The sequence below is a fragment of the Actinophytocola sp. genome (genome assembly GCF_035762905.1).
In the GTDB taxonomy this organism is placed as follows: Bacteria; Actinomycetota; Actinomycetes; order Mycobacteriales; family Pseudonocardiaceae; genus DASYTH01.
The window spans coordinates 56,124-110,802 of the sequence record NZ_DASUCC010000155.1; the positions used below are offsets into that span (position 1 = coordinate 56,124).

Below are 54,679 nucleotides of genomic sequence, written 5' to 3' on the forward strand. Positions count from 1 at the left end.
CATTCGGGCGGCTAATATTGGGGCAGCTATTGTTCCGAAGAATCCGATCAGCGCACCTGCTCCCACGCCGATCAGGGCTGCTGTTGTCGCGTCCATTGGGTCGAAAGCTACTCGACGGACTCTGAGGTCTCGGCGGGGACTGGTCGGGTCGGCCAGCGCACCAGCAGCGTGCCGCCGAGCACTAGCACGCCGAGCCCAAGCATGATCCAGCCGGGGATCTGCTTGGGCCGGTGCTTGTCGGCGCAGGCTTCCTGCCGGTCCGGGTCGTCCATTGTGGTGGGGGAGATCGCCCGGCCGCAGTCCACCGTCTCGGTCAGCCCGGTAGCGAACAGCCGCGGCGCGGTCACTGTCGACTTCTGGGAGAGGACGAGCAGGCCGATCACGATCAGCGCGCCGGCGACGAGCCGGGCGAAGGTCTGTGGCGTCAACGTGAACGTCGGCATGGCGCACTCCTGGTCTGGTGGTCTTGCTGCACATCGGGACGCGTGAAGTGGGTGTTACGTTGCGCCGGGTAGTGACACCCGGCGGCGATGGTCGCGGGTGTGCTGATCGAGCCCGGATCCCAGTGGCCGCCGCCTGGCCACTGGCGGATGCGCAACCGGTGGCTGTCATGGGCTGCGTGGTGGTCCGGGGACCTGGACATGCTCAAGACCTCCACCGGGTGCACCGCGCCCGGCGGCTACTGGGATCGGCGCCGGGTCAAGGGCGGCACCGTCTACCACCTGCCGCTCGCCGGGGACATCGCCCGCACCAGCGCCGAACTCGTCGCGGGCGACACCCCGGCGATCGACTGGGAAGGCGACGCGCTGCAGAAGGCTTGGGATGACCTCGCCCAAGACATTGGGTGGGCGAACATCCTGCTCGAGGCGTTCGAGGTCGCTGCCGCGTTGGGTGGCGTGTACCTGCGGCCAGCATGGGACAACAAGACCGCGAACCACCCGCTGCTGACCGCGGTGCGAGCGGACGAGGCGCTGCCCACGTTCCGGTTCGGCCGGTTGTCGAGCGTCACCTTCGTGACCTACCTGGACGCGCCCGACGCGTGGAGTCAGCGCGGCGCTGGCGAAGTGTGGCGGTGGTTGGAGCACCACGAACCCGGCCAGATCCGGCAAGAGCTGTGGCTGGGCACGGCCACCTCGGTGGGGTCGCCGCGTCCCCTGGACGAGCACCCGATGACCGAGGGTCTCGCCGGCGTGGTCGACACGCGGGGTATTCGGGACGGGATCCTGGTCGAGTACATCCCGAACGACCTGCCGCAGCCGCTCGACCCGCTGCCGTTGGGTCGGGCCGACATCCAAGGAGTCGAGACGCTGCTCGACGCGTTGGACGAGACCTGGGACTCGTGGATGCGGGACATCAGGCTTGGCAAGGGCCGCATCCTGCTGTCTCGCGAGATGCTGACCTCGGTACGCCCATCCAGCGCCGGCGGATGGCGGGGTCTGTTCGGCGGCCGGCAGGAGAACACCAACCCGGCCGCGGCGTTCGACGTGGACGCCGAGGCGTTCGTGCCGCTCGACACCCCCGCCGAGGACCAGGGTAAGCAAACCCCGATCACGCTGAACCAGTTCGCGATCCGGGTCAAGGAACACTTCGACACCGCGATGGCGCTGGTCGAGCAGATCACCAGCCGCGCCGGCTACGCCCCGCAGACCATGGGTATGGACGTGGACGGCGCCACCTCCGGCACGGCGCGCCGCCTGCGGGAGATCCGGTCGATCCGCACCCGTGACCGGAAACGCCGCTACGGCCGGCGCGGATTGGAGCGGCTCGCCGAGACCCTGATGTTGATCGGCGCAAGCACCGAGTTCGGCGGCGGGCCCCGCCCGACCCGGCAGCCCACCTTGAAGTGGGCGGCGGATGCGGCGGACCCGAAGGAAACCGCCGAGACCATCCAGATCCTTCGCAGTGCGCTGGCCATGTCAGTGGAGATGGCGGTGCGCGCGGCCCACCCCGAGTGGGACGACAAGCAGGTCGACGAGGAGGTCGGGCGGATTCTGGCCGAGCAGGCGGCCATGGTGGCGCCGGCCCCGACCGGGTTCGAGCCGGACCAGCCCGAGCCGGACGACGACGGCCAGGTGCCGGGCACGATCACTCCGGAGCAGGCCAACGTGTTCGGCACGCTGATCCGGTCCGGTGTGGATCCGCAGGAAGCCGCCCGGCAGGCGTGGGGCGGGTCGGTGCGGATGATTCCTCGCGCTACTCCGGTCACGATCAAGGTCGGCGAGGACGAGCCGGCGCCGCCACCCGTGCCTGGCGCCGCGCCAAAGCCACCCGCAGGCCCACCCGTACCCGGCAGGTAGCCGTGGCTGGCTGGCTTGCTGCAGCAACACCACTCGGTTCAGAAGTCACCCCGGTTGGTGATGTGATCGGGCATGAGCCGGGAGACGGCTGTGCTTGCCTACCGCGGGTTGAGTTCCTAGGGCAGGCCGCCAGCGGCGGCGACGCGTGGATGATCGTGCATCACGCTTTGGATGGTCGAGAGTGAACGGCGTCAACCCGGCCGACGCTGCGGTCGTGCTGAAAACCCTGTTGGACGTGTGGGACGCGGCGTCCGAGCGGATGCTTGCCGCGGTCGCGCGCAGGCTCGCCCGCGGGATCACCTCAGAGGGTTGGGCGGTGGAGAAGACCCGCGAAACGCTGGCGGTCCGCGACGAGCTGAACGCGATCATGGCCCGGCTCGACCTGTCCGCGCCCGAACTGGTGGTGAAGGCGCTCGGCGAGGCTTACGGGATCGGGGAGCGCGCGGCCGCCACGATGCGGGAGGCGACGATCTCGACCCGGCCCGAGGTGGTGCAGCAGCTCGCCGTGCGGCTGGTAACCCATCTGCAGGGCGCGCACGTGCCGGTGGTCGCGTCGCACCTGGACCTGTACCGGCGCACCGTGACCGCGGTGGAGTTGGACATGCAGACCGGGACGATCACCCGGCGGGAGGCGATCGCCCGCACCGTCGACCGGCTGCTCGCCGCCGGCGTGGACCGGTTCCCCGCGGCCGACGGCCGGGCGTGGCATCTGGACACCTACGCCCGGATGGCCGGCCGGACCATCGCCGCCCAGACCGCGGTTCAGGGCCAGTTGGACACGATGGTCGCCGACGGCCGAGACCTCGTGATCATCAGTGACTCGGCGAGGGAGTGCGAGAACTGCCGGCCGTGGGAGCGCTCCGTGCTGTCCATCTCCGGGCGCTCGGTCGGCACGGTGGTTGACGGGCGCACGGTCGAGCACGCGGTCGCGGACGCGCGCGCGGGCGGGCTGTGGCATCCGAACTGCACCCACCGCGCCGACCCGTTCACGCCTGGCCTGACCGCGAAGCCTGCGCCGGTGGCCAACCCGGACGGCTACCGCGCCCAGCAGCACCTCCGGGCGCTCGAGCGGCAGGCCCGCGAGCTGAAGCGCCGCCGCACCGCCGCGCAGCAGATCGGCGACGAGGCGACCGTGCGCCGGGTGAACGCGTCCGTCCGGGAGGTCGGCGCCCGCATCAACGCGCACACCGAAGCGTCAGGGCTGTTGCGCAGGCGCGAGCGCGAACGCCCGGTCGGCGCCTAAGGCGGGTCATCGTCCGTTTCCTCGAGACGTGGCCGCGGATCATCATCCGTCGGCTGGCCACGTTTGAGAGTGAGGCCGATCCATTTCCAGTGGAACTCCCGAATGTCCGGGGACTTCCTGAAGGCGCGGATGATTAGCAGCACGAACACGCCTGTAAGGACTATGGTGACCGAGATCGGGTCCAGCACGAGCACGCTCCGCCCTGAACGTCGCTGGGCTCGACGTTTTCGCGGTCTGCAGCTCGTAGGATGCTGGCGATCTTAGATGCCCAGAGGTATCAATCTTAGCGCGTCACACACACCCCATCCGGGGTCGTAGCCAAGAGCATACCCCAGGCGTGACAGCCGGGTCTCACGCTGCCCGTCATGAGTGACCTCACCCAGACCCCGCCCGTATCGGCGATCCTGCAGTTCTTCGACTACGAAAAACTGCCTCCCCCGCTGCGGGAGGTGTCCGAGACGTTCCACCACCTGGCGCACCACCTCGCCGACACGCTGCGGCCGGGTCCGGAGCTGACCGTGGCGCTGCGGAAGCTGCTCGAGTCGAAGGACGCCGCCGTCCGGGCGGCACTGCCACCCAAGTGACACGGCGGGTTGACCTTGGGCCGGTAACCGAACCGGCCCGAGGGAGCCCGCCGACATGGCCCGAACCAACATCACCAAGACCACCCGCAGCCGCGCCGGTGTGCAGCCGACCATGGTCGCCGTTGATGCGTCCGCGTCGCCGAACGGCATGATGTTCGACTGGACCGCGACCGCCGAGGTCGTCGTCCGGTCCACCGATGGCAGCCCGCACACCATGACCGTCGCGGTGGCCGACGCCGCCCGACCCGACGGGCTGACCGTTCCGGGCCGAGCCGTCACCATCCCCGCCACCACCACGGTGGCGCTGGCCGCCGGCCCGTTCGGACCGGAGTACCGGCAGGCGGACGGCAAGGTCTACTTGAACTTCGACGCCGCCACCGGCATGACTATCGGCGTGCTGGACAACGCGTAGGTGACACCCCCGGCCGAGGGTGCCGGGCATGACCGCACCCACACCCCCGGCCACCGGTGCGCCCGCAGACGGTGCGCCGCAGCCCCCCGCGCCTGCGCCCGTCCCCCAGCCGCCCGCGGCCGGCCCGCCGGCCCAGCCGCCCGCGGACCCGGCCGGCGACAAGCCCGCGGACGACGGCGCGAAGTTCACGCAGGCCGACCTCGATCGGATCATCAACGACCGGCTCACCCGCGCACAGCAGTCCTGGCAGGCGCAGCAGGCCGAGCGGGACAAGAAGATCGCCGCCCTGTTCGGCGGCGCCCCGGCCGACGGTGACAGCGCGCTGACCGCCGAGCAGGTTCTCGAGCAGGCACAGCAGATCACCCAGACCGCCCGGGACGAAGCCAATCACGCCAAGGCGGAGGCGCTCGCGCTCGCCGCGAAGATCAAGCCGGAGCGGCTCGACACCTTCGTGAAGTTGGTCGACCTCCGGGGCGCACTGGCCGACGTGGACGGAAACGACGCCACCGCAGTGAGGACCGCGATCAAGGCCGCGGTCGACGCCAAGGTCGCCGAGTTCCCCGAGTGGAAGACCGACGCCACCCCGCCGCTGCCCGGCGCGTCGACCGCCAACCCGAACGGGGCACCGGGCACGCCGACCCTCGACCAGCAGATCGCGAAGGCCGAGGCGGAAAAGAACTGGCGGGTCGCGATCAACCTGAAGCGCCAGCGCGCCGCCCAGCAGTCTGGGTGACACACAGCACCGACGTTCATACCGCAGGTACCCCGCCGAGACGACTGCACTCGGCTATCGGAGGTCCCGGCTCGAACTCCGCGAGCAGAACCACACGCGAGACAAGGAGTAACCGATGGCCGGGATCACCGGACTCGGAACCGCTTTCAACCTGCCGAACTACACCGGCGAACTGTTCGCACTCACCCCCGAGGACACCCCGCTTCTGTCCGCCATCGGCGGCCTGACCGGCGGAGGCCAGACCACCTCGACCGAGTTCGAGTGGCAGACCTACGACCTGCGCGACCCCGGGCAGCGCACCAAGGTTGAGGGCGCGGACGCGCCCACTGCCGAGGAGCGGGTGCGGGCGAACGTGACCAACGTGGTGCAGATCCACCAGGAGAAGGTCAGCGTCAGCTACACCAAGCAGGCCGCCACGGGCCAACTCGCCTCGCCGCAGGCGGCGCCATTCAATCACCCCGGCGGCGGCCCGAACCCGGTCACGAAGGAGCTGGACTGGCAGGTCGAGCAGACGCTGAAGTCGATGGCGCTGGATGTCAACTGGTCGTTCTGGAACGGCCAGTACGTCAAGCCGACCACCAACGCCAGCGCCCGCCAGACCAAGGGCCTGCTCGCCGCGATCACCACGAACCGGATCGCGAAGGCCACCACGGTCACTGGCGCCACCTCGGCCACCGACACGGTCACGTCGACCGGCCACGGCCTTGTGGACAACGACAAGATCGTGTTCCGCAACACCGGCGTCGCGACGAACATCGTGGCCGGCCGCGTCTACTACGTGGACGCCATCGACGCGAACACCTTCAAGGTCGCGACCAGCCAGGGCGGCACCGCGCTCACCCTCGGCACCGCGACCGGACTGTCCTACGTCAAGCCGTGGTCCACCACGCTGACCACCGACCACGTCAGCGACATCATCCAGATGTGCTACGACAACGGCGGCATGTCCGAGCAGTTCACCGCGACCCTCGCCGTGAACAGCAAGCAGAAGCGGGCCGTCACCAAGGCGTTCGCCTCGGCCTACGGGCAGTTCACCGAGACCAGCCGGAACGTCGGCGGCGTCAACATGACGACCATCATCACCGACTTCGGCACGCTCAACGTCATGCTCGACCGGCACCTGCCGCAGGACATGATCGTCCCGGTCAGCCTGGAGCAGCTCATGCCGGTGTTCCTCAGCATTCCCGACAAGGGCGTGTTCTTCGAGGAGCCTCTCGCCAAGACCGGCGCGTCGGACAACGTCCAGTTGTATGGCGAGATCGGCCTGAAGTGGGGCAACGAGCGAGCCCACGGGGTGCTGGAAGGACTCGCGGTCTGATGGCCACCTTCGAGCGCCGCTCCGGTGACCACGTCGCCGCCAGAGTCCGCACCTACGACGACGGGGAGATCGCCAAGCATCGGCGCCTGGCGGAGGACGGCGTGGACGGCTGGCGGGAACTGCCCGAGGACGAGCGGCCCGCGCCGGCCAAGTCAACGCCGAAGCAGGCACTTCAGGCCGACGCGGCAGCGCTCGGTCTGGAAACCGAGGGCACGGTCAAGGAGCTGACCGAGCGGATCGACGCCAAGGTCGCCGAGCTGCGCAAGCAGGCCGCCGAACTCGGCATCGACGACGACAAGCTGTCGGCCGTCGAACTGTCGGCGGCTATCGACGCGAAGCTCGCCGAGTAAGTAGACCGGGGGCACCCGTCGCTCTGCGAGGGTGTGGTGGTCGCGCCGGGGAGGTGGTCCGGCGGGTGCCCCCAACCCACCACCGTACGATTTGACCGGGAGGGTTGCTGATGCCGTGGTTGGCGCAGTACGAGGATCTGCCGGAGACTCACTGGCATTTCGCCGATCCCGGTAGCGATCTGGAGAAGGCGTTCACGGCGATCGGATATGTGGTGGTCCGGCCGGATCCGCCCGCCGAGCCGGACGAGCCGGTGACGGTCACTTCAGTCGAGCTGACCGAGACCGAGCAGGAGGTTGACAGGCAGGTGGCCGAGGCGTCGAGCCTGTCGAACGCCGAGCCCGCGCCGGCCCCGCGTCCGGCGCGTCCCCGGAAGAGGTGATCGGTGGTGGACAAGCTGATCTCCGCGCACCCGGCCGTTGCGTGGCTGGTGTTCGCCGCGGCGATCGTCACCGCGCTGGGCGTGCTGTGGCGGTCGGTTGGCCGGCCGGTCCTGCGCACCGCCAAGAAGGCCAGCAACTTCATTGACGACGTGGTTGGGGAGCCCGCGCGCCCAGGTGTGCCCGCGCGCCCGGGCTTGATGGACCGTGTGCAGGCGGTCGAGAAGCGGCTGACGGCGATCGAGCACGAGCTGCACCCGAACTCCGGTACGTCGCTGCGGGACCAGGTGGACGCGATCCGGGACGCCGTCGCAGGTGACACGCCCGGCTGACTCTCCGGTGCGTGGCTGACACGTATTTCCCGTTCGACGCCGGGTCTGGGGCGAACGTCACCGAGGCGCAGTGGGCCGACATGGCGCGGTTGTGGGCGCCGGACGGGTTGGGGGCGGACACCCCGCGCGTGTCGCTGGGGAGTGGCCTGCAGTTCTCCATCCCGGACGGCTTGTACGGGTGGTGCAAGGGGTTCTTCTACAAGAACGTCACCGTGCAAACCAAGACGGCCTCGGCGAACGGGAACACCAACCCGCGCATCGACCGGTTGGTGCTGCGGCTGGACCGCACCGCGAACACCGTCACCCCGACGATCATTCAGGGCACGCCGGCCGCGTCGCCGACACCGCCGGCGATCACCGCCGCGACGGACATTCCGGTGGCGCGCGCCACCTGTCCGGGTTCGGGCTCGGCGCAGAACTACAACACGCTGGTGCAGGAGTGGTGGCCGGTTTCGTCGCTGCGGGGCAGTCATGTGTGGACCCGCACGCAGGTGGTTGCGGACAACGTGGGCGCGGTGACGCTCACCTCGTGGACGCAGCAGCGGTCCGACGGCATCGTGACGCTGACGGGCAGCAACTTCAAGCTGAACCTGCCGGGCCTGTGGTCGATCCGCCTGTTCGTGTTCTCCGACTCCAGCCCGACGGGCGTGTTCACGTCGAACGTCAACTGGACTAACGGGCCGTGGCAGGAGTCCATGTCGGACACCCGGCGCCGGCCGGCATTCCCCGCAGATGGGCCAGGCTTCCTGCGGTCGAACGCCACGTTCACCGGCATGGTGTTTTACGACCAGGCGCAGCAGAACATCAACGTGTCGGCGGACTGGGTCACCCCGACGACCGACGACGTGTCGGTCGTCGCGAGCATCTACTTCGACTACCTCGGCGGGTGACACGGCGGGCGCACGGTCTCGGGCATGGCACCCAGCTCTCCCCGCGGCGGCGCCCGAGTCATCTGGATCGCGGTGCACACCGCCGAAGGCATCCGCAAGGCATCCGACCTGAAGGCATTCTTCGACCGGTCAACGAACTCGAGCGCGCACGCGTGCGCGGACGACTCGGTGCTGATCGACAACTGCGTGCCGTATGACCGTGCCGCGTGGACGTTGCGCGGCGGCAACACCCGCAGCGACAACCTCGAGCTGTGCGGGTTCGCCGCCTGGTCGCGCGAGGAGTGGCTGACCAATCACCAAGGGATGCTGCGCCACGCGGCCAACTGGATCCGCGCCCGGTGCCTCGCGCGCGGGATCCCGATTCGCAAGCTCGACGCCGCCGGCGTGAGTCGCGGCGAGGCCGGGGTGATCGGCCACGTCGACTACACGAACGGCACCCGCGACGGAACGCACTGGGACCCGGGACCGGGATTCCCTTGGGACGTGGTCATTTCCATGGCCGCAGGACAGGAGGACGACGTGAGCTGGAACGACATCCTGACCGCCCCGAGCGGCTACCCGGCGCCGGCATGGGCGTGGCTCGTCATGGGCAACGTGAAGGCCGAGAACGCTTGGGCGGCTGCGCAGCGGATCGAGGTGCAGTTGGCTGCGCTCGCCGGGACGCTGACCGACGACGAGGCGAAGATCGTCGCCGCCGTGCGCGCCGCCGGTGCCGACCCGGCCGCGGTCGCCGCGCACCTCGCGCCGCTGCTCGCCGTCCACCTGGACGAGACGCTCGGCCGTCTGTCCGACGAGGACGTGCAGCGCATCGCCGACCGGGCCGCCGACGAGCGGGACCGCCGCGACCACATCCGTTCCGGTCAGCGGGTCGACCGACCCGCCGAGGCATAGTCCCCTTACCTGGCAAGGAGATCATCATGTTCACTCGCGCATTCTGGGCCGACCTCGGCGAGCGGGTCGTCTCGTCGTTCGCTGGCGGTGTGCTGGCTGCGCTGGGCGGCGACGCCGTCAACGCGTGGGAGGTCGACTGGAAGACCGCGCTCGGGTTCGGCGCGGGCGCCGCGCTCGTGTCGCTCGTGAAGGGCCTGGCGGCGCGGCGGGTCGGCGACGCCGAGTCCGCGTCGCTGCTCAAGGGCTGACCGATGGCCGACATCGCGTTCAACGTGGCGCTTGGCAAGATCCGCTGGTACTGCGAACAGGCCGGCGTCGGGAACGCTGCGCTGGTCGCCGTGCCGCTGGAGAACGCCGGGCTGGTCAGCGACGCCACGATGCGCGACTACACCACGCTGGCTGCGCTGCTCGCCGGGGCCAGCAACGAGCAGACCACGCTTGGCCGCAAGGTGATCACGTCCGTGGCGGCGACGGTGAACCACACCGCGGACCGGTTCGAGGCAGACTTCGCTGACCTGGTGTGGACCGGGCCAGCCGGCAACCAGGTCGGCGCGATCGTGGTGTGTTTCGACCCGGACACCACTGGTGGAACCGATGCCGACCTGATCCCACTCACCAAGCACGGCTGGGTGATGACCCCGGAAGGCGACTCGATCACCGCAAACGTCGCCGACTTCTTCCGGGCAAGTTCGGCGGCGTAGCCGTGGGATTCGTCGCCGAGTACGAGACTGCCGGCTGGTTCACGGTCGATACCGCCTCGGTGTCGGTGACCTGCGCCGAGGGTGACGTGCTGGTGGCGAACGCGGTGTGCGGGAACCAGCTCCGCAGCTTGGGCATCTCGGGCGGCGGTCTCACCTGGACTGTGCACGGTGTGGTTTCCGCGTTGGCGCGCTGCTCGACCGCGCAGTGGACCGCCATCGTCGGACCGGGCCAGGGCGGCACGTTCAACGTGACCGCCACGTTCTCGGCTGGTGGCGCCGGAGGGCTGTCGGTGCTGCGATTCGACGGGATCGGTTCGGTGGGCGCTGACGCGGTCGGCAACGCACCGGACCCGACCGCACCGTCCCTGGTGATCACCACCACTGAGGACGACTCGATCGTCGTCGTGATGGTCGGCGACCACGAGACGGTCGACGGCGTCACCCGGACGTGGCGCACCGGAGCCGGTGCGCTCACCGAGACAACCTACTTCCGGTCGAACTCGGAGAACGCCGCCTACGTCGGCTACCACGCCAACGCTGGTGCTGCGGGCGCGAAGACCGTCGGACTGACCGCACCGGCGACCATGCGCCCGTCGATCGCCGCCGTCGAACTGGTGCTCGAGCCGGACTCGGTTGAGCAACCCATCGGCCCGGCCAGCCAGACCGACACAGCAATGCCGATGGGCCGGGCTAAGACGACCGCACTCGGCGTCGCGGCAGCTACGGGAAGCGCGCAGCCTCTCGGCCGCCATAAGGCGCGAGCGCTGGGGACGGTGGTCGAGGTCGCCTCGGCTGTACCGCTCAGCCAGTCGGGCGGTACGGCCCACGACATCGACCTCGCCGCCGTGCTCGCACCCCAACAGCCCGCGCTGGTGGCGATCGGCGCCGGCCGCTGGTCCGCATCCTTGGAGACGCTATGACGACGTGGCGTATCAACCGGCTGTCCCGCGAATGGGTCGGCCCGATCACCGTCACCAAGGACGGCACGCCGGTCACCGGGTGGACGCTGGCCGTGCTGCCGCTCTACCAGACCCCGGCGACCGCCGACGTCATCGACGAGGATCCGACCCCGCTCGACGGCGGGCTTGGCGTGCTCGTCGGCCCCGGCACCGGCCACGTGCTGGACCCCGGCGAGTACACGATCTGGGTGCGGTACGTCGACAACCCGGAGGCCCCGGTGCTGTCCGACGTTGGGCGCATCGTTGTCGAGAGAGGAACCCCGCGATGATCTGGGCCACGGTGGAAGAGGTGCGCGCCTATGTGGACGCGCAGGCCGCCACGCTCGGCCGCGCCGAGTGGCCGGCTCTGCCCGAGGCGGACAGCGCCGTGCAGACGCTGATCGACTCGGCGGCCCGGTCGCTGTCGTGCAAGGTGATCCGGTGGCCGGTGCTGGACGAGGCCGACGAGCACGCCGAGGATCCGGTGCAGCGGCAGCACATGGTGGTGGCGGTGTGCGAGACGATCCGCGCCCGCCAGCACTCGGCCGTGCAGGAGTCGGCGCTGGGCGGCATGTCCCCGATCCTGGCGGCGGGCGGGTCGATCACTGCCGACAACCTGTCGGTGTCGGGCGGGCGCGGCGCGCGCGTAGGCCGCTCGGCCAGCCAGGTTCCGTGGCCGGCGTACGAGGCGCTGCAGGCTGGCGGGCTGATCGGGGGGAGTGTGGCGACGTGGTGAGCCTGCTCGGGCTGCTCGCCACCGGCGGGCCGACCGTAACCCTCGCGCCATACCTCGGGGACGACGGGGAGGCGCGGCCCACGTACGGCGCCGCTGTGCTGGCCAGCCCGGCGCGGGTGTCGCCGCACTCCCGGCAGATGCAGCTACCCGGTGGCAAGGTGGTCACCCTGTCGCATGTGGTGTCGGTGCCCGGGGACATCGACCTCGCCGGCCGCGGTCCCGAGTCGGGGGACCGGTGCACTATCGACGGCGTGCTGCTGCGGGTGTGGACGGTGGACACCCCGGTGTGGCTGGACGGCACGCCGATGCACCACAAGCTCGGCGTCGGTGCGTGATGCAGGACTTCGAGAAGACGCTCGCCGAAGCGATCAAGGCCATGGCCGACGCCGCCGGGGATGGTGTCGAGGAGGCGTGCGAAGACCTGCTGTCCGACTCGCGGGACGAGGTGCCCTACGACCAGGGCGACCTGTCCCGCTCGGGGAAGGTGACGGTTCAGCGCACCGGCGACGGCGCCGAAGGCTCGGTCAGCTACGACACGCCGTACGCGGTGATCCAGCACGAGCGCGGCGACTTCGCCCACGACACCGGCAAGTCGAGATACCTCGGTGACCCGCTGCGCGCCAGCGCGCAGAAGTACCTCGAGCACATCGCCGACGCGGCGAGGAAAGCGCTCGAGTGACACCGTGATCTGACCGTGGTCGCGTGCACACGGTGGCCGCAGCCCACAGGCTCGCCGATCTCGGGCTGGTGAAGTACCCGCCCAACGGCGCGGGATCCGGCGTGCCCTGTTTCGTCGAGACGCTGCCCGCCACCCCGGATGACGCGGTGTGCATCCGCACCCGACCCGGGTTCCCCACGCAGGATCTCAGCGGCTACGAGACGCCGGAGTTCCAGGTGGAGCGGCGTGCCGCGGTCGGAACCGGCAACACCGGTGCCCGGCACGCCGAGGAGATCCGTCGGGCGTTGCAGCACAAGGACACCGAGACGTGGGCGCCGTCCACACCGGACGAGCTGTCGGTGTTGTGGTGTGAGGCCAACGAAACCAGCCCCGTCCCGCTCGGGGCGGACCAGACGGGCCGGCTCTCCTGGTCGGTCTCGTTTCAAATCGAGACGCTGACCGAGGAGGTAGCGCCGTAATGCCGACGCCGATCAAGAAGCGGCTTTCCCGCAAGTGGGTGCTCGAAGTCAACACCGGCCCCGACCTGATCACCCCCACCTGGACCCAGGTGAAGGGCCTGAACAAGCTCGAGCTGGCGATCGACCCGAACGAGGTCGACGTGTCCGACTTCGACTCGGACGGCTGGGACGACAAGCTGACCACGTTCCGGTCCTGGAACCTGGGCGCCGAAGGGTTCGACGGCTACACCGGCCCGGACAACGCGCAGGTCGACGACCCCGGCCAGGCGCACCTGAAGACCAAGGGCCTGCTCACCGGCCCCGAGGCGTATGTGGACATCCGGATCCGCCGCACCGACAACAACAAGGGCTACAGCGGCCGGGCCACCAGCAACTACAAGGGCGCCGGCGGCGAGGTGAAGGGCGCCGAGCCGTTCAACTGCCCGCTGTCCGGCTCCGGCCCGCTCACCGCGTTCACCTACACCCCGTAGACCACACCACAGCAGAGCGGACGACCACCCGTGACCACCTTCCCCGACCTCGCCGACATCGGCCACTTCCTGCAAGAGGCCGACGGCGAAACCCTCACACTGCCGGTGCGCGGCAAGAACTACACGTGGCGCGCGGGCGCGATCACCATCCGCGCCAATCTCAGGTTGCAGCAGGCCCGCGCCGGGATCGAGACGATCCAACGCAAGCTCGCCGCCGGCGAGAAGGTTGACCCGACGGTCGAACTGCTCCCCGGCGTGGACGAGGACGAGTTCGCCGCCGACCTGATCGGCCAAGCGGTGATCGACCAGATGGCCGCCGACGGCGTGATGCTCGACGAACTGCAGCACATCGGGCTCACCCTCATGACCTGGCACCTGTCCGGCGAGGCAGCGGCACGCGCCATGTGGCTCGGCCAGGTCGCCGCCGAGGGTGATGCCGACCCCCCGGCACGGGGCTCCGGGTCGACGAGAACGGCTGGATCATCGACCCGGAAGCCGGCAAGAGCGGGTTCGGCTGGCCAGAGATCCTCGCGCGCTGGCCGCTCGTCGAAGCCGGTTTCCAAGCGCACTACGGGATCGACCTGACCGAGCCGTCCATCATGGACGGCAAGACGTGGCGGTGGTTCGTGGTGCGCCTGTTCGGGATGCCGGCCGAGGCGCGGCTATGGCAGGCGTTGCGGCCGGCCAGCAGCGAGGATGACGACTCCACCGACAGCATCGACACCGCGCTCGGGATCGCCCGCGAGTGACACCCTGACCACACCGTTCGCGTGTGGCGCTCATGGTGGGCCAGATCCAGGCCCTGATCACTGCGGACAAGTCGCAGTACACGAGCACCGTCAAGGCGGCTGGCGCCGAGCACCAGACGTTCGTGTCGAAGACCAGCAAGCAAAAGGCGGTCATCGACGGCGACGAGAAGCCGCTCGAGCGCGCCACCAAACGATCAGTGCAGCTCGTCGGTTCGATGCGGGCCCGCATCGGCGGGTTCATGGGGGAGATCCGCGGGGAGTTCCTGAAGGTCGGCGCGGTCGCCGGGATCATCGGCGGGCTACGCGAGGTGGTGATGGCCGCCTCGGACCTGTCCGAGTCGGCGAACGCCATCAACGTGACGTTCGCCGGGGCGCAGCAGTCGGTGTTCGCCTTCACCAAGACGGCCTCGGCGGCGATCGGCCAGAGCGACACGCAGGCCCGGCAAGCCGTGGCCACGTTCGGCACCTACGGCAAGCAGGCCGGGTTGGCGGCCGAGCAGAACGCCGAGTTCTCCATCTCGTTGACCAAGCTCGCGAGCGACCTGGCATCGTTCAAGAACACCACCCCGGAAGAGGCGATCGAGGCGCTCGGCGCGGCGCTGCGCGGCGAGTCCGACCCGATCGAGAAGTACGGGGTGCTGCTCAACGAGAGCGTGATCGCGCAGCGCGCGCTGAAGATGGGCGTGATCGCCACTACCAGCCAGGCGTTGACGCCGCAGCAGCGGGTGATGGTGGCGTATCAGGAGATCCTCGCCCAGACGAAGGACGCGCAGGGCGACTTCGGCCGCACCTCGGGTGAGCTGGCGAACCAGTTGCGCACCGCGAAGGCCGTAGTGATCGACAAGGCGGCGGCGCTCGGGCAGCAGTTGTTGCCGGCGGCGAAGGCCACCGTTGGGTTCTTCACAGGCGCCGTCGGCCCCGTGTTCGACGGGCTCGGCGCGATCCTGAAGGTCGTGATCGGCGCGGTCGGACAGCTCGCGCAGATATGGCAGTCGCTTCCCGGCCCGGTGCAGGCCGCGGTCGTGGCGATGGTGGCGTGGCGGCTGGTGCAGGAGCGGGTCGAGGCCGGTGTCGGCGCGGTCCGGGACAAGGTGCAGGGCCTGAACACCGCGGTGCAGCAGCACGGCGGGGTGCTCGACGCGCTGCGTGCCCGGTTCAGCGTGATCGACAGCATGGCCACCTCCTACGACCGGGCGTCGACCGCGACCACCAACCACCTGCGCGCGCAGGTCGCGCTCGCCGTCGGGTTGGGCGGCGTCAACGACCAGATGTCGGCCACCCAGCGCGCCACGCAACTGGCCGGGGACGGGTTGGCCCGGGTGGCTGGCATCGCCTCGGGCACCGCGGCGGCGGCGTTCACCGGCCTGCGGTCGGCGGCGTCGGGTTTGATGTCCTTCTTGGGCGGCCCGTGGGGTGTCGCGCTGGCGGTGGCGGGGGTCGCGCTGTCGGTGTGGATGTCGCGACAGCAGCAGGCGAAGCAGGCAGCCGAGCAGCACGCCGCCAAGGTGCGGTCCCTCACCGAGGCGATCATCGCCAACGGCGGCGCGCTGTCCGCGCAGTCGAAGATGCAGCAGGTCGCCGAGGCCCGGTCCAAGGGCCTGTACGACATCGCGCAGAAACTCGGCATCTCGAACCAGACGATGACCGAAGCGATCCTCGGCAACGCCGAGGCGATCGGCCGCGTGAACAGCGCCTTCGACCAGTTCGGCATCAGCGCCAGCCAGATCACCGGCGACGCCGAGACGCTGCGCGCGGTGTTCGACGGGTTCGGCGGTATCAGCGCGGAGAAATGGGGGTCACTGGCCCGCGCGCTGGTCGAGTCGCGGCAGAACTTCGGGCTGCTCTCCGGTGGCATGTTGGAGGCGCAGAACGCCGCGAATGCCAACTCCGACGCGCTCGCCGAGGTCGGGGTGAAGGCCGAGGATCTCGGCGCCGCCACCGGCGGGGCGACACCGCCCACCTCGGCCATGGCCAAGGCGCTGAAAGCGTTGGGGGACAACGCGTCCGACGCCGACACTCAAGTGTCCGGGTTGAAGACCGCGCTCGACGAGTACGCCGGGAAACGGCACACCGTCGAGGAAGCCACCCAGGCGGTCAACGACAGCCTGCGCGACCTAGGCGCCGCGTTCAAGGGGGCGAAGGCCGACGCCGCGGCGTCCAAGCAGCCGCTGCTCGACTCGTCGGGCGCGATCAACACGGTCACCGAGAAGGGCTCGGCGCTGCAGAACACGCTGATGGGCCTGTCCGACGCCTACCGGCAGCAGTTCGCCGCGATCGTGCAGAACGCCACCGCCCAAGGAAAGACGCTGCCCGAGGCGGTGGCGGCGGCCACGGCGGCGACCGCGAAGACCCGGGAAAGCTTCATCGCCGCGGCGGTCGCGGCCGGCATCGCCCGGCAGGACGCCGAGAAGCTCGCCGACCAGTACGACCTAATGCCCACCGCCGCGGCCACGGCGATCCTGCAGCCCGGCATGGTGGACGCGATCAAGAACGCCGGCATCCTGTCGGACAAGGTCGTCAGCGTCCCCGACTCCAAGACGATCATCGTGTCGTCGACCACGCCGCAGCAGATCGCGTTCCTCGAGAACCTCGGGTTCAAGGTGCGCACCCTGCCCAACGGGCACGTCGAGATCACCTCAAACGCCGCTGCCGTCAACGAGGACATCAACAACGCGGCCCGCGACCGGCGCACCGAGATCCTGATCTCCTACAAGGCGGCCGGCATCCCTAACGCCGCCAAGCTGGCCAAGGAAGCCGTCACCCAAGGCTCCGGCGGAGTGATGGAGTACTACGGGGCCGGCGGGCTGCGACCGATGTCCGGCCGGTCGGCGGGGATCGTCGCCTCGTACCGGCGCACCGGGACCATGCGGGTGATCGGGGACAACCCGCGGGTGGACGAGCTGTTCCTGCCGCTGGACCGGTTCTCGGCCCGCTCGCAGGCGCTGCTCGACGAGGCGCTGCGCAGGATGCGGCCGGAGTGGTTCCGGTCTGCGTTGCCGATGGCGGCGGGCGGCGTGTACCCGGCTGGCGGGGACAGCGCGTCCACTGTGGGCCGGGAGCGCGCCGGGCACACGTTCAACATCACCGGTCCGGACCCCGGCGCGGTGACGCGGATGGTGATGGACGAGCTTCGCGCGGAGGAGGCGCTTTATGCCGGCGCGTGAACTGGTCTGGTACCCGGCCGCGGGTGACCCGATTGTGCTGAACGACCGGGACGCCGGCTACCGCGTCCACAAGGGAGCCACCGGGTTGGGGGTGCCGCCCGCGCAGCTCGTCACCGACACCACGCCGTTGCTGGACGGCGAGGTGGTCACCGACGTGTACGAGACGGGCCGCTCCATCATGCTGCCGATGACGGTGTTCGGCGCCACCAACGCCGAGCTCCGGGAGCGGCTGCGCGCGCTGTGCTCGGCGCTGGATCCGCGGCAGCCCGGCCACCTCGAGCTGGCCCAGCAGGACGGCCAGCGGCGCCGGATCCGCGGCTACTACGCGGCCGGCCTGGAAGGCGCCGAGGACCGCGCGAACGGCGGGGACACCACGTGGTACCGGTTCGTGCTGCGGCTGTACTGCCCGGACGTGTTCTGGTTCGACCCGACCCCGGTCGTCCTGTCGTTCCCGTTCCCGGCGCCGGTGCCGTTCTTCACGTTCTTCCCGCTGCGCCTGTCGGCCGATGACGTGCTCGGCTCCGGTGTGCTCACCAACCCGGGTGACGTGGCGGCGTGGCCGATCTGGACCGCCACCCCACCGGGAACCGCGGTGGCGCTGGACAACGACGACACCGGCGAGGAGCTGCACGTGTCCGGCACCCTGTCCGGCACGCTGACGATCGTCACCCAGCCCGGGGAGCAGTCGGTCGACATGGGCGGCTCCGACTGGTGGTCGCACCTCACCGGCACCCCAACGTTCTGGGCGATCCCGCCCGGGTCGACGAACGTGACGCTGTCGTTGACCGGCGCCAGCACCGGCTCGTCAGTGTCGTGCACGTTCTACCCGCGCTACCGGTCCGGGTGGTGACCCGGTGGCGGACACGGTGTGGATGATCGACCCGACCGGCGCCACCCGGGGCACCATCATGTGGTCCAGCTACACCGCGGTGCCGAAGTTCAACGACGTGGGGACGTGGCAGGTGAACTGCCCGCTGACCCCGCAGCACGCGCTCGCCGCCGCGGCCGGCTGGCGGGTGGCGATCATGGCCGGCACCAGCACGGTGATAGCCGGCCCGGTCACCAAAGCCGAAATCAAGATCGACGGCACCAGCGGGCGCGCCACCCGCCGCCTCGTCCTGTCCGGCGAGGACGACATGCGGTGGATGCGCGGCCGAGACGCCCGCCCCGCCCCGCTGGCCGCGCTGTCGGCGCAAACCCCCGCCTACGACATCCGCACCGGCGTCGCATCGACGATCATGCGGCAGTACGTCGATGTGAACGCCGGGCCGGGTGCGCTCGTCGCCCGCCGGGTGCCGTCGCTGACCCTCGCCGCGGATCCGGTGGCCGGCCCGTCCATCACCGGCCGCGCCCGGTTCGACAAGCTGCTGCCGCTGCTGCAGGGCCTCGCCGTGTCCGGGGCGGTCGCCGGGGTGACCCTCGGGTTCCGGGTCAACTCCGGGTTCGGGTTGGGCAAGGTGTTCCAGGTGTACTTGCCGGCTGACCTGACCGGGCCCGCCCGGTTCTCGATGGCGCTGCGGAACCTGAAGATGCTCACCTGGACGCTGACCGCCCCCACCGCCACGCACATCGTCGGCGGCGGTCGCGGCGAAGAGGACGCCCGCGACTTCATCGAGGTGGCCGACACCGCCGACGCCACCGCGTGGGGCCGGCTCGAGGACTTCTACGACTTCCGCGCTGCGAGTGACTCCGACTCCAACGTCGAGCTCACTCAGGGCGCGCAGAAGCGGCTCGACGAGCAAGGCCACACCCAACTCGTCGAGGTGGTGCCAGTCGACACGGCACGGCTGCAGTACGGCCGGGACTACGGCCTCGGTGACGTGATCACCGTGGACGTGTACGGCGGGGTGACTGTGGACGAGGTGGTGCGCGAGGTGGAGATCAAGGTCGACAGGGCCGGCGGGCGAAAGGTCACCCCGCGGGTCGGCACCGTCGGGGCGACCCGCTCGGCCGCCTCTTGGATCCGGCTGCGGGATGCGCTGGCCCGGATCTCCAACCTCGAACGTCGCTAGATCCGGCCCTCCTTGACGGCGGCCAGCAGGCCGGCCAGGTCGACGCGCAGCGCGCCGGCCGCCGGATTCTTCGAGTCGCGCACCGCGCCGACGTTGGCCAGTTCGACACAGTTGCCGCCGTCACCCCCACTGCGGGTGCTCTTACGCCACGTGATCAGTCGTTCCATGTCCGGTTCCCTTCCTGTATGCCCAGGTCGTTACCCATCCAACAGGCTAACGAGGAAGGCTTCGGTGTCGGCGGGCGAGAGAGCGAGGCGTGTCAATGCCTCGAACGTCGCGGTGTATCGCCGCAGGTCGGCCGGCCGCTCCAGGTAGATGGCGCCCTCGTCGTGTTCGAGGTAGACGAAGTTCGGATGCGGCTCGTCGGGCAGGGTGAGCAGCGAGAACGGACTCTTCATGCCGGGGTGCGGTCCGGCGGCGAACGGCACCACCTGCATGGTCACGAAGTCCCGGCGGGACATGGCGATGAGGTGCTCGAGCTGCTCGGCGGTGTCGCCGACCGGGCGGCGCAGCACGGCCTCGTTCAGCACGAAGTGCAGCGCCGGTGGCCGCGCGTCGAGCCGCCGCTGCCGTTCCTGGCGGAACTCGACCAGCCGGGCGATGTCGGGTTCGTCGTCGCCGTCACCGCGGTAGGCGGCCATGATGGCGCGGGCGTAGCTGGCGACCTGCAGCAGGCCGGGCACCAGTTCGGATTCGTAGGCGCGGATCTCCTTGGCGTCGGCTTCGAATCCGACCCATGTGCCGAACCAGTCGGGCATGGTGTCGCTGTAGGTGGACCACCAGCCGCGCTCGCCGGACTCCTCGGCCTGCCGGACGAGCATGTCAACCTCGGGCGCACCGATCCCGTAGAACTGGCACAGGAACCTGACGTTCTTGGGCAAGATGGCGTGCCGGCCGTTCTCGATGCGGCTGATCGTCGGCCGCTTCACGCCGAGATATTCGGCGGCTTCATCCATGGTCTTGCCCGCGGACTCGCGCAGCTCGCGGAGTTGCTTACCGAGCCGCCACCTGCGCACCAGCGATCCGGGGCTCAGGTCGTCGTCGTCCATGGCGCACAGTTTGCCGCATCGATTCCACGTACGTACGCGGGTTCCCCCGCTCGGGGTATTCCCCCACGTACGTACGTGGCGTACGGTCTGAGAACCGGCCCAGCCGGTGGCCTGCGTCGCCTCCCCTTCCTGTTTGCCCAGGTCTGGGCGAGGCGGCGCCGGTCAAACCAGGGAGTGATCACCATGGACGGCAGCCTGGCCCTCGGCTTGCTGCTGGGGGCTGCCCTGCTGGGCTGCCTGTTCATCGCCACCGACTTCTGGCGTTGGTTCCGCTGCTGCTGGACCGGCACCTGTGGCCGGTGCCGTAGCTGCCGACCCCTGTTCTGCCGGGCTGACAGTGGGCGTCACCACCCATCATCCCGGCCAGCGCCGACGACCGGGTACGAGTCGGCGCGCCGCCGGGCCGAGACACCTACACCCCCGGTCTCGGCCCGGCCCCCAGCACCGGTGGGCGCGGCTGCCCGACGTTCCGCCGCGCCCGCCGGGCTCCACCGGAGAGCGTCATGACCACCACCGTGGTGTGGATGCGGTCCGAATACGACAGGCGACTGCACGCGTTCGATCCGGACAAGATCGGCAGCGAATTCGCCGAAGCCCTTTGTGATCACAGTGCACCGGTCAAGTGTTTACAAAGGACCGAGACAGGTACACGCTGCTATGCGTGCCTGCTTCTCCACGGCGCTGACCTTGCCGACAACCAAGGTGAGGCGGCGAAATGGGCGCACTAGGCGACGACGCCATGCTTGGGACACCTGCCCCGGGCGGATACCGCTGGCGCCGCAGCATGTTCCGCCCTGAACTGGTGCATCTCGCAGCAGTAGATCAGCCGGCAAGGTTGGCGCGCAGCGCCGGCCGGAACTGGGTGTGGTCGGTGTGCGACCGCGCCGTTCAAGCCGACAGCGGCGAGGACAAGTTCACGATGCGCTGCCCTGACTGCTCCGCGTGGTCCGAGGAGCACCCCCCGCAGCCTTAGCGGCGCGCGCTTTCGCCGACGCCGCAGCCATCCGGCAGAAGTGTGCCTTGCGGGCGTTCTCGGCGCGCTGGGCGCGTTCCTCCGGCGGCAGCACGCCGCCCGGGTCGACCTGCTTGGCGAACCTGTCGTGGGCGGCCTTGCGGGCGGCGGCGGTGCGCTCGGCGCGGTTGCTGGTGTTGGACCACATGGTGTGCGCGGCGACCTTTGCGCGCAGGGTCCGCTGTTCCGGGGTCAGGGGCGCCTTCGGCGTCGCCCTCACCCGCCGCCGCTTTGCGGGCGGCGGCGGGCTCGGCGGGTCGTCGTCCGCGCAGGTGGTCGGCGCGAGAAACATCGGTGGGGACGGACGCTCCCATGACTGCTCGAGCCGGGGCTTGTAGTTGGACCGGTTGCGGCGGGATGGCGCGCCGTACCCCTTGCGTTTGCCTAACTTACGGGTGCCACTGCGTCTCGCCATGCCCAGTAGCACAGCGCTCCCGTGTCACCTCAGACCCGGTCGCCGAGGGACAGCCGGCGGTGCGCGTCGTGGGCCCGCTCGTCGGCCGCGGCGGCGCCGTAGCGGTGCAGCATCTCCGACGATCGCCACCCCATGATCCGCATCAGGTCGGTTCCGTCCCCGCCTTCCTTGCGCCACGTGTGCGCGAGGGTGTGCCGGAACTGGTGAGCGTGCACGTGGGTGCCGACGGCCCGGCCGCGCCGCGCGAGCATGAGCCGAACCCCGTTGGCCTTCAGCGGGCCGCGGTTGCGGTCCGATAGCCACAGTGCGCGGTGGTGGGCCCACTTCTCCCGCTCCCGCACGCGCAGGTAGCGCGCGAGCGCCTGCGCCGCCCGCGCCCCGAACGGCACGGCGCGGGGCCGCCGGCCCTTCCCGAGCACCTGCAGCACCTGCAGGTCCAGATCCACGTCATCGACGCCCAGGCCGGCGATCTCGCCGAGCCGGCACCCGGTGTCCAGGAGGAGCCGGATGATCGCCGCGTCGCGGCGCGAGATCATGTCCCGGCCGGCGCACGTGTCGAGCAGCTTCTTGGTGAGGTCGTCCGGCACGATCGGGATCGGCCGCTCGGGCACGAACGGCGCCTTCACCTTCGCCATCGGGTTCGCGTCGATCTCGTCCTCGTCGACCAGCCACGCGAAGAACGTTTTCAGGCTGCGGTACTGGGTGTGGGCGTTGCCGGGGCTGGTGCGGTCCATGATCTCGGTGATGAACTGGCGGATCTGGTCGGCGGTGATCTCGGTCGGTTCGACCGGCTCGGTCAGCTTGCCGGACCAGGCCGCGAGCTGCTCGGCGGCGCAGGTGTAGATCCGGATGGTGGCGGCGGATTTGTTCTCTGCCTTCAAGGCAGTCCGCCATGATCGGACGAACAGGGCCCACAGATCGGTCATTGGCACAGACTCCAGTTGGTGTGTCACTGAGCGCTGCGCTAACGAACGTGTGTCCGATCGTTCCGTCGTTGTTGCTGGTCACACCACAGGTGTGCCCCCGGCAGGATTCGAACCTGCGACCTACCGCTTAGGAGGCGGGCGCTCTATCCCCTGAGCTACGAGGGCCGTGGGGACAGCGTAGCGGGTGGGTGGGCTGGGCACGGAGGGTGATGAGGTGTGGGTGGGGATGGGGAGGGGAGGGAGGGGGGTCCGGGTGGGGGCGGGGAACGGGAGGTGATCAAGGGTGGGTTGGTGCGGGTGGTTTGGGGTGGGATGGGGCAGGATGGCCGGGTGAGTGACAGGCGGTTGGTGTTCGACTCGTTGTCGAAGCGGTATGGGGACGTGGTGGCGTTGCGGGAGGCGACGTTCGACGTTCGGGCGGGGGAGCTGTTCGGGTTCGTGGGGAGTAACGGGGCGGGGAAGACCACGGCGATGAGGATTGCGCTCGGAGTCCTGGCGGCGGACTCGGGCGTGGTCTGGTGGGATGGGGCGCCCATCACGCTGGAGACCCGGCGGCAGGTCGGGTACATGCCGGAGGAGCGGGGCCTGTATCCGAAGATGCGGGTGGGGGAGCAGTTGGTGTATCTGGCGCGCTTGCACGGGTTGGGGCCGCGGAAGGCGCAGCGGGCGATGGAGGAGTGGACGGAGCGGCTGGGGGTGGCCGGGCGGCGAGGGGACGAGGTGCAGAAGCTGAGTCTGGGCAACCAGCAGCGGGTGCAGTTGGCGGCGGCGCTGGTGCACGATCCGACGATTCTCGTTCTCGACGAGCCGTTTTCGGGGCTGGATCCGGTGGCGGTGGACGTGATGAGCGGGGTGTTGCGGGAGAAGGCGGCCGAGGGGATTCCGGTGGTGTTCTCCAGTCACCAGTTGGATCTGGTCGAGCGGCTGTGTCACCGGGTGGGGATCATTCGGAGTGGACAGATGGTGGCGGTCGGCACCGTGAACGAGTTGCGGGCGGGGGGAACCGTGCACCTCGTGGTCGACGCGCCGAACGCGGGGCCGGACTGGGCCGATGCGTTGCCCGGCGTGCACTTGCGCGGCTGGGAGGGCAGCAAGGTGGTGTTGGAGCTGGACCACGGCGCCGACGACCAACTGGTGTTGCAGACGGCGTTGTCGACCGGTCCGGTGCGGGAGTTCACCCGGCGGCAGGCCACGTTGACCGAGCTGTTCCGCAACGTGGTGAGCGCGGAGCATGAGGAGAGTGCGGCGTGACGGGGTCCGATGTTCGGTTGGGAACTTGGCAGGCGGTACAGCTGGTCGCCTCCCGTGAGGTGACGACCCGGTTGCGGTCCAAGGCGTTCATCTGGTCGCTCGTGGTGACCCTGCTGCTCCTGATCGGGTTCGCGCTGACCATGAAGCTGGTCGACGGCGGCGCGGACGCGACGGTCGGGGTGACCGGGCAGACCGCCGCACTGCAGGGACCGCTGACCGCGACCGGTGCCGCGCTGGAGCAGGACATCGAGATTCGGACCGTGCCGGACGAGGCGGCCGGCCGGGCGCAGGTCGCCGACGACTCGCTGGACGCGCTGCTGATCGGCGACGGCCAGCGGATCCAGGTGGTGGTGAAGAAGGAACTGGACGGCAGCCTGCGTAACGCGCTGAACGTGCTGGCCGGGCAGCTCGTGCTCAACCAGGCGATCGAGCGGCTGGGCGGCGACCCGGCCGCGGTGGGCCAGGCGGTCGCCGGTGCGGGGATCGACGTCGAGTCCCTGGAACCGCCGTTTCCCTATGAGCAGCAACAGCTTGTGCTCGGCATCATCGCCGGCATCCTGATCTACATGGCGCTGCTGCTCAACGGCACGACGGTGGCCACCGGCGTGGTCGAGGAGAAGTCCAGCCGGGTGGTCGAGCTGCTGCTGGCCACGATCCGGCCCTGGCAGCTGATGGCCGGCAAGGTGGCCGGCATCGGGCTGGTCGGGCTGATCCAGATCGTGGTCATCGGCGTGGTCGGGGTGGTCGCCGCGCTGGCCATCGGGGCGCTGACCATCTCCGCGTCGGCCGCGTTCGGCACCGTGGTCTGGCTGATCGTCTGGTTCCTGCTCGGCTTCGTCATGTACTCGCTGGTGTTCGCCGCGCTGGCCGCGCTGGTCTCCCGGCAGGAGGACGTCCAGGGTGTGATCACGCCGCCGATGATGGTCGTGGTGCTCGGCTACGTCCTGGGCATCTCGATCCTGCCCTCCGACCCGGACAACAAGCTGTGCGAGGTCCTGTCGGTGATCCCGTTCTTCGCGCCGACGATGATGCCGATGCGGCTGGCCATGGGCGGAGTGCCGGGCTGGCAGGCGGCACTGTCCGTAGTTCTGGTGGTGCTCACCATTCCGGCGCTGGTCTGGTTGTCCGGTCGGATCTACCGCAACGCCGTTGTGCGCAGCGGCGCCCGGGTCAAGCTTTCCGACGCTCTGCGGCCGGCGTAGCAGGTATTACGGTCAGCAACGGGATAGAATCCCGGCGTGGCCAACCCTGCGAGGCTGAGGTGATCAAGGTACTGCTCGCGGACGATGAGGACCTCGTCCGCTCCGGACTCCGGACGATCTTGACCAGCGCCGGTGACATCGAAGTGGTCGCCGAGTGCGACGACGGGCTGTACGTGGCCGATCTGGCGCGGCAGCACCGGCCCGCCGTTGTGCTGCTGGACATTCGAATGCGCAGCACGGACGGGTTGTCCGCGCTGCGCAGGCTGCGGGCGCTGCCGGAGCCACCCTCGGTCGCCATGCTCACCACCTTCGACGTGGACGAGTACGTGCAGGAAGCGCTGCGGATCGGGGCCAACGGGTTTCTGCTCAAGGACACCGAGCCGGCTCAGCTGATCAAGGCGGTCCGGGACCTGGCCCGTGGCGGGGCGGTGCTGGACCCGAAGGTGGCCGCGCGGGTGTTGTCCGCGGTGGCCGACGGCGCGCGGGCGGCCGAGCCGGCGCGGCGGTTGCTCGCCTCGCTTTCCGAGCGGGAGCGGGAGGTCGTCACGCTGATCGGCCAGGGGCTGTCCAACGCCGAGATCGGCAACGAACTGCACCTGTCCGAGGCGACCGTGAAGGGCTACGTGTCCGCGGTGCTCGGCAAGATCGGCGCGGTCAACCGGGTGCAGGCCGCGCTGGTCGCGTTCCGTGGCGGTCTGATCGCCTGACCGCATCGCGAACAAGGTCACAGCAAGATCGCAACACTGGTGACACGGGCGACGGCGGCGTTACCGTGCCTGGTACTCCAACGGAGGAGCGAGCTGATGAGTGACAAATTCACCAGGCGGGATGTGCTCCGGACGGCGGGATTGGCCGCGTTGGCCGTATCCGCCGGCGCGTGCGCCAGCGAGGAGGGCGGCGGCCCCGGCGGCGCCCCCGCGCCGTCGACCGGTGCCCCTGAGGAGACCTTCGCCGAGCCGAGCTCGAAGCTGTCCGGTGACCTGAAGATCCTGTTGTGGAGCCATTTCGTGCCCAGCCACGACGAGTGGTTCGACAAGTTCGCCAAGGACTGGGGCGCCAAGACCGGCGTCAACGTGATCGTGGACCATGTGGACCAGGCGCAGATCCCGACCCGGATCGCCGCCGAGATCCAGGCCGGGCAGGGCCACGACGTGATCCAGTACATCGCGACGCTCTCCCAGTACGAGCCCAGCGTGCTGAACATGAAAGACCTGGTCGACGAGGCCAACAAGCGCTGGGGCCAGCAGTTGGACCTGTGCCGCAAATCCAGCTTCAACCCGGCGACCGGCAAGTTCTACTCCTACTCGCCGGGCTGGGTGCCGGACCCGGGCAACTACCGCAAGTCGCTGTGGGAGCCGGCCGGCTTCGGCAACGGACCGACCACATGGGACGAGCTGCTCACCGGCGCCTCGGAAATCAAGAAGAGCCAGAACATCCAGCTCGGCCTCGGCATGTCGCAGGAGATCGACTCCAACATGATCCTGCGCGCGCTGATGTGGTCGTACGGCGCCTCGGAGCAGGACGAGAACGAGCAGGTAATCCTGGACTCGCCGGAGACGGTGGCCGCCGTCGAGTACATGACCAAGCTCTACCAGCAGGCGATGACGCCCGAGGTGTTCTCCTGGAACGCGGCCAGCAACAACCAGGGCCTGGTCGCGGGCAAGCTGTCCTACATCGTCAACTCGATCTCGGCCTGGCGCACCGCACAGGGCAGCAACCCGACGGTGGCCGACGACGTGTTCTTCGTGCCGGCACTGAAGGGCCCGAAGGCCGCTCTGGCCGCGCAGCACGTGCTGTACAACTGGATCATTCCCAACCACGCCAAGGGTGTCGACGCCGCCAAGGAGTTCCTGCTGCACTACACGGCGAACTTCGCGTCCGCCACCTACCACTCCAAGCTCTACGACTTCAGCGCCTGGGCGGACAAGCTGACCCCGAGCCGGGACGCCTGGCTGGACAGCGACCCGTTCGGTGCGAAGCCGGCGAACAAGTTGAGCTTCCTCAAGGACTCGCTGTCCTGGAGCACCAACATCGGCCACCCCGGACCGGCCAGCACGGCGATCGGCGAGGTGTTCAACACCTTCGTGATCCCGAACATGTTCGCAAGGGCGGCCCGCGGCGAGGCCTCCCCGCAGCAGGCGGTCAAGGACGCGGCCCAGCAGGTCAACGCGGTGTTCAACAAGTGGCGGGCCGCCGGGCTCGTCGGCGGCTGAGGTAGGGCGCATGGCGGTAGTCGAGGTCCGCGACCTCAGCAAGCATTTCGACGGCGGCCAGGTGCACGCGATCGACGGTGTGGACCTGACCGCCGAGGACCGGGAGTACCTGGTGCTGCTCGGGCCGTCCGGCTGCGGCAAGACCACGTTGCTGCGCACGATCGCCGGGCTGGAGGAACCGACCAGCGGTGACGTGCTGATCGACGGGGACGTGGTCACCGGGCTGCCGCCGCGCGCCCGCAAGATCGCCATGGTGTTCCAGAGCTATGCGCTCTATCCACACAAGACCGTGCTGGCCAACATCGTGTTCCCGTTGCGGGCCGCCGGAATGCCGCCGGAGCAACGGGAGCGCAAGGCCAACTGGGCGGCCGAACTGCTCGGCATCGCGCCGCTGTTGAAGCGCAAGCCCCGCCAGCTCTCCGGCGGCGAGCGGCAGCGGGTCGCCCTGGCCCGGGCGCTGGTCCGCGAGCCGCACGTGTTCCTGCTCGACGAACCGCTGTCCAACCTGGACGCGAAGCTGCGGGCCTCCGCAAGGGACGAGCTGAAGTCGTTCCAGGACGAGATCGGCATCACCACCATCTACGTCACCCACGACCAGGTCGAGGCGATGGGCCTCGGCGACCGGATCGCGGTGCTGGCCGACGGAAAGGTGCGCCAGGTCGGCCCGCCGGTGGAGATCTACGACCATCCGGCGGACACGTTCGTCGCCACGTTCATCGGCTCCCCACCGATGAACCTGGTGCGCCGGGACGGGCAGCTGGTCGGGTTCCGGCCCGAGCACCTGCTGCCGATCGAGAACGTGCGGGAGGACGACCGGGTGACCATGCCGCTTGCCGTGGACCGGATCGAGTACCTGTCCGGGGACCGGCACCTGTACGGCACGGTGACCCGGATCGGCGAGGAAACCCGGGTGGTCGTCCGCCTACCCTCCACAGTGGACACTCCGATCGTGACCGGCGAGACGCACGAGTTCGCCGTGCACGGCAGCAAGTTGCGGTTCTTCGACGCGGAGAGCGGCGAGCGCGCCGACCCGGTCCGGCTGGGGACCTGATCATGGCCACGACCACCGAGCAGGCCACCACGGCACCGCCCGACCCGGTGCCCCGGCCGGTCGCCCGGCGTACGTTCGCCGACCGGGACGGCCTGCTGGCCTGGGTGTTCCTGCTGCCGAGCGTGGTCTACATCATCGCGCTGGTGGCGCTGCCGTTCGGCCTGGCGATCGCGTTCGCGGTCTCCGACGTGACGGCGGGCGACCCGTCCTACGACTATGTCGGGCTGGTGAACTTCCGGCGGGCGTTCAGCGACCCGGTGTTCTGGCGCGCGCTGGGCAACACCCTGATCTTCACCGCGATCTCCATGGTGCTGATCGTGATTCTGGGCAAGGTGCTGGCGAACATCCTGATCGCCGACTTCAAGGGCAAGTGGCTGGTCCGGTTCTTCGTGCTGCTGGCCTGGACCACGCCGGTCGCGCTGTCCTCGATCTCCTGGCTCTGGCTGCTCGACTCGATCTTCTCGCCGATCGACTGGGTGCTGCGCCAGGTCGGCATCCTCGGCCCGAACGAGAACGTGTACTACCTGGGCGAACCGGGCTGGGCCATGGCCTCGGTGATCGCCGTGCACGTCTGGCGGCTCACCCCGCTGGCGGCGGTGATCATGATCGCCGGTCTGGTCGCCATCCCCAGGGACATCGACGAGGCGGCGCGGGTGGACGGCGCCGGCTACTGGCGGCGGATGTTCGAGATCACCATCCCGATGGTGCTTCCGGTGGTGGCCGTGGCCGCGCTGTTCGGGGCGATCTTCACGTTCACCGACATGGCCGTGGTCCGGGTGCTGACCAGGGGCGGGCCCAACGACGCCACCCAGGTGCTGGCCAGTTGGGCGTTCTACCGCGGCATCGAGGGCGGTGACGTGGCCCAGGGGGCCGCGGTGGCGCTGTTCCTGTTCCCGCTGCTGCTCGCCGCCGCGATCGCCATTCTGCGCGCGGTGCGCCGGATCGAGGTGGGCTGATGACCACGGCCGTGCTGCGCCGCCGGTACGAGCGGCAGCACCGGGCCCGCCGGGTCGGGGTGTACACCGCGGCGATCATCGCGGCGCTGTTGTGCGCCGGTCCGTTCGTGTGGAGCGCGATCACCGCGTTCAAGCAGAACCGCGACCTGTACAACCCGGACAGCAACCCGTTCTGGTTCAACCGCCCGCCCACCCCGGACCACGTGACCTACCTGTTCACCGACACCGGGTTCCTCACCTTCGCGTGGAACACGCTGTGGGTCGGCATCCTGGTCGTGGTGATCACGCTGGCCCTCGGGCTGCCCGCGGCCTACGCGCTGGCCCGGCTGGACCGGCCGTGGTCCGGTGCGATGGGCATCGGGATCTTCCTGGTCTACCTGGTGCCCCCGAGCCTGCTTTTCCTTTCCCTGTCCCGAATGGTGGTGGGCATCGGGTTGCAGGACTCGACCTGGTCGCTGGTCCTGGTGTACCCGACGATCACCATCCCGGTGTCGATCTGGCTGCTGATGGGCTTCCTCAAGACGATCCCGCGGGACATCGAGGAACAGGCGATGGTGGACGGCTACAGCCGGCTCGGCGCGTTCACCCGCGCCGTGATTCCGCTGTTGTTCCCCGGCATCGTCGCGGTCGTGGTGTTCGCGTTCACGCTGACCGCCAGCGAGTTCATCTACGCGCTGTCGTTCGTGGCGCCGACCGACTCGATGACGGTCAGCACCGGCGTGCCGACGCAGCTGGTCCGCGGCGACGTGTTCTTCTGGCAGTCGCTGCAGGCGGCCACCGTGCTGGTCGCCGTCCCGATCGCCTTCGTGTTCAACCTGTTCCTGGACAAGTTCGTGGCCGGCTTCACCGCGGGCGCGGTCAAGGGCTGAGGAACCTCACCCCGCCGGCAGCTGCGTGGCGCCGTCCGGCGAGTCCCGCCACTGCCGGAACGGGCGGTCCAGCCGCCAGCGCGCGCCGTCCAGGGTGAGCACCCGGTGCTCGCAGTGCCCCGGGTTGGACAGCGACTCGAACAGGTCGATGGTCCAGCCGAACATCCGCCGGCAGAGCAGCCGCATGGTCAGCCCGTGCGAGACGACCAGTGCGGTGTCCGGGTGGCCCGGGTCGGCCCGCACCCGCAGCTCCAGCTCGGACAGGAAGCTGGCCACCCGGTCGTCCACGTCGGCCCCGGACTCGCCGTGCGCCAACCGGTAGAAGAAATGGCCGAAATCGTGTCGTTTGCGCTTCTGCACCTCCTGTTCCACCGGATCCTGCAGGTTCCCCCAGTCCTGCTCACGCAGCCTCGGCTCGGGCACCGCACTGGTGATCAGATCGTCCAGCCCGAGCAGCTCGAAGGTGCGGGTGGTGCGCACGTACGGGCTGACGTACGCGGCCACCGGCGCGTCGCCGAGCACCTCGCGCAGCGCCGGCCCGGCCGCGCGCGCCTGCCGGACACCCAGGTCGGTGAGCGGCAGGGCATGGTCCGGGATCCGGGTGTAGGCCAGCTCGTCCACGTTGCCCAGGCTCTGTGCGTGCCGCAGGAGGATGATCTGCACGGCTATATGGTGCCGGGTAGGCCCGACGCCGGGTCCCGGATCGCACGAAGGAGTGCTCATGATCAAGTACATCGCGCTGTACCGCAGGCCGGCCGACCCGGAAGGCTTCGACAAGAAGTACTTCGAGTCGCACAAGCCGCTGATCGACAAGGTGCCCGGCCTGGTGCGCCAGGAGATCGCGAAGGTGGCCAGGACGTTCGTGCCCGGGTTCCTCGGCGAGGCCGAGCCGTACCTGATCGCGGAGCTGTACTTCGAGTCCAAGGAGGCGATGAAGGCCGGGTTCGCCTCGCCGGAGTGGCAGGTCGCCGGCGCCAACCTGACCGAGATCGGCGGCATGGAGCTGGTGGCGATGTTCTCCGCCGAGGTCGTCGAATGACCCTGGTCATCCGGGATGTCCGGGACGAGGACGGCGAGGCGATGTACCGGATCCGGCGGATCGCCTTCGGCGGGCCGCGCGAACCCGACCCGGCCAGGGGCGACAACCCGTACTGGCCGGACGGGTTCGAGGGCTGGTGGGGCATCGTCGCCGAGTTGGACGGCCATCCGGCCGGGTTCCTGCGCTCGCGGGACTACCGGCAGTTCTTCGGCGGCCGGGCGGTGCCGATGGGCGGGCTGGCCAGCGTCGCGGTCGACCCGTACGCGCGGGGCCGCGGGGTGGCCACCGCGATGCTGGACCGGGCACTGACCGGGCTGCGCGAGGCCGGCCAGTGCATCTCGGCGCTGTTCCCGTCCGTGCCGGCGCTCTACCGGGCCCGCGGCTGGGAGCAGACCGGGCTGTACGAGCGGATGATCCTGCCGCTGGACCTGCTCACCGCGCTGCCGAGGCCGACCGCGCACCGCACCACCCGGCCGGCCCGGCTCGAGGACCTGCCCGCACTGCAGGCCGCCTACCTCGCCTTCGCGTCCACAGTGGACGGAATGCTGGACCGGGCCACCAAGGCGCACCGGCTCGAGGAGATCCTCGAACTGGACATCGCGGACCTGGTCCCCGGCACGGACGGCGTGCGCGGCTACCTGACCGCGGACCGGCCGGAGGGCGAGCGGCTGATCACCTTCGACCTGATCGCCGACGACCCGGACACGGCCAGCCAGCTGCTGCGGCACCTGGCCAGCTGGGCCGGCACGCTGCACGACGTGTCGCTGCGCGTGGTGGACCAGGCCGTGCGTGATCTGCTGCTGGCCCAACCGGTGCTGCACGACGTGCGCAACCATCCGTGGATGCTGCGGGTGGTCGACCTGCCGGCCGCGGTGGCCGCGCGCGGCTGGCCGCTGACCGCGCTGCTTCGCCCGCTGGCGGTGGACCTCGAGGTGGTCGACGAGCACGCCCCGTGGCAGGCCGGCCGGCACCGGATCGTCTTCGACGGCGACAAGGTGTTCTGCGAGCCGGGGGGCACCGGCGCGGTTCGGCTGCACGCCAGGGCACTCGGCCCGTGGTACGCCGGGTCGGCGGACACCGCGATGCTGCGCCGGGCCGGGCTGCTCGAGGGCGACGCTAAGATCGCGGCGCAGTTGGACGCGCTGACCGGAGCCCCGCGCGCCGTCCGGATGGCCGACTCGTTCTAGCCGGCGCTTCTCAGGCGCGTCTCAGAACGGCAGGGAACACTGGGTGACATGCGCATACTCGTGGTCGATGACGACCGGGCGGTCCGAGAGTCGCTGCGCCGGTCGCTGGAGTTCAACGGCTACCAGGTTGACCTGGCCGGAGACGGTCAGCTGGCGCTGGACGCGGTCAAGCTGGCCCGGCCGGATGCCATGGTGCTGGACGTGACCATGCCTCGGCTGGACGGCCTCGAGGTGTGCCGGCGGCTCCGCAGTACCGGCGACGATCTGCCGATCCTGGTGCTCACCGCGCGGGCCATGGTCTCCGACCGGGTGGCCGGCCTCGACGCAGGCGCCGACGACTATCTGCCCAAGCCGTTCGCCCTCGAGGAGTTGCTTGCCCGGCTGCGGGCGCTGCTGCGCCGGGCGGTCCCCGACCCGGACGCGGCCTACCGGTCCGAGCCGCCGCTGCACTTCGCCGACCTCGAGATGGATCTCGGCACCCGGGAGGTGCGCCGGGGCGAGCGGCTGATCAGCCTGACCCGGACCGAGTTCGCCCTGCTGGAGATGCTGCTCCGGCACCCCAAGCAGGTGCTCACCCGCAGCCGCATCCTCGAGGAGGTCTGGGGCTACGACTTCCCGACCTCGGGCAACGCGCTCGAGGTGTACGTGGGCTACCTGCGCCGCAAGACCGAGGCGGACGGCGAGTCCCGCCTGATCCACACCGTGCGCGGGGTGGGCTACGTGCTGCGCGAGACACCGCCGTGACGGTGACCAGCCTGCGGGCCATGCGGCAGCCGTCCCGGATGACGGTCCGGGCCCGGATCGCGTTGCTGGCCGCGCTGTGTGTCGCCGGAGCCGTGGCGCTGACCTCGATGGGCGCCTACCTCACCGTCTACCGCAGCCTGTACGAGCAGATCGACGACAACCTGGGCAGCCGGGCGGCGAACGCGCTGACCACGCCCGGCCTCACCGACTCGCCGAGCGGCCGGATTCCGATCGGCTTCCTGTCCCTGACCGACGTGCAGTACACGGTGATCGACGACCGGGGCACGATCGTGTTCGACATCGGCCAGCCCAAGCCGGCGATCGGCGACGCGGAGCGCCGGGTCGCCCAGCGCCAGCAACGCAACAGCATCAGGACCGACGAGCGGACCGACAGCCGGGTGCTCGCCGTGCCGGTGCCTGGGGCCAGCGAGGACCTCGCGCTGGTCGTCGGGCAGCCGCTCGGCCCGACCAGGGATCTGCTCAACGACCTCGCCGTGGTGCTGCTGGTGGTCGGCGGGCTCGGCATCGCGCTGGCCGCGCTGGCCGGTGCCGCGGTGGCCCGGGCGAGCATGCGGCCGGTGCAGCGGCTCACCCAGGCCACCGAGCGGGTGGCCAGAACCGGTGACCTGCGGCCGATCCCGATCAGCGGGGACGACGAGCTGGCCCGGCTCACCCAGAGCTTCAACACGATGCTGGGTGCGGTGCAGGCGGCGCAGGAGGACCAGCGCCGGCTGGTCGCCGACGCCGGGCACGAGCTGCGCACGCCGCTGACCTCGTTGCGCACCAACCTCGAGCTGCTGCTGGCCGCCGAGGCGCCGGACGCGCCGTCGCTGTCGGACAAGGACAAGCGGGAGATCTACGCCGACGTGCGGGCGCAGCTGGACGAGCTGACCCAACTGATCGGCGACTTGGTGGAGCTGGCCAGGGAGGACGCCACCGCGTCGGTGTGGGAAGCGGTGGACGTCGGCGAGATCGTCGAGCAGGCGCTGGATCGGGCCCGGCGCCGGGGCAGCGACCTGCACTTCCAGGTGTGGGTGCAGCCGTGGGTGCTGATCGGCGACGCGGCCGGGTTGGAGCGGGCGGTGCTCAACCTGCTGGACAACGCGATCAAGTTCAGCCCGCCGGGCGGCACGGTCCGGGTGCGGCTCGGCCCGATCGGCGACGGGTTCGCGGTGCTCGAGGTGGCCGACGAGGGGCCGGGGATCAGCGACGAGGACCTGCCCCGGGTGTTCGACCGGTTCTACCGCTCGCCGGAAGCGCGCACGCTGCCCGGCTCCGGTCTCGGTCTGGCCATCGTGCGGCAGACCGCGCTGCGGCACGGCGGCGAGGTGCTCGCCGGGCGGGCGCCCGAGGGCGGCGCGCTGTTCACCTTGCGGCTGCCCGGTGTGCCGGCCTAGCCGGCCGCTGAGACACTGAGATTGCACAGCGTGATCTCAGGTAGCTCTCAGCCGCGTGGCGCAAGGTGGTCACATGACGGAACAGAAGCCCGACGGGACCCCGGCTGAATCGAGCCCGTGGGCGGCCGGTGGCTCCAGTGGCACCGGCCAACCCCAGCCGCAGCCGCAGCCGCAACCCCAGGCCCCGACCGAGCAGGTGCTGTTCGGCTCTGCCTACACCCCGCCGACCGGCCAGCAGCAGCCCTACCCGGCGGCCCAGTCGCCGTACCCGCAGCCGCAGCCCGGTTCGCAGCCGCGCCGCTCGCGCGGCGGGGTGCTGGCCGGGGTGACCGTGCTTGCCCTGGTGGTCGGCGGCGTCGCGGGTGCGGCCGGTGGCTATCTGGTCGCCGACTCTCAGTCCGGATCCAACGGTCCCTCGGTCAACGCACTGGACCAGGCGCCGCCGGCTCGGCAGACCGCCGCTGCTCCGTCCGGAACCGTGGAGGCCGCGGCCGAGAAGGTGCTGCCGAGCGTCGTCCAGTTGCAGGTCCAGGGCCGGTCCTCGGCAGGGGAGGGTTCCGGCTTCGTGATCAGCTCGGACGGCCTGATCGTCACCAACAACCACGTGATCGCCGGGGCCGCGCAGGGTGGGCAGATCGTGGCGGTGTTCGAGAACGGCAGCACCGCTCGGGCCACCATCGTCGGCCGTGACCCGGACTCCGACGTCGCCGTGGTCAAGGCGCAGGGCGTCAGCGGCGTGGCGGTGGCCGAACTGGGCCGGTCCGACGATCTGCGGGTGGGCCAGTCGGTCGTGGCGATCGGCTCGCCGTTCGAACTGTCCGGCACCGTCACCTCGGGCATCGTCAGCGCGCTGCACCGGCCGACGAGGGCCGGCGGCGAGCAGGGCGAGCAGCGCACCGTGCTGGACGCGATCCAGACCGACGCCGCGATCAACCCGGGCAACTCCGGCGGCCCGCTGGTGGACCTGCAGGGCCGGGTGATCGGCATCAACTCGGCGATCTACAGCCCGCGCACCGGCGACGTGGCCGCCGGCTCGGTCGGCATCGGCTTCGCCATCCCGATCGACCAGGCCCGGCGCACCGCCGACGAGATCGCCAAGACCGGCAAGGCCACCCAGACCGTGCTCGGCGTGCAGGTCAGGGATGCCGCGCAGGGCGGCGCCTCGATCGACGCGGTCACCCAGGACGGCCCGGCGGCCAAGGCCGGCCTGCAGCAGGGGGACGTGGTCACCAGGCTGAACGACCGCCGCATCGACAGCTCCGACGCGCTGGTCGCGGCGGTGCGCGCGCAGGCGCCCGGCGACACGGTGAAGCTGGTGCTCGGCGACGGTTCCCGGACCGTCGACGTGACACTCTCTGGACAACCGGTCGAACCCAACTGACACTGTAGGACGCTCGGCCGCAGGAAGCGGCCGAGACCAACGTCCGGCTCGATGCCCCCGAGCCGGTGAGGCCCCCGGATGGCGGGCCTGATGTGCGGAGCCGCACGCGGACGGTCATCCCCTCGCCCGCCCGCGTGCGGCTCCTTTTCTTCCACCGTGTCCACATTGGACAGATCGACCGGTCACGCCGGTGCGGCCGCGGACCCCACCGCACCATGATTCGCCGGCAAGCTCGCTCACCGAAGCACGCCGGCCATGTCCCGCACCCCCCGCACCGTGCCGCGCACCGAGCCGCGCACCGAGCCGGCCATCCTCGACCGGGTGCCGGCGGTGCGTGGCCGGTAGGCCACGTCCAGCTCCACGACCGGCCAGTCCGCCGCGGCCGCCCGGAGCAGCAGTTCGAGCGGGTAGCCCAAGGCCCGGTCGCGCACCTCGAGCCGGAGCAGGTCGGCCCGGCGGGCGGCGCGCATCGGGGCGATGTCGGTCACCGTGAGCCCACGCCGGCGCAGCAGCGCGGCCAGCACCCGGGTTCCGGCCCGGGCGTGCCACGGCCAGCAGCCGCGGGCGACCGGCACCCGGCGGCCCACCGCGAGCCGGGCCCGGCCACTCGCCACGAAGGCGACCAGCTTCGGCAGCTCGGCCGGATCCAGCGAGCCGTCCGCGTCCAGGAAGCACACGATCTCCGCGGTGGCGTGCACCAACCCGGTGTGCACGGCCGCCCCGTACCCGCGGTGCGGCTCCGGCACGACGGTCGCGCCGTGCCGGGCCGCGATCTCGGTCGAGCCGTCGGTGGATCCGTTGTCCACCACGATCGCCCGGTAGCCGGCCGGCAGCGCGGCCAGCACGCCGGGCAGCGCCGCGGCCTCGTCGAGGCAGGGCAGTACCACGTCGACAACATCCATGGCCGAACCGTAGGTCCACCCCGGACGGTGGTAGAACCCTTGCGGCGCTTACCGAAATGTGACGGGGCGGAACTTCTTACGGAGTTCTGACGGAACCCGGCGGCGGCCGGCACACCGCCGGCCGCGGCGCTACCGTCGGGCGGTGTCCCCTGCTGTCCGGCTACCATGTCCTGCCTGCCTGACGAACTGGTGATCGCATGACGCAGGTGCTCGTGGTGGACGACGACCTGACCGTGCGCGACGTGGTCCGCCGCTACCTCGAGCGCGGCGGGCACCGGGTCGCGCTGGCGGACAACGGCGAGGACGCGCTGCGCTGGATCGCCGACAACGATCCCGATCTGGTCGTGCTCGACCTGATGCTGCCCGGCATCGACGGGCTGGAGGTGTGCCGCCGGCTGCGCCGCCGCAGCGCCGTTCCGGTGGTCATGCTCACCGCGCTCGGCGAGGAGGAGAACCGGATCGCCGGGCTGGAGCTCGGCGCCGACGACTACGTGACCAAACCGTTCAGCCCCAAGGAGTTGGCTCTCCGGGTGGCCTCGGTGCTGCGTCGCGCGCAGGCGCCCCCGCCCCGGGTGGAGCCACGGGTGGTCGTCGACGGCGAGCTGGAGCTGGACGTGGCCGGGCACCGGGCCGTCCTGCGCGGCACGGAACTCGCGCTCACCACGCGGGAGTTCGATCTGTTGCTGTTCCTGATGTCGCACCCGGGCGAGGCGTACACCCGGGAAGCGTTGCTGGACAAGGTGTGGGGCTGGGACTTCGGCGATCAGTCCACTGTGACCGTCCATGTGCGACGGTTGCGCGAGAAGATCGAGACCCGGCCGGAGAAGCCGAGCCGGATCGTCACCGTGTGGGGAGTCGGATACCGCTATGACCGCCGCGCCTGACCCGTCGGGGGTGATCGGGGCCAACGAGACCTTCTGGCAGATGCTCGCGCACGCCTGGGACATCCTGCCGGTGGTGCTGGCCCTGACCGTTCCGGTCACCCTGGCCGGGCTGGTGCTGCTCTACCTGCTGCACCGGGGATCGCTGGCCACCAACCTGACCGTGCTGGTGCTCGTCCCGATGGCGGCGACCGTGGCCGGGGTGATCGGGGTCAGCGGGTTCATGTTCACCGCCACGCTCACCACGATGCTGCTGGTGTGCCTGCTGGTCGTGCTGGTCACCGTGCCGGCGGCGATCCTGCTCGGCCGGGCGGTCGCGCGGCGCAGCGTGTGGGAGCGCGAGGCCCGGGAGCGGGAGCGCGCGGCCGAGGCGTCCCGGCGCGAACTGGTCGCCTGGATCAGTCATGACCTGCGCACCCCGCTGGCCGGGATCCAGGCGATGAGCGAGGCGCTGGCCGACGGGGTGGTCTGCGAGCCGCGCGAGATCACCGGCTACGCCAGCCGGATCGGCACCGAGGCGAAGCGACTCGCCGGCATGGTGGACGACCTGTTCGAGCTGTCCCGGATCACCGCGGGCACGCTGCGGCTGACCATGTCCGCCGTCCCGCTGCAGGACGTGGTCGCCGACGCCTTGGGAGCCCAGATGCCGGTGGCGCAACGTAAGCGGGTCACGGTCCGGGCCGACGCCGATGCCTGGCCGGTGGTGATCGGCAGCGATCCGGCGTTGACCCGGGTAGTCCGCAACCTGGTGTCCAACGCCATCCGGCACACCCCGCCGGACGGCACCGTCGCCGTGCAGGTGGGCGTCGACGGTCCGGAAGCCATCCTGTCGGTGGCCGACGCCTGCGGCGGTATCCCGGAGGACGAGCTCGGCCGGGTCTTCGAGGTCGCCTTCCGCGGCGCCCCGGCCCGCACCCCCGCCGTCGGCCGGGACGAACCGGTCGGCGCCGGCCTTGGTCTGGCCATCGCCAAGGGCCTGGTCGAGGCCCACCGCGGCACCATCGGCGCGCACAACCACGGGCCCGGCTGCCGCTTCGAGGTCCGCCTGCCGCTGGCCCAGCCCTGAGCCGCCGCGGCGGCCGGGTTCGGCGTGTGCAACGGCTGTCCGTCACCGAACCGTCAGATTCGGCCGATCTTGGCGGGCCGCTACGGTTGACGTATGGAACGCAGCGCGCAGCGACTCGGCCGGGCCCTGATCGTGATCGTGGATGACAAGGTGGCGCATGGGGAGCATGAGGACACCGTGGGCTCGCTGGTCGTCGAGCTGCTCGAGGAAGCCGGTTTCATCGTCGACGGAGTGGTCCCCGTCGCCGGCGAGATGGTCGACATCCGCAACGCGCTGAACACCGCGGTGATCGGCGGCGCCGATCTCGTCGTGACCGTCGGCGGCACCGGCGTCTCCCCCCGCGACGTGACGCCCGACGCCACCCAAGGCGTCCTCGACCGCCCCATCCCCGGCATCGCCGAGGCCCTGCGCTCCTCCGGCCTAGCCGCCGGCGCCGTCGACGCCGGCATCTCCCGCGGTCTCGTCGGTGTCTCCGGCAGCACCCTCGTCGTCAACCTGGCCGGCTCCCGCGCCGCCGTCCGCGACGGCATGGCCACCCTCTCCTCCCTCGTCCCCTACGTCATCGGCGAACTCTCCGGCCTCGACGGAAACTGACCCTCCCGCCCGCCCACCCACCCAGCCATGCCCCCCACCCCCAACCCGGATCCCAACCCCAACCCGGATCCCACCCCCGACCCCGACCCCGCCCCACCCCCACCCGCACGCCACCCCCGCCGACGCCCAGGCCGCCCCGACCTCGACCAGATCTTCGGCGACGTCCTCCCCGCCACCACCTCCGACGAACGCGACCCCGAACCCACACCCCCCGACCCCGACGACTGGTACCACCAAAACCGCCCACCCCACCACGACCGCTAACCCCAACCCCCGCGCCGGTGTACTTCCCAGCTCAGACACCCGAAGCGCCAGTGGGGATACCGAGATGCTGGTGCTGGCACGCGGGACGCCGTGCTCGGCCTCGTTGCGCTCCCGGCCGCGCGGTGGCCGGAGTGGGCAGCGGCCGGAGGGCACCGAACCGGAGAACCCTCGGCCCGGAACTGGAAACTCCTCGGTCCGAAACCAGGGACTTGCCGGGCTTGAGGCGGGATCTCGGGTGCTGCAATCGGGGACTCGCGGGACTTGAATTAGGGACTCGCCGAGCTCGGGGCGCGATCTCAGGTGCTGCAATGGGGAACTCGCGGGACCAGTGAGTGTCGGGGAACCTCGCCGGCCTGAGTCGGGGCAACTCGGCTGCCGCAATTGGGAACTCGCCGAAACGGTGGGGAGCGTGTTGGCGAGTCCCGCGTTCCGGCCCTCGAGTCGTTGGTTTGGCAGCTGGATACCGGTTGTGTGCCGAAGAGCCCGTCGGGGTCGAAGGCCGAACGCACCCAACCGCCTGCTGACGCCCACCCGCCCTGTCGGCCGCTGCGCACTGACCGGCCAGCCGGCCGACCCACACCCGACCGCCGGCCCGCACCCCGACCCCGCCGGCCGCTGCGCGCTAACGGCCAGGCGGCCGATCCACTGGCGACCGGTTGACCCGCCGGGCCGCTGTGCGGCTAGTGGGCCGACCCGCACCCGACCGCGCCGCGACCCGCCGGCTGCTGCGCACTGGCCGGCCAGGCGGCCGATCCACTGGCGACCGGTCGATCCGCCGGGCCGCTGTGCGGCTAGCCGGCCGACCCGCACCCGACCGCGCCGCGACCCGCCGGCCGCTGCGCACTGGCCGACCAGGCGGCCGATCCACTGGCGACCGGATCCGCCGGGCCGCTGTGCGGCTAGTCGGCCGACCCGCACCCGGCGGCCTGGCTGCACCCCGACCGCCGGCCGACCCGCAGCCCGACCCCCACCGGCTGCTGCGCACTGGCCGGCCAGGCGACCGATCCACTGGCGACCGGTTGACCCGCCGGGCCGCTGTGCAGCCTGCCGGCCGACCCGCACTCCGATCCGCCCGCCGCTGTCTGCTGACGGTCAGCCGGTCGACCCACTCCCGGCCGCCGGCCGATCCAGGCCCCCCCGATCCGCCGGCCGATCCGACCCCCGACCCGCTGGCCGATCCGCACCCCGACCTGCCGGCCGCTGCGCGCCGATGGCCAGCCGGCCGATCCGCTGGCGACTGCTCGAACCGCTGTGCGGCCTGCCGGCCGACCCATCCCGACGCGCACCCGGTCCGCTGGCCGCTGCGCGCCGATGGCCAACCGGCCGACCGGCACCGGACCCGTCGGCCGCTGCGCGCTTGCGGCCAGCCGGCAGACCCGCTGGCGACCGGCCGCCCCGTCGGGCCGCTGTGCGCCCCGACAGCTCGTGCGGCGCCGCAGGCGCACTGGGCGAACGCGGTCTGGTCGGTCGCTGGGACTGTGTAGCTGGCGGCTCGGCGGGTGCGTGGGCTCTGGTGGGAGTTGGGCTGGCCGTTTGGGTGGGTTGGCGGGTGGGTTGTTTGGGCGGAGTTGGGGGTGGCGTCGGTGGGGTGGGTTAGCGGGAGGGGTTGTTGGGGCGGCGTTGGGATTGCTGGGTGTGGGGACCGGGTGGTTGGGGCGGGGTGGGGGTTGGTGGGGTTGCTGGGTGTGGGGGGCGGAGTGAATGGGGCGGGGTGGGGGTTGGTGAGGGTGGTGGTTGGGGTTGGGGTGGTCGTTGTTGGGGTGGGTTTGTTGGGAGCGCAGGAGGTCGCGGATTTCGGTGAGGAGTTCGATGTCGGTGGGTTCGGAGGGTGGGGGTTCTTCGCCGCGGTCGCGGCGTTCCTGGAGTTTCTTCATCGGGAGGACGATCACGAAGTAGAGGACCGCGGCGACGGTGACGAAGCTGACGAACGCGGTCAGGATCGAGCCGAAGTCGAGGACGGTTTTGGGATTGTCGGGGTTGAGCTGCACGGCCCAGCCGATCTGGCTGTCGCCGCCGATGACCGCGATGAGCGGGTTGAGCAGCTTGTCGACGATGGCGGTCACGATCGCGGTGAACGCGGTACCGATGATCACGGCGACGGCGAGGTCGATCACGTTGCCGCGCATCACGAATTCCTTGAAACCCTTCAGCACTACGGGCTCCTTCGATCGGGTGAGGGGTTTAGCGCAAGGTCACCGCTACGGGGTATCCAAGCGACACCGACGCAACCCTGGTCGCGGCCTCCGGTGGCATGGCGATCACCACAAGGCGTCCGTCCGCCGCCTGGTCGGACTCCGGCGCCAGCACCGTGATGACGACAACGTCGGAGGCGAGCAGGGCCGTGCCACGCCCGTCGCCGGTCACCACGTCGACCCGGGCGCCCGGCATCAGCAGATCGGCGACCGCCGCGTCGGCCAGCCGCACGGGCACGGCGACGGCGTCCGGCCCGCCCGTGGTCAGCCGGGTGTTCTCCGGGCCCACCAGCCGGGTCGACGTGATCGGCTCGCCGGCCGTCGCCGCACCGGCAAGCACCCGCCCGGTCACCGACTCGGCCGACTCCAGCGCGGTCGCCGGCCGCAACGACGGCGGCGCACGCTCAACCCGCACGTCGCCGGCGCCCAGGGTGGTGCCCGGTGCCAGATCCCGGGCGGCGACCAGCACCGGAACCCCGGGCGGTGCGCCACCGGCCGGCGGTGGATCCGGGCGCACCGCAAGCGCCCCGGCGAGCAGCACCAGCGCGGCGGCGATCAGCCGGCGGGGGGCAAGCGCACGCGGCCAGCCTCGGCTGCCGAGCAGTTGACGGAGCCGATCCCGTAGGACCGGCGCGAGACGGTGGTTCGTGGTCATGTGGCCGAAGCTAGCCACGCACGGCGCGACCGGTCGGCCTCTAACCCGGAACTGTGGACAACTGCCCGCCCTGTGGACAGGCAGAGAATTCTCAGGACGCCTTGGCCGCCGGAGCCGACGTGCTCGAGGACGACGAGGAGGAGGACGCCGAGGAGGAAGACGACGACGAAGACGACGAGGAGGACGACTTGTCGCCCCCGGACGCGGCCGCCTCCTTCTTGCCGGAACCACCCTCCGACGAGGGCGACGCGGACGACGCGGACGACCCGCTCTTGGCCCGGCTGTCCGTGCGGTAGAAACCGCTGCCCTTGAACACCACGCCGACCGATCCGTACAGCTTGCGCAGCCGCCCGGCACACTCCGGGCACTCGGTCAGCGACGGGTCGGTGAACGCCTGCACCTGCTCAAACCGGTGGTCACAGGCCGTACAGGCGTATTGGTAGGTCGGCACGGTCAGCTCCCTCAAGCCCTGGCTTGGCACTCTTCATACCTGAGTGCCAAACCGATGATAGCTCAGCTCAATCGAACCGGATCAAACCTCGATGGGGCGTGAGCGCAGCGCTCACCCGCACGTCGTGCGGCTCCGCCGGCAACTCGGGGAACAGCTCCTGATCCCTGATCACGGCCACCAGCGGCGTCCCCGGCGCGGCCAGCGGCAGGGACTGGTCGTAGTGCCCGGCGCCCTGGCCCAGCCGCATCCCGGTCCGGTCCACCGCCAGCGCCGGCACCAGCACCAGGTCGGCGATCCGCAGCGCGGTGGTCGACAACCGCTCCCCGACCGGCTCCAGCAACCCGTACGGACCCGGCCGCAACGAGTCCGGCCCGGCGTACCACGCCCAGTCCAGCGGCCCCCGCCCGGCGACCACCGGCAGCAGCACCCGGACCCCGTACTCGGCGACGTCGTCGAGCATCTGCGCCGCGCCCGGCTCCGAGCCGACCGGCACGTACCCGCACAGCGTCTGGCCCGGCCGCACGATTCTCCCGCTGGTCAGCTGGCCGGAAAGGGCCATGGCCTCGGCGAACCGCACGCTGGCCGGGACCGCGCGCCGAGCGGCGCGGAGCTCCTGACGCCACCGTGTCTTACTCCATGCACGGGTCGCATCCAGATCGCTGCCTAGCTGAGCCACGCCATGAGGTTAGAGTCGCTGTCCATGGCACCTCCGTTCGCCACCGCCATCGTGCCGGCCGCCGGGCTCGGCACCCGCTTCCTGCCCGCCACCAAGGCGGTACCCAAGGAACTGTTTCCGGTCATCGACACGCCCGGCATCGAGTTGGTCGCCGCCGAGGCCGCCGAGGCCGGTGCCACCCGACTGGTCATCGTGACCTCGCCGGGCAAGGACGCGGTCGCCGAGTACTTCCGTCCGCAGCCCGAACTGGAGGCGACGCTGGAGCGGCGCGGCAAGACCGACCTGCTCGCCCGGGTCCGCCGAGCCCCCGGCCTGCTCCGGGTCGAGACCGCCATCCAGGACCAGGCCCTCGGGCTCGGCCACGCGGTCGGCTGCGCCGAGCCGAACCTGCGGCCGGACGAGGAGGCCGTCGCGGTGCTGCTGCCCGACGACCTGGTGCTGCCCACCGGGGTGCTGCGCCGGATGGCCGACGTGCGTCAGGAGAAGGGCGGCACCGTGCTGTGCGCGTTCGACATCCCGCGCGCGGAGATCTCCGCCTACGGCGTGTTCGACGTGGACGACACCGACGACCCCGACGTCAAGCGGGTCAACGGCATGGTGGAGAAGCCGGCCGCCGACGAGGCGCCGTCCAGCTTCGCCGCCGCCGGGCGCTACCTGCTCGACCGGGCGATCTTCGACGCGTTGAAACGGATCACCCCGGGTGCGGGCGGTGAGCTGCAGCTCACCGACGCGATCGCCCTGCTGATCTCCGAGGGACACCCGGTACACGTGGTCGTCCACCGGGGTGGCCGCCACGACCTGGGCAATCCTGCCGGTTTCCTGCGTGCCGCCGTGGACTTTGCGCTTGCGCACCCGGAGTATGGGCCCGATCTACGTGATTGGCTGCGGGGCCGAATAGCGGACGGGTAGGCGGTCGGGGCGGATGAGGTCAGTCGACGAGCAGCTTGGTCGGGCTCTTGCGGCCGCGGTCCGACCGGCTCCCGTGCGCGTGCCCATCGCCGAGGCACAGGGGATGCTCTGCGCCGAGGACGTGGTCGCCGAGCAGGCGCTGCCCGGGTTCGACCAGGCGGCCGTCGACGGTTACGCCGTGCGCAGCGTCGACGTCCGGCTGGCCGGCACCGAACAGGTCCGGCTGCCGGTGGTCGGGGAGATCACGGCCGGTTCCCGCCAGCCCCGCCGGCTGCAGCCCGGCCAGACGGTGCGCGTGGTCACCGGGGCGCCGCTGCCCACGCTGGCCGACGCGGTGGTCCCGGTCGGCTACACCGACGGCCACCACGCCCGGGTGACCGTGCATCAGCCGGTGCCCTCGGCCGCGTTCGTCCGCCGCACCGGCGAGGACGTGCAGACCGGCGACGTGGCCGTGCGCCGCGGCGCGCCGATCGGCCCGGCCCAGGTCGGGCTGCTGGCCGCGGTCGGCCGGGCCAAGGTGCTGGTCTATCCGAAACCCCGGGTCTCGGTGATCTCGATCGGCGACGAGCTGGTGGACGTCGACCGCACGCCCAGTCCCGGCCAGGTCTACGACGTGAACTCCTACGCCCTGGCCGCCGCCGCCCGGGACGCCGGCGCCGAGGTGAACCGGGTCGGCATCGTGCCGGCCGAGGGCCGCAAGATCCGTGAGCTGGTGGAGAGCCGGCTGCTGCTGTCCGAGATCGTGGTGATCGCCGGCGGGGTCGGCGGCGAGCTGTCCGGCGAGATCACCGCGGCGCTGGCCGAGCTCGGCGACGTGGACACCACGCGGGTGGCCATGCATCCCGGCTCGGTGCAGGGGTTCGGCCGGCTCGGACCCGACGCGGTGCCGACCTTCCTGTTGCCCAGCAACCCGATGAGCGCGCTGGTGGTGTTCGAGGTGATGGTGCGTCCGCTGATCCGGGCCGCCCAGGGAAAGCGCAACCCGCAGCGCCGGGTGATCTCCGCCCGCCTACTCTCTCCGGTGAGTTCCACGAAGGGGCGAAAGGGTTTTCTGCGTGCCCAGCTACTCAGGGACGAGACCAACGGGGAGTACCTCGTGCAGCCGCTAGGGATGTCCGGGTCACACCTGCTCGCCGCACTCGCCGAGGCGAACTGCCTGATCCTGGTGGACGAGGAGACCACCGACGTGGCGGTCGGCGACGAGGTGTTAGTGAGCTTCCTGGCGCAACGTGGCTGAGCGACACCCGGGGGTCGCCGCGATGCCGGCGACCGGGCGCCATCCCGGTTGGCCGGCGCGGCTGGGCCCGATTCGGGTGCCCGCCGGGCGCCTCGAACTGCGCAAACCGAAGCTGACTGACGCGGCCGCATGGAGCCGGGTCCGGCTCGCCGACCGCCGGCACCTGGAGAGTTGGGAGCCGACCGCGCCGGGCACGTGGGAGGACCGCAACGGCACGCTGTCCTGGCCGGCCCAGTGGTCGGCGCTGCGCGGGCTGGCCCGGCGCGGGATGTCGCTGCCGTTCGTGATCCTGGTCGACGGCCGGCTGGCCGGGCAGGTCACCGTGGGCAACGTGGTCCGCGGGTCGCTGTGCTCGGCGTGGGTCGGGTACTGGGTGTCCAGCCGGCTGACCTCCGGCGGGGTGGCCACCGCGGCGGTCGCGCTGGTCGTCGACCATTGTTTCGCCGCGGCCGGACTGCACCGGCTGGAGGCCACCGTGCGGCCGGAGAACGTGCCAAGCCTGCGGGTTCTGGAAAAGCTCGGATTCCGCAAGGAGGGCGTGTTCCAGCGTTATCTGGACGTCGACGGTGCCTGGCGGGACCACCTGTGTTTCGCGCTGACCGCAGAGGAGATTCCGAACGGTCTGGTTTCCCGGTTGGTGGCCACCGGGCGTGCGCATATCGATTAGGTCCGACCGGGTGAATTCGCCCGGCGCGCCTCCGTCGCCGATGTGACTGTTGTGACTAACGTGGCGCGGGTAAATAGTGGTGGAGGAGTGTCTGCCGGGGGAGGTGCCGGGCATGCCGAGTTCGTTGATCATCGTCGCACTCGTCGTGGCCTGGCTCGCCGTCCTCGTGCCCATGATCGTGCGCAAACGACAGGAGATCGCCAGGACCGCGGACTCGGCGCTGGCCGCCCGGGTAGTCCGCAGTGCCGAGGAGGAGCCGATGCGCGACACCGAGGACGGCGACGAGGCCCAGCCGCCCGACAATCCCGCCGTCGACGGGGACGCCCCGGTGGAGCGGGTTCCGCCGCCGTCGCTGTTCGAGCCGTCCACCCGCGGCTATCGGCCCGGGCGCGGTGGGTTCGACCCGCAGGCGGCCGCCGCCCTCGCTCGGGCCAAGTACTCCTTCCGGCAGCGCGTCGTGCTGACCATGATCATCAGCGCGGTGCTGACCGGCGTCGCCGCCGGCATCCTGGACACCCGGTTCTGGTGGGCGCACGCCGCCGTCGACCTCGCCCTGGTCACCTATCTGGGGTACCTGCGCCGCCAGGTCCGCATCGAGCAGGAGCTCCGCGAGCGCCGCCAGGCCCGGATGCGCGCCGCCCACCGCTCACACGCCCAGCAGTTCGCCGAACCGGCCCCCGAGCCGGTGGCCCGTGCCGTCCAGCCCGTGGCCCCGCCGCCGCCCCGTCCGACCCCGCCCGGCACCGTGATCGTCGACGTGGACGACGAGGACCCGGCCTTCGACGAGCTCGATCACCCCGACAACCTCCCCTACCGCCGCGCCGTAGGGGAGTAGCCGCCTGTTATGCTCCGTGCGTTTCCGGGGCTGTAGCGCAGTTGGTAGCGCGCCTCGTTCGCATCGAGGAGGTCAGGGGTTCGATTCCCCTCAGCTCCACTTCCGGGGACATATGTCTGCGGAAAGCGCAGACGGGGGCGTTTCGCTGGTGTTTTCTGGGGGCGCAGCCCCCAGGCCCCGCCCGGGCGGCTTCGCCCCCCGGACCCCCCGACGGTGGGTGCCCGCGCGAGCAGGTCAACGTCGGCCACCCTTTGGGCACCTGCGGCTGGTGTCGGGCTAAGAGTCTCTGGTTGATCTCGGCTCTTGGTGCGCGCGTCGGGGCTTCGGGCTTTTCGGCTGTGTACCGGAGATTCGGGCTACATTTTTCGGGTGAGTGCTGACGTGCGGTTGACGGTGGGGCCGGGGGCCGTGGTGTGGCGGTATGGGAGTGACCTGCGGTTGTTTCTTGGGGCGTTGGGGGCGTTGTTGTTGCAGGTGGGGCATCCGACGGTGGGGGCGGGGGTGCGGGATCACTCGCGGTTTGAGGAGGAGCCTTGGGGGAGGTTGTTTCGGACGGTGGACTACATGAATTTGATGGTTTATGGGGGTGGGGACGCGGTTGAGGTGGGTCGGCGGTTGCGGGGGATGCATCGGGGGATCAGGGGGAGGTTGTGGGATGGCGGGCGGTACAGCGCGTTGGAGCCGGGGGCGTATGCGTGGGTGCATGCGACGTTGGTGTGGTCGGTGGTGCGGGGACAGGAGCTGTTCGGGTCGGGGATCGGGCGGGGCGAGGTTGAGGCGCTCTATCGGGAGTGGGTGGGGTTGGGGCGGCTGATCGGGGTGCGGGAGGGGGATCTGCCGGGGGACTGGGACGGGTTTCTGGGGTATTTCCGGGGGATGGTGCAGGAGTGGTTGGAGCCGAACGAGACGGTGGAGCGGGTGTTGCGGGCGGCGCGGCGGCCGGGCGTGCCGGCGGGGTTGCCGGGGTGGGCCGGGCGGGTGTGGGGAATCGTGGGGGTGCCGATGGGGCACATGCTGAGCGTGACGGGGGTGGGGATGTTGCCGGCGCCGGTGCGGGAGCGGTTGGGGTTGGGGTGGTCGGCGGCGAAGGAACGGGAGTTTCGGGTGATCGCGGCGGGGGCGCGGGGGTTGACGCCCGTGCTGCCCGAGGCGTTGCGGGTGAACGGGCCGGTGTACTTGCGGGCGCGGCGCCGGGAGATCGCGCGCGACGAGTTCGCACCGGCGAGCTACCGCACGCAATGATGACCCGGTGACGATCGAATCGGTGGACGTGGTGGTGGTCGGGCTCGGACCGGGCGGGGAGGCGTGCGCCACGCAGCTGGCGACGGCGGGGTTGTCCGTGGTGGGGGTGGACGCGCGGCTGGTCGGCGGGGAATGCCCGTACTACGCGTGCGTGCCGACCAAGATGATGATCAGGGCGGCGGACGCGCTCGCGGAGGCGCTCCGGGCCGGTGAGCTGGCCGGGACGGCACTGGTGCAGGGCGACTGGGGGCCGGTGGCCGCCCGGATCCGGCGGGACGCCACCGACGACTGGGACGACCGGGTGGCCGTAGAGCGGCTGGAGCGGGCCGGCGTCCGGTTCGTCCGGGGCCGCGGCCGGCTCACCGCGCCCGGCCAGGTCACCGTGTCCACTTCGGACGGCGAGCGCACGTTCGCGGCGGCGAAGGGCATAGTCCTCAACCCCGGCACCGACCCGGCGGTACCGCCCATCCCGGGCCTGGCCGGCACGCCGTACTGGACCAACCGCGAGGCGGTCCGCGCCACCGAGGTGCCGCGCAGCATGATCGTGCTCGGCGGCGGCCCGGTCGGCTGCGAGTTCAGCCAGGTGTTCGCCCGGTTCGGCGCCGAGGTCACCCTGCTCCAGGCCCGCGACCGGCTGCTGCCGCTGGCCGAGCCGGAGGCGAGCCGGCTGGTCGAGCAGCGGTTCGCCGCCGAGAACATCACCGTGCGCACCGGCGTCTCGGTGACCGGCGCCGGCCACGACGGCGCGTTCACCCTGCAGATCGACGGCGCCGACCCGGTCACCGCCGACGGCCTGCTGGTGGCCACCGGCCGGCGCACCGACCTCGCCGCGCTCGGCGTCGGCGCGGTCGGCCTGCCCGAGGACGCCAAGGGCATCGAGGTCGACGAGCGGCTGCGGGCCGCACCCGGGCTGTGGGCCATCGGGGACATCACCGGCAAGGGCGCGTTCACCCACATGTCCATGTACCAGGCCGAGATCGCCGCCGCCGACATCCTCGGCCAGGAGCACCTGCCGGCCGACTACCGCGCGGTGCCCAACGTGACCTTCACCGATCCCGAGGTCGGCTCGGTCGGGCTCACCGAGGCCGCGGCCCGGGAGCGCGGCCGCACCGTCCGGATCGGGACCACCGCCATCCCGTCCTCGTCCCGCGGCCACATCCACGGCCCCGGCAACGAGGGGCTGATCAAGCTGGTCGAGGATGCCGACCGCGGCGTGCTGGTCGGTGCCACCGCGGTCGGACCGAGCGGCGGCGAGGTGCTCGGCGCGCTCGCCGTTGCGGTGCACGCCGAGGTGCCGACCGCCGTGCTCGGACAGATGATCTACGCCTACCCGACGTTCCACCGGGCGATCCTGTCCGCGGTGGCCGATCTCGCGGCCGGCTAGCCGATGTCCGTCCAGTTGCATGTGGACGCTGCCTGTGATGGATTCTTCGCATCATGCGTGCGTGGGGTCTAGGGTCGTGACGCCGGTGCTGGTCGACGTGTTGCCGTTTCTGGCCTGCCCGACCTGCGGGGCGGAGCTGACGCTGGACGCGCCCGGGGTCCGCTGCGCGCACGCGCACACCTTCGACGTGGCCAGGCAGGGCTACCTGAACCTGGTGACCGGGCGGTCGTCCGGGATCACCGGCGACACCGCGGAGATGATCGACGCGCGCGCCCGGTTCCTTGCCGCCGGGCACTTCGCGCCGGTCGAGCGGGCGGTGGTGGCGGCCGGGCAGCGGGCCATGGCCGACCGGCCGGACGGGTGCGTGGTGGACGTCGGCGCCGGCACCGGGCACTACCTGGCGCCGGTGCTCGACGCGTTGCCCGGCCGGATCGGAGTCGCACTGGACGTGTCCAAACCGGCCCTGCGCCGCGCCGCCCGGGCCCACCCGAGGGCCGGCGCGGTCGGCTGCGACGTGTGGCACGGTCTGCCGGTGCGGGCCGGCTCGGCCGCGCTGGCGCTGAGCATCTTCGCCCCGCGCAACCCGGCCGAGATCCACCGGATGCTGGCCGGCAACGGGGTGCTCGTCGTGGTGTCGCCGACCGTGCGGCATCTGGCCGAGCTGGTCTGGAAGCTGGACCTGCTCAAGGTCGAGCCGGAGAAACAGGAGCGCATCACGGCCGCCATCGCGCCCTACTGTCAACTGTCCAGCGAGGACGACTGGGAGTTCACGATGTCGCTGCCGCACGAGGATGTCGAGTCGGTGGTCGCGATGGGACCCAGTGCCTGGCACACCGACCCCGGCTCGCTGCGGGACCGCGTGCGGGCGCTGGACGATCCGATCCAGGTCACCGCGTCGGTGATCGTGTCGACCTACCGGCGGCGGCCCGAGGCGGCCCGGTGACGGTCAGCTACGTGGTCGTCGGCGCCGGGCAGCGGGGCACCTCCTACGCCAAGTGGGTCGGCGAGAACCCGGACCGGGCAAGGGTTGTCGGGGTCGCCGAGCCGCGCGCACACCAGCGCGACGGGCTCGCCGGCCGGCACACGATCCCGGCCGAGCGGGTCTTCACCACCTGGCAGGAGCTGGCCGAGGCACCCCGGCTGGCCGACGCGGCGATCGTCGCCACCCAGGACACCGACCACGTCGAGCCGGTGATCTCGTTGGCCGCCAAGGGATATCACCTGCTGGTGGAGAAGCCGCTCGCGCCGGACGAGGCGGACTGCCGCCGGCTGGTCGACGCCGTGCGCGCGACCGGCGTGCTGTTCGCCGTCTGCCATGTGATGCGCTACCGGCCGTATACCAGGCTGCTCAAGGAGATCGTGGACAGCGGCCGGATCGGCGACGTGGTCAGTGTGCAGCATCTTGAGCCGGTCGGCTGGTGGCATCAGGCCCACTCGTTCGTGCGCGGCAACTGGCGGCGCGCGGACCTGGCGTCGTTCATGCTGCTGGCCAAGTCCTGCCACGACATCGACTGGCTGCGGCACGTGGTCGGCCGGCCGATCGAGCGGGTGTCGAGTTTCGGCTCGTTGACCCATTTCCGGCGGGAGCACCAGCCGGCCGGGGCCGCCGACCGATGCCTGGACTGCGCCGTCGAGCCGGATTGTCCGTACTCCGCCACCCGGCTGTACCTGGGGGTGGTGCGCACCGGCCACACCGGTTGGCCGGTCAGCGTGATCACCGACGAGCCGACCGAGGAGGGGGTGCTGCGGGCGTTACGGGACGGGCCGTACGGGCGGTGCGTGTACGCCTGCGACAACGACGTGGTCGATCACCAGGTGGTGGCCATGGAGTTCGCCGGCGGTCGGACCGCCACCTTCACCATGACCGGGTTCACCCCGACGTCCGACCGGCGCACCCGGATCTTCGGTACCCGGGGGTCGATCGACGGCGACGGTGAGCAGTTGAGCGTCTGCGACTTCGTCACCGGCCGGACCGAGGAGCTGACCGTGGCCTCGGCCGGCATGGACGCCGCTGCCGGGCACGGCGGCGGGGACGACGCGCTGATGGACGCGTTCACCACCGCGGTCGCGACCGGTGATCCGGCGCCGATCCTGTCCGGCCCGGCCGAGTCGCTTGAGACGCATCTGGCGGTGTTCGCCGCCGAGCGGGCCCGGTGCAGCGGGACGGTTCAGCGGGTCATTCCGTAGCGGGCGGCTTTCCGGGCTCGCCGGGCTTGTCGGGCTCGCTCGGCTGATCGGGCGCGCTCGCCTCGTCCGGTGTGGCCGGCGGTTCCGGCTCGCTCGGTGGCTCGGCCTCGGCCGGTTCGCTCGGCGGTGCGGCGGGGGTCGGGGGCGCGACCACGGTGGGTGCGGCGGCCGCAGGCGCGGCGGGGGCCGCAGGCGCGGTGGGCGCGGCCCGTCCGGGTCCGGTCGCCATGGCCGGCCGGGCGGCGGGCGGCTTGCGCCGCACGATCGCCACCACGATCAGCACCCCGCCGAGCACCACCAGGCCGATCGGCAGCCAGATGCTGATCAGGTCCAGCTGGGTGCTGCGGGACTGGGCCCAGTCGGCGCGCTCCTGCACCGACTCCGGCGTCTGGCTCAGGGTGACGTCCAGCACCGGGATCAGCGGAACCGCCACCGCGCCGAGGGCCGCGGACGCCATGATGGTGCGCTCGATCGTGCTGTCCACCGGCGATCCGAGCTTGGCGTCCGCCCACACCCCGTACCGGCTGGTGACCGTGTAGGCCAGCGGGATCGGGTCGGGCAGCCGGCTGAGCAGCGGCTGGACCGCCTGCTGGGTCGCGGTGGGCAGGAACGGCAACAGGGCGCCGGCAAGCGACTTGGGCAGCCCGGTGGGCAGGTTCGCGGTCAGCACCGGGTTCTTCGCCGGGCCGGACGCCTCGGCGGTGTAGTGGTTGGTGGACCGGCCGCCCCGGTCCTCGGTGCCGACGTACTTCAGCGTGACGCTGGTCTGGGTCGGCGCGTCGTAGAACTTGTAGCTGTCCCCGGGTTCCGGCGAGATCGGCAGCGTGATGGTCATGTCCGAGTGGGTCTCGACCGTGATGCCCTCGGGCGCGGTGCCCTGGACGCGGCTGGTCCGGTCGACGGCGTAGACGTGTTTCTCGCCCGCGGTGAGTGCGCCGGCCTTGAGCTGCGTGTCGTCGTGCACGATGGCGACGTTGCTGGTCGAGTCGGTCACGTACACGTGCCGGTCGAGCGTCGCGTCGGTCTCGGTGACCAGCGCGTTGGTCCGGTCGCCCGCCATCAGCGCCTGCACGTTGAGCCCGGAACCCTTGCCCGCGTAGTGCACCGTGACATCGAGATCGGCCGGCAGCTTCTTGACCGCCGGCACCACGGCGAACCAGACCACGAGGGCGCCCGCGATCAGCAGTACCCCAATAACCGCAAGCACGATCGACGATCGGCGCACCGGAACTCCTCGGGGTTGTCGGATCAGTCCTCAAGAGACACTTGCGGCGAATGATCCAACGACCCCGGGGAGCCCGCAACCCGCGTAGCCCGGTCAGGGGGCTAGGCGGGCCAGGGAATCTGCGTGGACCGGAAGAAGTCGATGCCCATGACCGTCCAACGTGGACCCTGCGCGGCCAGGCGCTCCCGGAAGCTCGCCCAGTCGTGGGTGGACCACGGCGACCAGCCCAGCTCGGCGTAGGCGGGCAGCCGTGGGAAGGCCATGAACTCGATGTGATCGCTGATCTCCAGCGTCTCCGACCACAGCGGCGCCTCCACACCGGCGACCGCGGTCTCCGGCACGCCCTGCAGATAGTTGCCGGGATCCCAGCCGTAGGCGGTGTCCACCTCGATGAACCCGGCCCAGCTCAACCCGAGCGGGGTGTCCCGGTTGTACTTCATGTCCAGGTAGGCCTTGTTGGCCGGAGACAGCAGCACCTTGTTCCCGCGCGCGACGGCCGCGGCGACCTCCGGGTGGGAGTTGGTCGTGCCCCAGTACTGCGGCAGCGCCGAGGTGGGCGGTCCGGCCTTGACGAACTCGTGCCAGCCGGTGACCTTCTTGCCGTGCCTGGCCACGATCGGCAGCACCCGGTTGATGAAGTGCAGGTAGTCCGGCTCGGTGGTGGCGTGCGCCTCGTCGGTGCCGATGTGCAGGTACGGGCCGGGAGTCAGGGCGGCCAGTTCGCGCAGCACGTCGTCGAGGAACCGGTAGGTGATCTCCGAGCGGATGCACAGCGAGCTGAACCCGACGTCGGTGCCGGTGTAGAGCGGCGGTGCCACGCCGTCGCAGTTCAGCTCCGCGTAGGAGGCCAGCGCGGCGTTGGTGTGCCCGGGCATGTCGATCTCGGGAACGATCGTGATGTGCCGGGACGCGGCGTAGGCGACCAGGTCGCGGTACTGCTGCTGGGTGTAGTAGCCGCCGGGACCGCCGCCGACCTCGGTGCTGCCGCCGACGGTGGCCAGCCGCGGCCAGCTCTTGATCTCGATCCGCCAGCCCTGGTCGTCGGCCAGGTGCAGGTGCAGCACGTTGATCTTGTACAGCGCGATCTGGTCGATGTAGCGCTTGACCTCCTCGACGCCGAAGAAGTGCCGGGAGACGTCGAGCATCGCGCCGCGGTGGCCGAACCGCGGGTAGTCGGTGATCTGCCCGCCGGGGACGATCCACGGGCCCGGCACCCGGACCCGGCTCTCCACGGCCGGCGGCAGCAGTTGGCGCAACGTCTGCACGCCGGCGAACAGCCCGGCCG

At 70.8% G+C, this 54,679-nt stretch carries 63 protein-coding genes, 2 tRNA genes and 1 pseudogene (1 of these 66 running past the window's edge); 51 read left to right on the forward strand and 15 right to left on the reverse strand.

From position 1 onward, the window contains the following. Positions 1-107 precede the first annotated feature (107 nt). Positions 108-443 (reverse strand): hypothetical protein, encoded by a 336-nt coding sequence (locus tag VFV67_RS34075; RefSeq protein ID WP_326474840.1) that lies wholly within the window; start codon positions 441-443, stop codon positions 108-110. A 198-nt stretch (positions 444-641) separates the two neighbouring features. Between VFV67_RS34075 and VFV67_RS34080 the strand changes: the two genes are divergently transcribed. Beyond that, the gene (locus VFV67_RS34080; RefSeq protein ID WP_326474841.1) at positions 642-2,297 is read left to right on the forward strand and encodes a phage portal protein; all 1,656 of its coding nucleotides are present in this window, start codon (positions 642-644) and stop codon (positions 2,295-2,297) included. Positions 2,298-2,511: 214 nt separating this feature from the next. After that, the gene (locus VFV67_RS34085) at positions 2,512-3,540 is read left to right on the forward strand and encodes a phage minor capsid protein (protein ID WP_326474842.1); all 1,029 of its coding nucleotides are present in this window, start codon (positions 2,512-2,514) and stop codon (positions 3,538-3,540) included. Here VFV67_RS34085 and VFV67_RS34090 read toward each other — a convergent pair. Beyond that, positions 3,537-3,728 carry a hypothetical protein gene (locus VFV67_RS34090; protein WP_326474843.1) on the reverse strand — a complete coding sequence of 64 codons (192 nt, stop codon included), beginning with the start codon at positions 3,726-3,728 and terminating at the stop codon, positions 3,537-3,539. The genes VFV67_RS34085 and VFV67_RS34090 overlap by 4 nt on opposite strands. A 177-nt stretch (positions 3,729-3,905) precedes the next feature. Between VFV67_RS34090 and VFV67_RS34095 the strand changes: the two genes are divergently transcribed. The 23 genes from VFV67_RS34095 (at position 3,906) to VFV67_RS34205 (ending at position 19,335) form a co-directional block, all read left to right on the forward strand. Further along, complete coding sequence (locus VFV67_RS34095) at positions 3,906-4,124, forward strand: hypothetical protein (RefSeq protein WP_326474844.1); 219 nt, start codon at positions 3,906-3,908, stop codon at positions 4,122-4,124. A gap of 55 nt (positions 4,125-4,179) precedes the next feature. Further along, positions 4,180-4,536 carry a hypothetical protein gene (locus tag VFV67_RS34100; protein ID WP_326474845.1) on the forward strand — a complete coding sequence of 119 codons (357 nt, stop codon included), beginning with the start codon at positions 4,180-4,182 and terminating at the stop codon, positions 4,534-4,536. A gap of 28 nt (positions 4,537-4,564) precedes the next feature. Beyond that, positions 4,565-5,269 (forward strand): hypothetical protein, encoded by a 705-nt coding sequence (locus VFV67_RS34105; protein ID WP_326474846.1) that lies wholly within the window; start codon positions 4,565-4,567, stop codon positions 5,267-5,269. A 115-nt stretch (positions 5,270-5,384) separates the two neighbouring features. Beyond that, positions 5,385-6,587: an SU10 major capsid protein gene (locus VFV67_RS34110; RefSeq protein ID WP_326474847.1), complete on the forward strand. Its 1,203-nt coding sequence runs from the start codon at positions 5,385-5,387 to the stop codon at positions 6,585-6,587. After that, a complete protein-coding gene (locus VFV67_RS34115) occupies positions 6,587-6,937 on the forward strand; it encodes a hypothetical protein (protein WP_326474848.1) in 351 nt (116 codons plus the stop codon). The genes VFV67_RS34110 and VFV67_RS34115 overlap by 1 nt, the downstream gene beginning before the upstream one ends. A gap of 104 nt (positions 6,938-7,041) precedes the next feature. Then, positions 7,042-7,317, forward strand: a complete 276-nt coding sequence (locus tag VFV67_RS34120; RefSeq protein ID WP_326474849.1) for a hypothetical protein — start codon at positions 7,042-7,044, stop codon at positions 7,315-7,317. 6 nt (positions 7,318-7,323) lie between these two features. After that, complete coding sequence (locus VFV67_RS34125; protein ID WP_326474850.1) at positions 7,324-7,647, forward strand: hypothetical protein; 324 nt, start codon at positions 7,324-7,326, stop codon at positions 7,645-7,647. A gap of 11 nt (positions 7,648-7,658) precedes the next feature. Continuing rightward, positions 7,659-8,537, forward strand: a complete 879-nt coding sequence (locus VFV67_RS34130; RefSeq protein WP_326474851.1) for a hypothetical protein — start codon at positions 7,659-7,661, stop codon at positions 8,535-8,537. 24 nt (positions 8,538-8,561) lie between these two features. Beyond that, positions 8,562-9,428, forward strand: a complete 867-nt coding sequence (locus tag VFV67_RS34135) for an N-acetylmuramoyl-L-alanine amidase (protein WP_326474852.1) — start codon at positions 8,562-8,564, stop codon at positions 9,426-9,428. Positions 9,429-9,454: 26 nt separating this feature from the next. Further along, positions 9,455-9,676, forward strand: a complete 222-nt coding sequence (locus VFV67_RS34140; protein ID WP_326474853.1) for a holin — start codon at positions 9,455-9,457, stop codon at positions 9,674-9,676. 3 nt (positions 9,677-9,679) lie between these two features. Next, on the forward strand, positions 9,680-10,129 hold the full coding sequence (locus tag VFV67_RS34145) for a hypothetical protein (RefSeq protein ID WP_326474854.1): 450 nt from the start codon (positions 9,680-9,682) through the stop codon (positions 10,127-10,129). A gap of 2 nt (positions 10,130-10,131) precedes the next feature. Then, the gene (locus VFV67_RS34150; RefSeq protein WP_326474855.1) at positions 10,132-11,049 is read left to right on the forward strand and encodes a hypothetical protein; all 918 of its coding nucleotides are present in this window, start codon (positions 10,132-10,134) and stop codon (positions 11,047-11,049) included. Next, the gene (locus tag VFV67_RS34155; protein ID WP_326474856.1) at positions 11,046-11,357 is read left to right on the forward strand and encodes a hypothetical protein; all 312 of its coding nucleotides are present in this window, start codon (positions 11,046-11,048) and stop codon (positions 11,355-11,357) included. Before VFV67_RS34150 ends, VFV67_RS34155 begins: the two co-directional genes overlap by 4 nt. After that, positions 11,354-11,803, forward strand: a complete 450-nt coding sequence (locus VFV67_RS34160; protein WP_326474857.1) for a hypothetical protein — start codon at positions 11,354-11,356, stop codon at positions 11,801-11,803. Before VFV67_RS34155 ends, VFV67_RS34160 begins: the two co-directional genes overlap by 4 nt. Further along, entirely contained in the window at positions 11,797-12,138 is a 342-nt protein-coding gene (locus VFV67_RS34165) for a hypothetical protein (protein ID WP_326474858.1), read from the forward strand. Before VFV67_RS34160 ends, VFV67_RS34165 begins: the two co-directional genes overlap by 7 nt. After that, positions 12,135-12,482: an HK97 gp10 family phage protein gene (locus VFV67_RS34170; RefSeq protein WP_326474859.1), complete on the forward strand. Its 348-nt coding sequence runs from the start codon at positions 12,135-12,137 to the stop codon at positions 12,480-12,482. Before VFV67_RS34165 ends, VFV67_RS34170 begins: the two co-directional genes overlap by 4 nt. Positions 12,483-12,514: 32 nt before the next feature. Next, the gene (locus VFV67_RS34175) at positions 12,515-12,940 is read left to right on the forward strand and encodes a minor capsid protein (RefSeq protein ID WP_326474860.1); all 426 of its coding nucleotides are present in this window, start codon (positions 12,515-12,517) and stop codon (positions 12,938-12,940) included. After that, a complete protein-coding gene (locus VFV67_RS34180; RefSeq protein WP_326474861.1) occupies positions 12,940-13,410 on the forward strand; it encodes a phage tail tube protein in 471 nt (156 codons plus the stop codon). Before VFV67_RS34175 ends, VFV67_RS34180 begins: the two co-directional genes overlap by 1 nt. Before the next feature lie 30 nt (positions 13,411-13,440). After that, positions 13,441-13,995, forward strand: a complete 555-nt coding sequence (locus tag VFV67_RS34185; protein ID WP_326474862.1) for a DUF7426 family protein — start codon at positions 13,441-13,443, stop codon at positions 13,993-13,995. A gap of 14 nt (positions 13,996-14,009) precedes the next feature. Next, complete coding sequence (locus VFV67_RS34190; RefSeq protein ID WP_326474863.1) at positions 14,010-14,159, forward strand: hypothetical protein; 150 nt, start codon at positions 14,010-14,012, stop codon at positions 14,157-14,159. Between the two features lie 23 nt (positions 14,160-14,182). Continuing rightward, positions 14,183-17,323 (forward strand): hypothetical protein, encoded by a 3,141-nt coding sequence (locus VFV67_RS34195; protein ID WP_326474864.1) that lies wholly within the window; start codon positions 14,183-14,185, stop codon positions 17,321-17,323. After that, positions 17,310-18,173: a phage distal tail protein gene (locus VFV67_RS34200; protein ID WP_326474865.1), complete on the forward strand. Its 864-nt coding sequence runs from the start codon at positions 17,310-17,312 to the stop codon at positions 18,171-18,173. Before VFV67_RS34195 ends, VFV67_RS34200 begins: the two co-directional genes overlap by 14 nt. A gap of 4 nt (positions 18,174-18,177) precedes the next feature. Further along, the gene (locus VFV67_RS34205; RefSeq protein WP_326474866.1) at positions 18,178-19,335 is read left to right on the forward strand and encodes a siphovirus ReqiPepy6 Gp37-like family protein; all 1,158 of its coding nucleotides are present in this window, start codon (positions 18,178-18,180) and stop codon (positions 19,333-19,335) included. On the opposite strand, the gene VFV67_RS34210 is transcribed toward VFV67_RS34205, so the two are convergent. After that, positions 19,332-19,502: a DUF397 domain-containing protein gene (locus VFV67_RS34210; protein ID WP_326474867.1), complete on the reverse strand. Its 171-nt coding sequence runs from the start codon at positions 19,500-19,502 to the stop codon at positions 19,332-19,334. The genes VFV67_RS34205 and VFV67_RS34210 overlap by 4 nt on opposite strands. 30 nt (positions 19,503-19,532) lie before the next feature. After that, positions 19,533-20,384, reverse strand: a complete 852-nt coding sequence (locus VFV67_RS34215; RefSeq protein WP_326474868.1) for a helix-turn-helix transcriptional regulator — start codon at positions 20,382-20,384, stop codon at positions 19,533-19,535. A 503-nt stretch (positions 20,385-20,887) separates the two neighbouring features. Between VFV67_RS34215 and VFV67_RS34220 the strand changes: the two genes are divergently transcribed. Beyond that, a complete protein-coding gene (locus VFV67_RS34220) occupies positions 20,888-21,112 on the forward strand; it encodes a hypothetical protein (RefSeq protein WP_326474869.1) in 225 nt (74 codons plus the stop codon). Between the two features lie 186 nt (positions 21,113-21,298). On the opposite strand, the gene VFV67_RS34225 is transcribed toward VFV67_RS34220, so the two are convergent. The 3 genes from VFV67_RS34225 to VFV67_RS34235 all read right to left on the reverse strand — a co-directional run bounded on the left by VFV67_RS34225 (position 21,299) and on the right by VFV67_RS34235 (position 22,902). After that, complete coding sequence (locus VFV67_RS34225) at positions 21,299-21,688, reverse strand: hypothetical protein (protein ID WP_326474870.1); 390 nt, start codon at positions 21,686-21,688, stop codon at positions 21,299-21,301. 152 nt (positions 21,689-21,840) lie between these two features. Further along, positions 21,841-22,737: a tyrosine-type recombinase/integrase gene (locus VFV67_RS34230; protein ID WP_326474871.1), complete on the reverse strand. Its 897-nt coding sequence runs from the start codon at positions 22,735-22,737 to the stop codon at positions 21,841-21,843. Between the two features lie 92 nt (positions 22,738-22,829). Next, a tRNA-Arg gene (locus VFV67_RS34235) sits at positions 22,830-22,902 on the reverse strand. 147 nt (positions 22,903-23,049) lie between these two features. Between VFV67_RS34235 and VFV67_RS34240 the strand changes: the two genes are divergently transcribed. The 7 genes from VFV67_RS34240 to VFV67_RS34270 all read left to right on the forward strand — a co-directional run bounded on the left by VFV67_RS34240 (position 23,050) and on the right by VFV67_RS34270 (position 30,279). Then, positions 23,050-23,988: an ATP-binding cassette domain-containing protein gene (locus tag VFV67_RS34240; protein WP_326474872.1), complete on the forward strand. Its 939-nt coding sequence runs from the start codon at positions 23,050-23,052 to the stop codon at positions 23,986-23,988. After that, complete coding sequence (locus VFV67_RS34245) at positions 23,985-25,190, forward strand: ABC transporter permease (RefSeq protein WP_326474873.1); 1,206 nt, start codon at positions 23,985-23,987, stop codon at positions 25,188-25,190. Before VFV67_RS34240 ends, VFV67_RS34245 begins: the two co-directional genes overlap by 4 nt. Positions 25,191-25,249: 59 nt before the next feature. After that, entirely contained in the window at positions 25,250-25,897 is a 648-nt protein-coding gene (locus VFV67_RS34250; RefSeq protein ID WP_326474874.1) for a response regulator transcription factor, read from the forward strand. Between the two features lie 96 nt (positions 25,898-25,993). Next, positions 25,994-27,403 (forward strand): ABC transporter substrate-binding protein, encoded by a 1,410-nt coding sequence (locus VFV67_RS34255; RefSeq protein WP_326474875.1) that lies wholly within the window; start codon positions 25,994-25,996, stop codon positions 27,401-27,403. A gap of 10 nt (positions 27,404-27,413) precedes the next feature. Beyond that, on the forward strand, positions 27,414-28,454 hold the full coding sequence (locus VFV67_RS34260; RefSeq protein ID WP_326474876.1) for an ABC transporter ATP-binding protein: 1,041 nt from the start codon (positions 27,414-27,416) through the stop codon (positions 28,452-28,454). A 2-nt stretch (positions 28,455-28,456) separates the two neighbouring features. Continuing rightward, positions 28,457-29,410 (forward strand): sugar ABC transporter permease, encoded by a 954-nt coding sequence (locus tag VFV67_RS34265; protein WP_326474877.1) that lies wholly within the window; start codon positions 28,457-28,459, stop codon positions 29,408-29,410. Next, positions 29,410-30,279: a carbohydrate ABC transporter permease gene (locus VFV67_RS34270; RefSeq protein WP_326474878.1), complete on the forward strand. Its 870-nt coding sequence runs from the start codon at positions 29,410-29,412 to the stop codon at positions 30,277-30,279. Before VFV67_RS34265 ends, VFV67_RS34270 begins: the two co-directional genes overlap by 1 nt. 6 nt (positions 30,280-30,285) lie before the next feature. Here the strand turns inward: VFV67_RS34270 and VFV67_RS34275 are convergent, their stop codons facing one another. Beyond that, a complete protein-coding gene (locus VFV67_RS34275; protein WP_326474879.1) occupies positions 30,286-30,942 on the reverse strand; it encodes a histidine phosphatase family protein in 657 nt (218 codons plus the stop codon). 58 nt (positions 30,943-31,000) lie between these two features. On the opposite strand from VFV67_RS34275, the gene VFV67_RS34280 reads away from it, so the two are divergent. The 5 genes from VFV67_RS34280 (at position 31,001) to VFV67_RS34300 (ending at position 36,027) form a co-directional block, all read left to right on the forward strand. Further along, positions 31,001-31,318, forward strand: a complete 318-nt coding sequence (locus VFV67_RS34280) for an EthD family reductase (RefSeq protein WP_326474880.1) — start codon at positions 31,001-31,003, stop codon at positions 31,316-31,318. Beyond that, the gene (locus VFV67_RS34285) at positions 31,315-32,505 is read left to right on the forward strand and encodes a GNAT family N-acetyltransferase (protein WP_326474881.1); all 1,191 of its coding nucleotides are present in this window, start codon (positions 31,315-31,317) and stop codon (positions 32,503-32,505) included. The genes VFV67_RS34280 and VFV67_RS34285 overlap by 4 nt, the downstream gene beginning before the upstream one ends. A 48-nt stretch (positions 32,506-32,553) precedes the next feature. Next, the gene (locus tag VFV67_RS34290) at positions 32,554-33,249 is read left to right on the forward strand and encodes a response regulator transcription factor (protein WP_326474882.1); all 696 of its coding nucleotides are present in this window, start codon (positions 32,554-32,556) and stop codon (positions 33,247-33,249) included. 20 nt (positions 33,250-33,269) lie between these two features. Next, complete coding sequence (locus VFV67_RS34295; RefSeq protein ID WP_326474922.1) at positions 33,270-34,646, forward strand: HAMP domain-containing sensor histidine kinase; 1,377 nt, start codon at positions 33,270-33,272, stop codon at positions 34,644-34,646. A 73-nt stretch (positions 34,647-34,719) separates the two neighbouring features. Continuing rightward, positions 34,720-36,027 (forward strand): S1C family serine protease, encoded by a 1,308-nt coding sequence (locus VFV67_RS34300; RefSeq protein ID WP_326474883.1) that lies wholly within the window; start codon positions 34,720-34,722, stop codon positions 36,025-36,027. A 236-nt stretch (positions 36,028-36,263) separates the two neighbouring features. Here VFV67_RS34300 and VFV67_RS34305 read toward each other — a convergent pair whose 3' ends face one another. Next, a complete protein-coding gene (locus VFV67_RS34305) occupies positions 36,264-36,929 on the reverse strand; it encodes a glycosyltransferase family 2 protein (RefSeq protein WP_326474884.1) in 666 nt (221 codons plus the stop codon). A gap of 197 nt (positions 36,930-37,126) precedes the next feature. Here VFV67_RS34305 and VFV67_RS34310 point away from each other — a divergent pair, with 197 nt between their 5' ends. The 4 genes from VFV67_RS34310 (at position 37,127) to VFV67_RS36935 (ending at position 39,734) form a co-directional block, all read left to right on the forward strand. Continuing rightward, positions 37,127-37,813, forward strand: a complete 687-nt coding sequence (locus VFV67_RS34310; RefSeq protein WP_326474885.1) for a response regulator transcription factor — start codon at positions 37,127-37,129, stop codon at positions 37,811-37,813. Between the two features lie 10 nt (positions 37,814-37,823). Beyond that, positions 37,824-38,876 (forward strand): HAMP domain-containing sensor histidine kinase, encoded by a 1,053-nt coding sequence (locus VFV67_RS34315; protein WP_326474923.1) that lies wholly within the window; start codon positions 37,824-37,826, stop codon positions 38,874-38,876. Positions 38,877-38,969: 93 nt separating this feature from the next. Then, the gene (locus tag VFV67_RS34320; RefSeq protein WP_326474886.1) at positions 38,970-39,470 is read left to right on the forward strand and encodes a molybdenum cofactor biosynthesis protein B; all 501 of its coding nucleotides are present in this window, start codon (positions 38,970-38,972) and stop codon (positions 39,468-39,470) included. Between the two features lie 27 nt (positions 39,471-39,497). Then, positions 39,498-39,734 carry a hypothetical protein gene (locus VFV67_RS36935; protein ID WP_414636400.1) on the forward strand — a complete coding sequence of 79 codons (237 nt, stop codon included), beginning with the start codon at positions 39,498-39,500 and terminating at the stop codon, positions 39,732-39,734. 1,766 nt (positions 39,735-41,500) lie between these two features. Here the strand turns inward: VFV67_RS36935 and mscL are convergent. The 4 genes and pseudogenes from mscL to VFV67_RS34340 all read right to left on the reverse strand — a co-directional run. Continuing rightward, positions 41,501-41,887 (reverse strand): annotated as a pseudogene (mscL, locus tag VFV67_RS34325) (large conductance mechanosensitive channel protein MscL); the annotation flags it as partial. 28 nt (positions 41,888-41,915) lie between these two features. Next, positions 41,916-42,581, reverse strand: a complete 666-nt coding sequence (locus VFV67_RS34330) for an SAF domain-containing protein (RefSeq protein ID WP_326474887.1) — start codon at positions 42,579-42,581, stop codon at positions 41,916-41,918. Between the two features lie 91 nt (positions 42,582-42,672). Then, positions 42,673-43,032 (reverse strand): FmdB family zinc ribbon protein, encoded by a 360-nt coding sequence (locus VFV67_RS34335; RefSeq protein WP_326474888.1) that lies wholly within the window; start codon positions 43,030-43,032, stop codon positions 42,673-42,675. Positions 43,033-43,099: 67 nt separating this feature from the next. Continuing rightward, positions 43,100-43,708 carry a 5-formyltetrahydrofolate cyclo-ligase gene (locus tag VFV67_RS34340; RefSeq protein ID WP_326474889.1) on the reverse strand — a complete coding sequence of 203 codons (609 nt, stop codon included), beginning with the start codon at positions 43,706-43,708 and terminating at the stop codon, positions 43,100-43,102. A gap of 24 nt (positions 43,709-43,732) precedes the next feature. Between VFV67_RS34340 and VFV67_RS34345 the strand changes: the two genes are divergently transcribed. From VFV67_RS34345 to VFV67_RS34385, 9 genes are all read left to right on the forward strand, one after another. After that, positions 43,733-44,617: a UTP--glucose-1-phosphate uridylyltransferase gene (locus tag VFV67_RS34345; RefSeq protein WP_326474890.1), complete on the forward strand. Its 885-nt coding sequence runs from the start codon at positions 43,733-43,735 to the stop codon at positions 44,615-44,617. 13 nt (positions 44,618-44,630) lie between these two features. After that, a complete protein-coding gene (gene glp, locus VFV67_RS34350; RefSeq protein WP_326474891.1) occupies positions 44,631-45,854 on the forward strand; it encodes a gephyrin-like molybdotransferase Glp in 1,224 nt (407 codons plus the stop codon). A gap of 22 nt (positions 45,855-45,876) precedes the next feature. After that, positions 45,877-46,521 (forward strand): GNAT family protein, encoded by a 645-nt coding sequence (locus VFV67_RS34355; protein ID WP_326474924.1) that lies wholly within the window; start codon positions 45,877-45,879, stop codon positions 46,519-46,521. 112 nt (positions 46,522-46,633) lie between these two features. Beyond that, the gene (gene glpR / locus VFV67_RS34360; protein ID WP_326474892.1) at positions 46,634-47,356 is read left to right on the forward strand and encodes a gephyrin-like molybdotransferase receptor GlpR; all 723 of its coding nucleotides are present in this window, start codon (positions 46,634-46,636) and stop codon (positions 47,354-47,356) included. A gap of 26 nt (positions 47,357-47,382) precedes the next feature. After that, a tRNA-Ala gene (locus tag VFV67_RS34365) sits at positions 47,383-47,455 on the forward strand. Positions 47,456-47,767: 312 nt separating this feature from the next. After that, entirely contained in the window at positions 47,768-48,598 is an 831-nt protein-coding gene (locus tag VFV67_RS34370) for an oxygenase MpaB family protein (RefSeq protein WP_326474925.1), read from the forward strand. Between the two features lie 7 nt (positions 48,599-48,605). After that, positions 48,606-49,982, forward strand: coding sequence for an NAD(P)/FAD-dependent oxidoreductase (locus tag VFV67_RS34375; RefSeq protein WP_326474893.1), 1,377 nt, complete (start codon positions 48,606-48,608; stop codon positions 49,980-49,982). Between the two features lie 61 nt (positions 49,983-50,043). Further along, the gene (locus VFV67_RS34380) at positions 50,044-50,925 is read left to right on the forward strand and encodes a putative RNA methyltransferase (RefSeq protein WP_326474894.1); all 882 of its coding nucleotides are present in this window, start codon (positions 50,044-50,046) and stop codon (positions 50,923-50,925) included. Next, entirely contained in the window at positions 50,922-52,169 is a 1,248-nt protein-coding gene (locus tag VFV67_RS34385; RefSeq protein ID WP_326474895.1) for a Gfo/Idh/MocA family oxidoreductase, read from the forward strand. The genes VFV67_RS34380 and VFV67_RS34385 overlap by 4 nt, the downstream gene beginning before the upstream one ends. Here VFV67_RS34385 and VFV67_RS34390 read toward each other — a convergent pair. Beyond that, on the reverse strand, positions 52,159-53,394 hold the full coding sequence (locus tag VFV67_RS34390; RefSeq protein ID WP_326474896.1) for a porin PorA family protein: 1,236 nt from the start codon (positions 53,392-53,394) through the stop codon (positions 52,159-52,161). The two genes, VFV67_RS34385 and VFV67_RS34390, sit on opposite strands and share 11 nt — an antisense overlap. A gap of 101 nt (positions 53,395-53,495) precedes the next feature. Next, positions 53,496-54,679, reverse strand: the 3' portion of a protein-coding gene (locus VFV67_RS34395; protein WP_326474897.1) for a beta-N-acetylhexosaminidase. It continues 409 nt past the right edge of the window; the window shows 1,184 of its 1,593 coding nt (coding positions 410-1,593); its start codon lies off the right edge, out of view; the stop codon is at positions 53,496-53,498.

Coding starts and splice junctions, on each gene's coding strand:
- VFV67_RS34270 (WP_326474878.1), top strand. CDS start 29,410: ATGACCACGGCCGTGCTGCGCCGCCGGTACGAGCGGCAGCACCGGGCC.
- VFV67_RS34295 (WP_326474922.1), top strand. CDS start 33,270: ATGCGGCAGCCGTCCCGGATGACGGTCCGGGCCCGGATCGCGTTGCTG.
- glpR (WP_326474892.1), top strand. CDS start 46,634: ATGCCGAGTTCGTTGATCATCGTCGCACTCGTCGTGGCCTGGCTCGCC.
- VFV67_RS34320 (WP_326474886.1), top strand. CDS start 38,970: ATGGAACGCAGCGCGCAGCGACTCGGCCGGGCCCTGATCGTGATCGTG.
- VFV67_RS34215 (WP_326474868.1), bottom strand. CDS start 20,384: ATGGACGACGACGACCTGAGCCCCGGATCGCTGGTGCGCAGGTGGCGG.
- VFV67_RS34105 (WP_326474846.1), top strand. CDS start 4,565: ATGACCGCACCCACACCCCCGGCCACCGGTGCGCCCGCAGACGGTGCG.
- VFV67_RS34220 (WP_326474869.1), top strand. CDS start 20,888: ATGACCACCACCGTGGTGTGGATGCGGTCCGAATACGACAGGCGACTG.
- VFV67_RS34290 (WP_326474882.1), top strand. CDS start 32,554: ATGCGCATACTCGTGGTCGATGACGACCGGGCGGTCCGAGAGTCGCTG.
- VFV67_RS34155 (WP_326474856.1), top strand. CDS start 11,046: ATGACGACGTGGCGTATCAACCGGCTGTCCCGCGAATGGGTCGGCCCG.
- VFV67_RS34355 (WP_326474924.1), top strand. CDS start 45,877: ATGCCGGCGACCGGGCGCCATCCCGGTTGGCCGGCGCGGCTGGGCCCG.
- VFV67_RS34310 (WP_326474885.1), top strand. CDS start 37,127: ATGACGCAGGTGCTCGTGGTGGACGACGACCTGACCGTGCGCGACGTG.
- VFV67_RS34345 (WP_326474890.1), top strand. CDS start 43,733: ATGGCACCTCCGTTCGCCACCGCCATCGTGCCGGCCGCCGGGCTCGGC.
- VFV67_RS34180 (WP_326474861.1), top strand. CDS start 12,940: ATGCCGACGCCGATCAAGAAGCGGCTTTCCCGCAAGTGGGTGCTCGAA.
- VFV67_RS34080 (WP_326474841.1), top strand. CDS start 642: ATGCTCAAGACCTCCACCGGGTGCACCGCGCCCGGCGGCTACTGGGAT.
- VFV67_RS34100 (WP_326474845.1), top strand. CDS start 4,180: ATGGCCCGAACCAACATCACCAAGACCACCCGCAGCCGCGCCGGTGTG.
- VFV67_RS34160 (WP_326474857.1), top strand. CDS start 11,354: ATGATCTGGGCCACGGTGGAAGAGGTGCGCGCCTATGTGGACGCGCAG.
- VFV67_RS34280 (WP_326474880.1), top strand. CDS start 31,001: ATGATCAAGTACATCGCGCTGTACCGCAGGCCGGCCGACCCGGAAGGC.
- VFV67_RS34225 (WP_326474870.1), bottom strand. CDS start 21,688: ATGTTTCTCGCGCCGACCACCTGCGCGGACGACGACCCGCCGAGCCCG.
- VFV67_RS34230 (WP_326474871.1), bottom strand. CDS start 22,737: ATGACCGATCTGTGGGCCCTGTTCGTCCGATCATGGCGGACTGCCTTG.
- VFV67_RS34265 (WP_326474877.1), top strand. CDS start 28,457: ATGGCCACGACCACCGAGCAGGCCACCACGGCACCGCCCGACCCGGTG.
- VFV67_RS34260 (WP_326474876.1), top strand. CDS start 27,414: ATGGCGGTAGTCGAGGTCCGCGACCTCAGCAAGCATTTCGACGGCGGC.
- VFV67_RS34075 (WP_326474840.1), bottom strand. CDS start 443: ATGCCGACGTTCACGTTGACGCCACAGACCTTCGCCCGGCTCGTCGCC.
- VFV67_RS34140 (WP_326474853.1), top strand. CDS start 9,455: ATGTTCACTCGCGCATTCTGGGCCGACCTCGGCGAGCGGGTCGTCTCG.
- VFV67_RS34200 (WP_326474865.1), top strand. CDS start 17,310: ATGCCGGCGCGTGAACTGGTCTGGTACCCGGCCGCGGGTGACCCGATT.
- VFV67_RS34330 (WP_326474887.1), bottom strand. CDS start 42,581: ATGACCACGAACCACCGTCTCGCGCCGGTCCTACGGGATCGGCTCCGT.
- VFV67_RS34135 (WP_326474852.1), top strand. CDS start 8,562: ATGGCACCCAGCTCTCCCCGCGGCGGCGCCCGAGTCATCTGGATCGCG.
- VFV67_RS34145 (WP_326474854.1), top strand. CDS start 9,680: ATGGCCGACATCGCGTTCAACGTGGCGCTTGGCAAGATCCGCTGGTAC.
- VFV67_RS34115 (WP_326474848.1), top strand. CDS start 6,587: ATGGCCACCTTCGAGCGCCGCTCCGGTGACCACGTCGCCGCCAGAGTC.
- VFV67_RS36935 (WP_414636400.1), top strand. CDS start 39,498: ATGCCCCCCACCCCCAACCCGGATCCCAACCCCAACCCGGATCCCACC.
- glp (WP_326474891.1), top strand. CDS start 44,631: ATGAGGTCAGTCGACGAGCAGCTTGGTCGGGCTCTTGCGGCCGCGGTC.
- VFV67_RS34300 (WP_326474883.1), top strand. CDS start 34,720: ATGACGGAACAGAAGCCCGACGGGACCCCGGCTGAATCGAGCCCGTGG.
- VFV67_RS34110 (WP_326474847.1), top strand. CDS start 5,385: ATGGCCGGGATCACCGGACTCGGAACCGCTTTCAACCTGCCGAACTAC.
- VFV67_RS34285 (WP_326474881.1), top strand. CDS start 31,315: ATGACCCTGGTCATCCGGGATGTCCGGGACGAGGACGGCGAGGCGATG.
- VFV67_RS34305 (WP_326474884.1), bottom strand. CDS start 36,929: ATGGATGTTGTCGACGTGGTACTGCCCTGCCTCGACGAGGCCGCGGCG.
- VFV67_RS34240 (WP_326474872.1), top strand. CDS start 23,050: ATGGGGCAGGATGGCCGGGTGAGTGACAGGCGGTTGGTGTTCGACTCG.
- VFV67_RS34210 (WP_326474867.1), bottom strand. CDS start 19,502: ATGGAACGACTGATCACGTGGCGTAAGAGCACCCGCAGTGGGGGTGAC.
- VFV67_RS34255 (WP_326474875.1), top strand. CDS start 25,994: ATGAGTGACAAATTCACCAGGCGGGATGTGCTCCGGACGGCGGGATTG.
- VFV67_RS34190 (WP_326474863.1), top strand. CDS start 14,010: ATGGACGGCAAGACGTGGCGGTGGTTCGTGGTGCGCCTGTTCGGGATG.
- VFV67_RS34095 (WP_326474844.1), top strand. CDS start 3,906: ATGAGTGACCTCACCCAGACCCCGCCCGTATCGGCGATCCTGCAGTTC.